Below are 50,940 nucleotides of genomic sequence, written 5' to 3' on the forward strand. Positions count from 1 at the left end.
ACTGGCCGCGGACAAGGACGTCGAGGACCTGGACTATCGGCTTGCATGGAACCAGCCGCACGCCGGGAACTACGACGTGCCCGAAGCCATGGCCTGGATCGCCAGGGCCGTCCAGAATGCCGGCGACCCGCTCGCATAGAGGGCAGACGGCCATCGGCCGCCCCGTCCCAGGACAGAGTGGCCGGGCGATCGAGCACGCCGACCGCACGCCACATGCCGTAGACGATGAGGGGTGTGCGGCAGAGGCGGTCGGCGCGGCGGGGGATCGGACCGATGGCGGTGATGCTTCTCGCCGTGCGGCTGCTACCGGGCGCGTTGCTGGGTTTCGGCGAGCCGGGCGGGGGCGGCGGCCATGCCGGGCAGGGTTGGACCCGCAGACGCCCCCTATCCATGGTCCGGCTTGGCCCCGGCACCCGCGCGAAGCTGTCCACTGGTTCCGGGTGCGCATCTCCACAGACGCGGGACCTCGTGCGAGCGTTACTCCTCGCCCTCGTTGCGGCCCGGACGACGGTTGCAAGGGCTCCACGGTCGGATCACTATGGAATTACCGGCCTCGGAGCCCTCGCGACTCGACGAACCGATGGCCCTCATCGGCCGCCTCCGGCCCGGCGAGCCGACTGAAGACCCCTGACGTCACCCTCGCCGAGAGGAAGAAGCTCATGCCTGACGTCATCTTCAAGTCCATCAAGTGCCACGAGACGACGAGCGGACTCGGAGCCGATCACGTCCGCGTCTGGTTCAAGGGCGAACTACTCTTCGACATGGAGATGAAGGGCGGCCGCCACCGCAACATAGGAAGTGGCTTCGAGAAGAGGCGCTTCGACGGCCCCGAGACCATCTGGGTCAAGGAAGTCGACGCAGGCTCAGACGACATCATCGGCACGGCCACCGTGCAGCCCGGCGGCCCCCAGGGCGAACTGACGGAGAACATGTACGGCGACGGTTCGCACTACGTCCTCTTCTACGCCGTCGGCGGGGCCTGAGCGCCGCATCGAGCATGCTGGAGGCGACGGTGGTGCGGGTACTGAGCAGGTGAGGCCGCCGAGGGGGCGTTCGTGCAGGCGTACGGGCATTGTGTGCAGTGGCCGGTAACCCGCGCGGTCATTGCGGTCGGGTGGGCCTTACTCGGAGTGGGTGCCATACAGGCATCATCGTGCGGGGCGGGTCGGGGTGTGATGGGGGATCAGTGCGGGGTGAACCCCGACGCCCACGGGACCTACCCGCTGACAGGGTGAGGGGCATGACCTCAACGCGCCTGTCACGCAGATCTTTTGTGGGCCTCACCCTGTCGGGGACGGCCGCGCTGGCCGCCACCACGGTGCTGCCCGCCCACCGCGCCCTCGCCTCAACCACGCCGATCCCGCCGCTGGACCCCACCGCTCTGCAGGCGGCGATCGACGACCTGGAGCACCCGCCGTCGACCGCGGCTCAGCTGTGCGTCGGCGGCACGGCCGGCCACTGGCGCGGCACCTCGGGCGTGGCCGACATCCGGACGCACCGTCCACCGACGGCACATGACAAGGTGCGCATCGGCAGCATCACCAAGGTCTTCGTCGCCACGGTGGTGCTGCAGCTGGTAGCAGAAGGCCGGGTGGACCTGGACGCGCCCGTGCGGCGCGTCCTGCCAGGGCTGTTGCCGACCCGGTTCGCGGCTGTCACCGTGGCGAACCTGCTGAACCACACCAGCGGTCTGCCCGACCACGTCGGCATACCGGACCCCAGAACCCCGGAGGAGGTGGTCCGCCACCGCTTCGACCACTGGACGCCGCAGCAGTGGGTGGCGACGGCGACACACGGACCGCTGAAGTTCACCCCGGGTACCCGGCAGGAGTACCGCGGCATCAACTACGTACTGGCCGCACTGATCATCGAAAAGGTAATCAGCCGCCCGTACGGGGAGGCCGTCACGGACCGCGTACTGCGACCGCTGAACCTGGCGCGCACCCTCGTACCCGGCGACGACCCGCGCATCCATGGCCGGCACGTGCACGGCTATCTGGCGATGTCCGACGGCAGCCTGCGGGACATCACTGTCCACGATCAGTCCTCCAGCCGCGGCGAGGGCGACATGATCTCCACGACCGGCGACCTCGACCGGATGCTCGCCGCGCTGTTCTCCGGCGAGTTGCTCCCACCCGAGCTGCTCCAGCTGATGTTCACCCTGCCCCCGAGCAATGTGCGCATGCTGGACGGCTCCCCGGCTCGCTACAGCACCGGCCTGCAGCAGGCCACCGTCAACGGCATCACCCTCTGGGGCAAGACCGGCGAGACGTACGGCTACAAGAACGCCGCGTTCTCCACTCGCGACCAGCAGCGCCGCTTCGTGCTCGCGTACCACCCGACGACCACCCGCGACGGTGCAGAGAGCCAGATGATCGCGCGGGTCGCGGACCTGCTCACCCGCAACCGAAGCGCCGAGGGCCCAACGGCCTGGGTACGCCACGTCCTCCGCTGATCACAACTTGCTGACATCGCACACGATCACACGCGAGAAACGACTCCCGAAGCCGGCTCGAAACGACTCCCGCAGACACTGACGCAGCCACGGAGCCGTACCGTGCCGGGGTCAGAACACGCCGTGGGTGTCCTTGGGGTGCCCGCATCTCACCCACTGGTCTCCGCCCACACCGCCGTGGTCGGGGAACTCCGTCCGGCAGGGATCGTCGCCGCCCGAGCCCCGGTAACGTTTGCATCGGCACCAATGCGGGGTCGGCGGAGGCGGCAGCTCTCCGGAACACGCGAACTCGAGCGAGTTCCGCTCCGCGGAGCTCAGCTCCAACCCCGACTCGCGGATCATCGCCGCGGCCTTGTCCTGCGCCTCGACGAGCAGCGCAGCAGCCTCAGCCAGCATCCGCGACTGCTCGCTGGTCCTGTCCTGCCGCTTCGATTCGGACATCCACGTACTCCTGACCGGTCAGATGTGGGCGTGCTCGGATTCCGTGTGCTCGCAAGTCCTGATAGGCGATCCCGTGCCGAAGTCCGGGCCGGTGAAGTCGATCCAGGTGTTCGGGCAGGGGTCATCGCCGCCCGAGCCGCCGTAGTCGCCGCAGCCGCAGAAGCGCGGGGTCGGCGGGGGGTCGAGTTGGGCCAGGCAGGGGCGGCCCACCCAGTCGCGTTCTTCGGACGTGAGGTCCGCGCCCGAGGCGCGCACGAGGTCCGCGGCCTTGCGGCGGGCTTCAGCGAGCAGGGCGCCCGCCTCAGCCAGGGTCCGGTTCTGGGCTGCCGTCCTGTTGTTCCAGTTCACGGCTCCCGTCCTACCAGAGACCACAGACCCGTCTCCCGCAGCGCGCAGGCGTGTCCGTCGGACGGGGCAACCAGGGGCGGGGCACGCGAGGCGCGGGGAGAGGGAAGTAGCCCGGGTGCCCCAGCCGTGTTCTTGCGAGGGTCCCGTACAACGCGCTGCAGGCTGTCAGGCGTTCGCCTTCACGGGGAGCTTCACTCGGTGGATCACCCTCCCATGTATGGCGGTGGTGGCAAAGGGATGCCTGATCTTGCCTGCCGTGCTGGAGGGGTGCGCTGAAGTTCAGGCGGTGACGCGGCGGCGTCGGGCCAAGCGGGACGACATACAGCGGGCCCGGCCTTCCGCCGCATCCCACGGTCGGTCCCGCCTCCTACTCGGCAGCGGCGGTCAGACCGGGATGGGCTGCACAGCCGCGAGCGAGGTGCGCCGGCCTTTCTCCACCGTGCGCAGTAGCTCGAAGTCGACCTCGGGATACGCGGCGGGGATCGCGTCGACCGACACCTGGGCGTAGAGAGCTACGGCCTCGGCTCGTGCCGAAGCCGGCATGGTGGTGACGCCGTCGACGCCGTCGACGCCGGTGCTGCCGGAACGTCAGGCCGGGAACGGGGCTCCGATCAGCCGCTCGGACGCCTCCCAGATCTTCCGGGCCTCGTCCATGTCGCGCAGTGGGGGCCACAGCATCTGCTCGGCCGGGGCGCCGCCGACGTCGGCCCGGTCGGGGCCGTAGAACTGCCTGCCTCGCGCGTCCGGGCTGGTGGCGGCCAGGAGTGCGGGGAGGGCGGCGGTGGCGGGGGTGCCGAGGATGCGGAGGCGGGAGAGCACGCGGATCAACCGGACGGCGCCGGTGTCCTTCTGCCGCCCCATGCCGGGCTGGGCGGAGAGGAGGTTGGTGGGGGAGACGCCGGGGTGGGCAAGGTTGCTGGTGATGCCCCAGCCGGCCGCGGCGCTGCGGACGTCGAGTTCGCGGGCAAACAGGCCGACGGCGATCTTGGACTGTCGGTAGGCCTTCGCGACGTCGTAGTCCCGGTCCCAGTTGAGGTCGTCCCAGTTGATCGCGCCGCTGCGGGCGGCGATGCTGGTCTGGTGGGTGACTCGGGCCTTGCCCTCGATGAGCAGCGGCAGGAGGCCCTGGGTGAGGGCGAAATGCCCGAGGTGGTTGGTACCGAACTGCAGCTCGAACCCGTCCTGGGTGGTCAGGCGGCTCGGGGGTTGCATCACGCCGGCGTTGTTGATGAGCAGGTTGATCGGGCGGCCCTCGCCCGCGAGCTGCTTGGTGAGGGCGGTCACGGAGTCGAGCGAGGCCAGGTCCAGGGCCCGGGTGGTGACTCTCGCGCCCGGGGCGAGGTCACGGATGCGGTCGGCGGCCTGCTCGCCCTTGGTGGGGTTGCGGACCGGCATGATCACCTCCGCTCCCGCTTGGGCGAGACGGGAGGCCATGACGAACCCGATCCCGTCGCTCGCCCCGGTGACGAGGGCGAGCTTCCCGGACAGATCGGGGATGGTGATGTCGATGTTCCGAGCCATCAGTGGCCTCTTTCGTTAGGTGACACGTCAACCGCGTTCGGCGTGTATGTCCATGCTGGGCGGTCGTCGGCCGCGCAACCAGGACTCACCGGTCCAGGGCTCGCCGATCCGCCCCTCCGCGCGGTCGAGGAGGGGCGGAACGACGAGCCGGCTCGGCGGGCGCATGGGCGGTAGGAACGCGGCAGTACCGAGGGGGGAGTGGCAAGGAACCCATGCTGATCGATCCGATTCGCTCCCCGACGATCGGCGTGGACCGGTGGCCCACAGGCGCGGCGGCGACGCCGACTCCGCCCCGCTCGGGAAGGCCCGTCGGCCGTGCCCCGACGTGGCGAGGCCGTCCCAAGGGGGGATCGGCAAGCCGTGGATACGCGCATGCACGCGCGATAGAAGTGAAACAGCATGGGGAACGAGGCAGACCTCTCGGAAGGGGAGCGCCGTGATCGATCGCGCAGGGCTGGCGGGTTTTCTCCGCAACCGTCGTGAGGCGCTGCAGCCGGAGGACGTCGGCATGCCTCGGGGACGGCGCCGCAGAACCACCGGGCTACGGCGGGAGGAGGTGGCGACGCTGTGCAACATGTCGGCCGACTACTACTCCCGTCTGGAGCGCGAGCGCGGTCCGCAGCCGTCACCGCAGATGCTCGCCTCCATCGCCCAGGGACTCCATCTGTCCATAGACGAGCGTGACCATCTGTTCCGGCTGGCCGGGCACAACCCGCCGCCGCGTGACACCTCCAGTGAGCACATCAACCCGGGGTTGCTGCGTATCCTGGACCGGCTGCACGACACGCCTGCGGAGATCGTCACCGAGCTCGGCGAGACCTTGCGGCAGACACCGATGGGCGTCGCCCTCACCGGCGACACGACGCAGTACACGGGTCCTGCTCGCAGCAGTGGCTACCGGTGGTTCACCGACCCCAGGGCCCGGGAACTGTACGCCCCGGAGCAGCACGCGTTCATGACCCGGATGTACGCCGCAGGCCTGCGCATCATCGTCACCCTCCGGGGTCCCGACTCCCGAGCCGCGTACCTGGCGGATCTGCTCCTGGACTCCAGCGAAGAGTTCCGGCGGGTCTGGGACGACCATGAGATCGGGATCCGCCCGCGCGAGGTCAAGCACTTCGTTCACCCCGAGGTCGGTGCCCTGGAGCTGAACTGCCAGCGCCTGATCGATCCGGACCAGGCCCATTCCCTGATGGTCTACACCGCCGTCCCGGGCACGGAGAGCTACGAGAAGCTGCAGGTCCTGTCCGTGATCGGCACACAGACACTGAACTGAACCGGCGCATCGAAGACCTACTCCGCCGGGATGCCGTCCTGACGACGCTCGAGGTCGGCATCGACTTTCGTAGCAGTCGGTCGTCATGCGCTGTCCTCCGTGGTTACTGGCCGGGCCGGGCAGGCCGGACCTCTTCCACCGTCCCGACGCGTGGTGCGTCACATACGGCCGATCCGATCCCGCATCATCCCGCGGGCCCGGATCGATGCCCGCTCCGGCTCCTTCAGCTCGGCCTCAGCCTGGGATCGGGAGAGCCTGGATGATCCCGCTCCCGGCGGCCAGCCTGGGAGCAGCGCTCGACCCGGAGACCACACGGACGGTCGCGGCGCCGGCCTTCCCCGACCCTAACTCTGCATCAGCCAGGAGGCATTGATGAACAATCAGAACGACGTGGGAGGCGCCGGTCCGGGTGTGTCCCGGCGCAGCTTCGTAGGGGGGAGCCTGGCCGCTGTCACCGTGGCGCCGATGCTGACCGGACAGGCCGGGACGGCAGAAGCCGCCCCGGCAGCCACCGTCGACGGCGTGACGCCGGTGACGGTACGGATCGCCGTCAACGGCGATCCGGTCACCTTGCGGGTGGACCCGCGGGCCACGCTGCTGGACACACTCCGCGAGCGGCTCGACCTCAAGGGCACCAAGAAGGGCTGCGACCGGGGACAGTGCGGCGCCTGCACCGTGCACATCGACGGCCGGCGCGTGCTGTCGTGCCTCACGCTGGCCGCCACGACGAGCGGCCACCAGGTCACCACGATCGAGGGGCTGGCCGACGGCGACCGGCTGCACCCCATGCAGCAGGCCTTCGTCGACCACGACGGCCTGCAGTGCGGCTTCTGCACCCCGGGGCAGATCATGTCCGCGGTCGCCCTGGTCGAAAACGAAGGCCCCGCCCGCTCCGACGACGAGATACGTGAGCGCATGTCGGGCAACATCTGCCGCTGCAGCGCCTACCCCCGCATCGTCGACGCCATCCGGGACGCGCAGCGGGTGATGCGCTGATGCGGCCCTACACCTACACCCAGGCGCGAACGGTCCGTGAGGCTGTGCGGGACGCCGGGCCCGGCACCGCGTTCCTGGCCGGTGGCACCACCCTGGTGGACCTCATGAAGCTCGAGGTGGTGTCACCCGGCCGCGTCGTGGACATCAACCGGCTGCCACTGGGCGGCATCACCTCGGACCACGAGGGTCTGCACATCGGTGCGCTCGAACGGATGAGTGACGTGGCTGCCGCGCCTGCCGTGCGCCGGCACTACCCGATGGTCGCGCAGGCGCTGGAGCTGAGTGCCTCGGCCCAGCTGCGCAACATGGCGAGCATCGGCGGCAACCTGCTGCAACGCACACGGTGCAGCTACTTCCGCGACGTCACGACCCCGTGCAACAAGCGTGAGCCCGGCAGCGGCTGCTCAGCCCTGGAAGGGATCAACCGCAGCCACGCCGTGCTGGGCACCAGCGACGCCTGCATCGCCACCCATCCCAGCGACCTCGCCGTCCCGCTGGTGGCGTTGAGCACGACCGTCCACCTGGCCTCGGCGCGCGGCACGCGCACCGTACCCCTGGAGACGTTCTACACCCTGCCCGGTGACACCCCCGAGGTAGATAACGTGCTGCGGCCGAACGAGCTGATCACTGGGATCACCGTGCCGCGTTCGCCCTGGGCGGCGCACTCGCTGTACCTGAAGATCCGCGACCGGCAGTCGTACGAGTTCGCGCTCACCTCGGCCGCCGTCGCGCTGCAACTGCGCGGGCGCACCATCGTGAACGCCCGGATCGCCGCGGGCGGAGTGGGGACCAGGCCGTGGAGGCTGACGGCCGTCGAACGCGCCCTGACGGGTCGGCCCGCAACCTCCACGACGTTCGAGGCGGCTGTCACCGGTGCCGCGGACGGTGCCCGGCCACGGGAGCACAACCGGTTCAAGCCCGCGCTGCTGCGTCGCACCCTGGTACGGGCGCTGACCGAACTGCAGGAGAGCCGGTGAGCGGCCGGCGCGGCGGCCCCGCCCGGCCTGACTCCGCCGAGGCGGTCGGTCCCGGATCTGGCGGCGCCTGTGCTTGAGATCGCGCCTGACCTGGTCGAACGTGTCCGTCGCGGGGTCCCGTTCGTGGCTGCCACCGTCACGAGCGTTGCCGGCAGCGCTCCGCGGCAGCCCGGCTCGTCCCTGGTCGTGGACGCGGCCGGCACTGTGCTGGGCAACGTGTCGGGCGGCTGCGTCGACGCCGCGGTCCACGACGCGTGCCGGGAGATGCTGGCCGGGGACCACCACCCCAGGTCCCTGCGGTTCGGGTACGGCGACGCCGACGCGTTCGACGCGGGTCTGACCTGCGGCGGCACCATCGAGCTCTTCCTGCGCCACCACGACCCGACCACCGAGCCATGGCTCGAATCGGCGCTGGCCGATGCCGCGGGCGGCCGGGCGGTGGCCGTGGCCACGATCGTCCGCGGCCCGGAGACCCACCTCGGTCGTGCGGTCGTCGTGCGGCCCGGGGGATCCGTCGCCGGCACGCTCGGCGACGGACTGCTCGACCAGGTCGCCGGGGCACGGATCACCGGTGCCCTGCACGCCGGGCGGACCGGCACGCTCGGGCTCGGGGTGGCCGACCGCTACTGCCGAGAGCCGATGACCTTGCTCGTGGAGAGCAGCTCCCCGCCGCCTCGGATGCTGGTCTTCGGCGCCATCGACCACGCAGCCGCGCTGGCCCGGCTCGGCTCCTTCCTCGGCTACCGGGTGACCGTCTGCGACGCCAGGGCCACGTTCGCCACCGCGGAACGCTTCCCGGACGCGGAGGTGGTCGTCGAGTGGCCGCACCGCTATCTCGGGTCCCAGGCCGAAGCCGGCCTGCTGGACCAGCGCACCGTCGTGTGCGTGCTCACCCACGACCCCAAGTTCGACCTGCCTCTCCTGACCGCCGCGCTGCGCATGCCGGTTGCGTACGTGGGGGCCATGGGGTCCCGCCGCACCCACGAGGAACGCCTGACCCGGCTCCGTGACGCCGGTCTCACCAGTGGCGAGCTCGATCGCCTGCGCTCGCCCATCGGCCTCGACCTTCGGAGCACGCACCCCGCAGGAGACAGCGCTGTCGATCGCGGCAGAGGTCGTCGCCCACCGGCACGGCGGCTCCGGGGCACCCCTGAGCACCGGGGTGCCCATCCACCACCGTGCTCCGTCGACCGGCGCCCTCGCATCCAGCAGCTGAAGGATTCACGATGACCCGTTCCCCAGTCGGACGCGAGACCGAGCGCGTCGACGGCAGACCGAAAGCCACCGGCGCGGCCGAGTACTCCGGTGACTATCGCGCCCCCGGCCTCGCACACGCCCATCTCGTCACCAGCACCATCGCGCGAGGCACCCTCACCGGCGTCGACACGGCGGCCGCGCTGGCTTCACCCGGTGTCCTGCGCGTGTACGCCGCGCCGGACCCCCGCTTGGACCTGCACCCCATCACCGGCCCGCTCGCCGGCTTCGTCGAGAACTACGTGCCGCTACGCGACGCGGAGGTCCACTTCCACGGCCAGGCCATCGCGATGGTCGTCGCCGAGACCCCCGAGCAGGCACGCGACGCCGCCGCGAGGGTCACCGCGACCTACGACACCCGGCCACCGCGCACCTCGCTCGCGGACGAGCCCCACGCTCCGGCCGGCCCCACCCTCAGCGGGTCACCGAGCAGCCTCACCATCCTGGCACCCGGCGTCGCCTCCATCGACGCCGCGCTGGCCGCAAGCGACGTCGTCGTGGAGGCCGAGTTCCACCAGCAGATGCAACACCATGCGGCGATGGAGCCCCACGCCGTCCTCGCCGTCTGGAAGGGTGACCAGGTCACCATCCATGCCGGCGCGCAGGTTCCCTCGGCGTACGCCCTCGGGACGGCCCAGCGGATCGGTGTCCCGCCCCGGAACGTCCGGCTGATCACGAAGTACGTGGGCGGTGCCTTCGGCGCCCGCGTCATCCTGTGGAGCGACACCCCGCTCGCCGCCGCGGCGGCCCGGGAGATCGGCCGCCCGGTCCGCCTCGTCCTCACCCGCGAGCAGATGTTCACCCTCACCGGCCACCGGCCCCAGCTCACACAGACCGTCCGGCTGGGCGCCTCCCGCGACGGCGTGCTCAACGCCATCAGTCACCGGAGCGTCTCCGAGCGCCCGACCACCGTCACCTTCCCCATGACCCCGGCGCACGCCACCACGGACGCGCTCTACCGCACGCCGAACCTGCACGTCGATGCGCAGCTGGCCACCCTCGACCTTCCCGGGAGCCGGGCGATGCGCGGCCCCAACGAGGCACCCGGGTCCTTCGCCCTGGAGACGGCGATGGACGAGCTGGCCGTGGCCACCGGCGTCGACCCGGTGGAGTTGCGGCTGCGCAACTACGCCACCAAGAGCCCTTCCACGGGCTTGCCGTGGTCGAGCAAGCACCTCGAGGAGTGCTACCGCGTCGGCGCGCGGCGATTCGGCTGGTCGGCCCGCAGCGCCGAGCCACGCTCGCGCGTCGACGGGCAGTGGCTGTACGGCACCGGCATGGCCACCGCCATCTACCCGGCGCACCGCCGGGCCGCGAGCGTGCGGATCCGGTTGCTCGACGACGACACCGCCGTGGTCTCGACCGGCATCTCGGACTTCGGCACCGGCGGAGCCACCATGGTGGGGATCTGCGGCGCGGACGCCCTCGAGATCCCGCTGACGCGAGTGACGCCCGAGATCGGCGACACCCTGCTGCCACAGGGCGCGCCCGCCGTCGGATCCAGCGCCACGCACGCCACCGTGCCGTTGATCGTGAACGCCGCCCGCGACGCGATCAAGGAGCTCAAGCGGCTCGCCGTCACCGACGACAGGTCGCCGTGGCACGGAGCGAACACCGAGGACCTGCGCTACGAGCGCGGCGTCCTGCACGGTCAAGGGCGGTCGATGACCTTCGGCCGCCTGCTGGCCGTCGTCGACTCACCTGGCGTCACCGCCCTCGCCGAGTCGGCCGGCGAGGCCGACCCGCGGTATGTGCACCACAGCTTCGGCGCCCACTTCTGCGAGGTGCGGGTCAACCGCTTCACCGGCGAGACTCACGTCACCCGATTCACCACGGTCGCGGACGTCGGCCGCGTCATCAACTCCCGGGCCGCCCGGAGCCAGCTCGTCGGCGGCGTCATCTTCGGTATCGGGCACGCCCTGCTGGAGGAGAACCCGCTGGAGCTCGACACCGGGCGGCTGGCGTCCAGCACGCTCGCCGACTACCTCGTGCCCGTGAACGCCGACGTCCCCGACATCGACGTGCACCTGCTCGGCCGTCCCGACCCCATCCTCACCGGGCCGCTCGGCGACGGCAGTGAGGAGGCCGGGACCAGGAGCCTCGGCGCCCGAGGTCTCGGGGAGATCGGCACGGTGGGCTCGGCGGCCGCGATCGGCAACGCCGTCCACAACGCCACCGGGATCCGGGTGCGCGACGTGCCCATCACCCTGGACAAGCTGATCGAGCACCTGTGATCCGGTTGTACCGGTGAGTCCTGGCACCGGTCCTCGCCGCCGTCGTCGCGCAGCCGCCGCTCGGGCGACCGACGCCGGCCTCGACCTGCGCGACCGGGGCGGACAGCGGCGCGCGGCCGGCTCCCGCGGCAGGCCCACGGACCGTGGTGGAGCTGTGCGTCGCTCCTGCGACCGGCCCGTTCGCGCGGGGCAGCGCAAGCAGCTCTGAGCTCCGGGCCCTGACCCCCGCCGATGAGTTTCGGACGGCCTCGCGGTCCACCCCTCGACACGGAAGGGAGCGCACCATGCGCAAGATCATCGTTTGCACGTTCCTGTCACTGGACGGCGTCATGCAGGCACCGGGCGGTCCGGACGAGGATTCCGAGAGCGGCTTCGAGCACGGCGGATGGCAGAAGCCGGTCTCCGACGACGAGGTCGGCGCGGCCATCGCCGCCTGGTACGAGCCCGCCGACGCGATGCTGCTCGGCCGCAAGACGTACGACATCTTCGCGGCCTACTGGCCGACCGCCGACCCGGACAACCCGTTCACCGAGCGCATGAACAGCATGCGCAAGTACGTGGCGTCCAGGACCCTGACCTCCCTGGAGTGGGAGAACTCCACCCTGCTGCAGGACGACGTCGCCGCCGCAGTGCGCGAGCTGAAGGCATCCGACGGCGGCGACATCAACGTCGTCGGCAGTGGTGATCTCGCCCAGACGCTCATGCGGCACGACCTGGTCGACGAGTACCGGCTGACCATCCATCCGGTGATCATCGGTACCGGCAAGCGACTCTTCGCCGACGGAGCTGTCCCCACCGCCCTGGAACCGGTCAGCGTCTCGACGACGAAGAGCGGCACGATCGTCGGTGTCTACCGCCCGGCCGGCAAGCCCCGCTACGACAGCTACTAGTCCGAGTGCGGGCGCTGCCCCGACTGATCCCTGCGCGCCGACGGTCTGGGCGCGCGGTCAGCCCCGGCCGTTCGTGGGTGATGCTCCGCCGAGCTGATCTGCCGCAGGGGCATGGGTTCTCTCGTTACTCCGCAGCGCGGCCGATGACTTTGTGACTGCCGGCCGGTCCGAGCTTGTGACACCCCAGGAAAGGACACCGCCATGTCGGAGCTTCTCGTCGACTTCATCACATCCCTCGACGGCTGTGCATCGGGGGAGGGCTGGCCCGGATTCTGGGGCCTCGAGGGCCCGGAGTACCTCGCATGGCTCAGCGAGCAGCCCGAGGCCACCTACCTGATGGGAGCGAACACCTACCGTCTTATGTCCGGCTTCGCCGCGGGCGAGGTCCCGAACGGCCAAGACGAGTTCAGGCCCGAAGAAGAGGCCTCCGTCGACGAGCTCACGCAAGCGTCCAAGGTGGTGTTCTCCTCCTCACTCAAGGAGCCACTGACGTGGGCCAACTCCACGCTCGTCCGCGACGACGCCGTCGAAACGGTCCGCACCATGAAGTCGAGTGGCTCAGGGCTCCTCAGCACGATCGGCAGCCTCAGCCTGTGCCGGTCCCTGCTGCGCGCGGGACTCGTCGACCGCTTCCGGGTGGTGATGTTCCCGGTGATCACCGGGGCCACGGGCGAAGAACGCATCTACGACGGCTATCCGGACGTCGCCCTGGAGATGATCGACCACCGCACCTTCGACGGCCGCATCCAGCTGGTGGAGTACAAGCCCCGCGTGCTCGACCATCCGCCGCTCAGCGTCCCTGCGTGAGTCGCCCCGTCCGCCGGTCTGTCCGGCGTCGGCACCGTGTACGAGTTCGCCCCCGAAGCGGAGGCGGTGCTGCGCCCGCTGGCCGACGGCCGCACCGTGGACCTGGCCACGCTCGCCCACACGGCCGGCCTCGCCCTGGGCGCTGCGTGCGGCGCAGTCGGGGACGGTGGAGGCCACCGGCCCCGACGTCGTGAACGCCGCCGGGCAGGTACGGGTGCCGCACCTGCCCGGCCGGGCCGCTCCGGGCCGCGGGGTCCTCGAGTGTCCTCCGCTCAGCCGACGTCGAACGCCTCGGCGACGGTCAGTGTGTCCTCGTACAGGTGCATGCGAACGATCCGGCCGTCCTCGACCGCCAGGTGTATGGCCACCGGTGTGGTGAACTCCTTGCCGCTGGACACGGCGGTGTGTGTGAAGACCGCCAGCAGCACCACGTCACCACCGTCGACGATGAAGCGCTCGAGCACGACCTTGCTCCGGCCGTGCGCGAAGTGCGGCCACATGGTCGTGAAGTACGGCGCGACCTCCTCCCGGCGGGTACGGCGCCCGGTCCAGGGCAGTGCGTCACTGCCGGGGACGTGCCATTCGATCTCCTCGGCGAACAGCTCCTGAATGCCGTCGGCATCCTGCCTGCCGAGGCGCTCCAGGAACTGCTCGGCCACGGTCCGAGAGGTCTGAGTGTCTGTCGTCATCGTCCTTGCCCTTACTACTTGCCGGTCACTGTAACTGTTCTTGTTACATCAGTGGGTGTGGAACGCGGCTCCCCTCGATCAGGGAAAGCCGGTCCGAGGTCAGGCGGCTCTCAAGACATCCCGTAGCACGTCTTCCAGGGTGGTCTTGGCCAGCTCCCTGCTCAGGGCGGCCTCCACGTCGTCGTACACGGCGGTCATGGCCGGTCCGATGCCGTGGCCCACGACGCACTCGGGGTCCGGCGTCGCGCGATGCAGGGCGAAGACCGGTCCCGGTTCGATCGCCCGATAGACGTCGAGCAGGGTGATCGCCGCCAGGTCCCGCGCGAGCATCCACCCCGCACCCGCACCTCGCCGCGACTCGGCCAGGCCGGCCTTGCGCAGCTCGCCCAGCAGGCGGCGGATCACCACGGGGTTGGTGTTGACGCTCGTCGCGATCTGCTCGGAGGTGGCGACCTCGTGACCACGCCGCTGATACAGCCCGATCCAGACCAGGGTGTGCGCCGCGATGGTCAGTCTGCTGTTGGCACTCATGTCGGACTCCACCTCCCACGCCCCTCGATCCTGGTCGTAACCATTATTATTACATCTGTCGGCGGTGCGTCCCGCGGGCCCGGTGCACCAGCTCGCGCAGGAGCGCGGCGACCTCGTCGGGCGTGAAGTCCATCGCGTTCTCTCCCACACACACCTCGAAGGAACACTGGCCGTCGTGCGGAGCGGTTCGCAGGCGCAGGTACAGCTGGACGCCGTGTTCCCGCAGGATCTCCCGCGCGGCCGCCTCGGTCGCCTCCGGGCCGGCGGGCACATGGACGTGGAACAGCGGTGTCTGCGGCGGGTCGGGCACCACATGGACGGCGCCGTCCTCGCGCAGTGCGGCGGCGATGGCCACGGCGTGGTCCCGGAAGGCGGACATGCGGGGGGCCACGGTGTCGAGTCCGACCAGCGCCGCCGCGGCCAGGGGCCAGGCGTCGTCGAGCGCACCCCCCAGCCGCTGCCGCCACACCGCGGCCTCGCCGACCGTGCGTGCGTCGGACGCCAGGATCGCGCCGCGAATCCCCTCCAGGCCCTTGTAGAGCGAGACGTAGACGGTGTCGAAGAGCGCCGCGATCTCGGCGTGCGGACGCCCGTAGAAGGGCTGTGCCTCCCACAGCCTGGCCCCGTCCAGGTGGACCGCCGCACCGTGCCCCCGTGCCCAGGCGACCTGAGCCAGCAAGTCGTCCCAGGCGGGCAGCCGGCCGCCGACGTCGCGCTGGGGAAGTTCCAGCAGCAGCGCCGCGAGGGGCTCCGCCACACCCGCGAGGTCGGCCGTCTCGAGGAGGCGGTGCCGGTCACCGACCGGCCGGAACCGCAGTCCGTGCACCACCGCGTACCCCTGCTCCTCCCAGACCTCCAGGTGGGTCTGCGGATGGGCGGCGAAGGCGCGGCGTCCGCGCCGGTCGGCGTGGATCCGCAGCGCCACCTGCTGCGCCATCGTCCCGGTCGGGAACAGCAGGGCGGCTTCGGTGCCGAGCAGTGCGCACATCCTGCGTTCCAGCTCGGCCACCGGGTCCTCGGGCAGGCCGTCCTCCGGCAAGGCGTCGAGCATCGCGCGCAGGAGGCGGTGCGGAGTCCTGCGCAGCGGGGCGTGCAGGGACAGCGAACGCCTGATGCCCGCGGTGTCCCCGGCCCCTCCCGGCACGGTTCCGGGCAGCTGCTTCACGTGGTTCCTCCTCGGCGGGGGCGCAGTGACAGCAGGCGGGACGTGCCGGGCGGCGGTCCTTCCAGCGGCACCGGGTACAGCCGGCCCGCGGCATGGGCAGGCGTCTGGTCCTCGTAGTGGCGCGAGCGCGGGTGCCCCGAACTGCCGTGCCGCAGCACGTCCCAGAGCCGGGGCCCGTCCGGCCGCAGTTCGGCGACGAAGCGCCAGGGCGCCCCTTCCACGACCGTCCCCTGCCGGTCCGGTGTCATCAGGCAGACCGAGTGCCCGCTTCCACCGGCCGGCGTGGTGCTCCCCCCGAACAGCGCACGCAGGCCGGGCACCGCCCGCGCCAGCGCGTGCCGGTCACGGATGCGGTGCGTGCGGTCGTAGCGCCAGAGCGCCGGATCGTCGCCCTGTTCATCGGCGATCCAGGCGGCGGCCTCGGCGAGCGCGCCGCCGACGACCGCGGCGAGCGGGGCGTCCTCACCCAGCCGCCGTCTGGCCTCGGGGCTGGTGAGGAGGTGGTCGACCTGGAGCGTGACGTCGGGCATCGCCGCCGCCAGGTCCGCTCCGAGCCGGTCGCGCACCCAACGGTCCGTCACCTTCTGCAGCAGCCGGAAGAAGACCAGCGGTGCGGCCAGGTGGCCGTGGTCGTGCCCGTCCCAGTCCGCCAGCAGCCGGTGGCAGGCCGCCGCAAGCGGCGCGCGAGGGGGATCCTCGGCCAGCGCGGCGAGCAGCGCGGGCAGCACGCGCCGGGCGCGGCCGTTCGACACGTCCGCCTGCCAGGCGCCGCACGCCTCGGCGGTGATCGCGTCCGTCGTGGTGATCAGCTCCTCGATCCGCTCGGCGCGATAGGGGGCCACCCAGTCGGCCCCGACGTCCGGCAGCGCGCCGTCGGGCAGCATCCGGTGATTGGCCGAGACGACGTACCCCCGCTCCGGATCGGTGTCCTCGGGGAGATCGTCGAAGTCCAGGAAGCCCTGCCAGGACGCCGCCACCCGGGCGTGCTCGTCGGGCGCGCGTCCGCTCCCCGGGAGCCGTGCGGGCACGCGCCCGGCGGTCTTGACGGAGACGGTGCCGTCCTGGCAGGCCCAGACGACGTTGAGGACCGGCACGCCGAACCCCCGCAGGACGTCACGGAACTCCCCGGGCCCGTCCGCCCGCCACATCGACTGACAGCAGGCGATCTCGACGGACGGCTCGAACCCGCTCCAGAACAGGCCGTACCTTTCCCGCGACCCGGTGACGGGCGGGTCCAGTTCGACATAGCCGGGCCCGCCGGACGCCCGTACGGTGACGGGGTCCCGGCCGCGGACCGCGACCGTGCCGTCCTCCCACCAGGACGTGGCCGGACCGGGGCCGGGCGGCAGGACGCACAGGTCCTGCGTGTCGATGGTGGAGTTGGTGATGCCCCAGGCAAGGCGCTGGTTGGCACCGGCGATCAGGCCGGGCACCCCCGGCACGGTGACGCCGTAGCCGCGGTCCTGCTGCCCGTCCCGGCCGGTGAGGGCCAGGCCCATCTGGTACCACAGGCTCGGCTGGGTGAAGGGCACGTGCGGGTCGTTCGCCAGAATCGGGTGGCCCGAGGCGGTGAGAGCGCCGGACACGGCCCAGGCGTTCGACCCGATCGGATGCTCGCCGTCCAGCAGCCCGTCGAGCCAGCGCCGGGACTCCGGCGGCAGCGCGCCGACGGCCGGGCAGGCGGCGGATGCGCTCCGGCCGTGCCCGGCGCCCGCCCGGGGCCGTACCGTCACCGGCCCGTCCGCCGGGTACCTGGGTTCGGCGAACGCCGGGAGGTACTCCGGCCGTTCACCGGCCAGCCGGGCCCGGAAGAGCTCGTTCTTGATGTTCACCGCGAGGTCGAAGCCCAGGTACTTCACGATGAGGACGGAATCCAGTGGGGTCCACGGCTCGGGACGGTAGCGCAGCAGCAGGAACTCCACCGGGAGGCCGCCCCGCCGCCGCATCCGGCGGACGGCGGCGTCGACACCGGCGCTGAAGGCGATGAGCGCCGCCCGGTGCCGCGGCTCCAGCAGGCGTTCGGACAGCCGCGCGACACGGGTCAGCGCCAGCTTGCGGGCCCGGACGTCGTCCTGCTCGGTCACGGCGCCGAACACCTCCGACAACCTGCCCCGGGCCCGGCGCCGCAGCACGTCCATCTGCCACAGCCGGTCCTGGGCCTGGGCGAAGCCCGCGGCGAAGTACAGGTCGCGCTCGTTGTCGGACTCGGCCCACGGCACCCCGCGTTCGTCACGCCGGATCGTGGCCCCCCGGGCCAGCCCGGCGAGCCGTAGGGACCCGCTGTCCGGCTGAGCCAGGCGGCTGGGCAGGGCCACCAGGGAGAGCGCGTGGTGCATCACGCGGTCACGCCGGCTCACGTGTGTCCTCCTGCTCCGCGCGAGACCCCGCCGACATGCCGGGGACACGCCGTCCGACGAGCACGTAGATGCACACACTGACCAGGGCCAGCGAGCCCACGCCCAGGAACATCTCCGTACCACCGAACCCGGCCAGCAGCAGGCCTCCGGCGAACGGCCCGACGAACCCGCCGAACTGGGCGAACGTCTGGGCGCCGAAGTAACTCCCGCGGTTGGTCGCGGGCGCGATCCGGTCGATGATGGCGAACTCGGCCGGCACGATGAAGGTCTCGCCGACCGAGAAGACGACCATCGCCACCACGAACTGCCAGGCCTCCTGTGCCACCGCGAAGCCCACCATGCCGGCGAACAGCAGCAGGCCGCCGATGATGATCGACGTCACGGGGTCGCGCCTGCCCGAGAAGCGTGAGGCGATCATCTGGAACCCCACCACCGTCACGGCGTTGGTGGTCAGCAGGTAGCCGAGGATCGCCGTCCCGTCCGCGAAACCGATGGCCAGGTGCTGGGCGAGCAGCGCCGAGATCTTGCCGTGCACGGCCTCCAGGAGCAGACCCGCCACGATGAAGCACAGCAGGCGACGGTCCGTGGCCACCACCCGCGCGCTGTCGAGCAGTCCGCGCACCACCGTGCCGAAGCGCTCGCCGCCCTCGCGGACGGACCCGGGGGTTGCGGCCGCCCGTGCGCCCTTGCCGAGGAGCAGGCTCGTGCCCAGCAGGGCGAAGTAGCAGACGTATACGGCCGCCGAGACGAGGAACGCGGTCCGCCCGCCGGACAGGCCGGCGAACCCACCGGCGAGCGGCCCGACGGCGAAGCCGATGTTGAGCGCCAGGTACTGGTAGGAGAACCATTTCACCCGCTTCTCGTCGGGCAGGACGTCGCTGAGCATCGCCTTGCCGACCGGGCCGAAGGACGCCGCGCTCATCGACAGGGCGGCGTTGCACAGGAACACGGCCAGGAGGTGATGGCTGAAATAGAACCCGACGAAGGACCCGATGACCCCCAGCAGGGAGAGCAGCAGCAGCCGGGCGCGGCCCAGGATGTCGGACAGCGAACCGCCGAGGAAGCCCGCGAGGACGGAGAAGAACACCGACGAACCGACGATGAAACCGACCGTCGAGGGCGCCAGCCCCAACTCCCGGCGCAGGAACACCGCCAGAAACGGAACCGTGAAGGAGTTCGCCAGGCTCATGATGCCCGAACCGACGATCAGCAGCCTCGCGATGAACGGGGGCGAGGCGGTGGTGCGAGTCATCGTGGCTGAGGTCCCTTCACGGTGGTGTCGGCATCGTCGTACGGGGAGAAGAAGCGGCGCATGATCTCGGCCAGCGTCCCGGTGTGCGGACGGCGCAGCATTCCCTCGTGGTCCGCTGCGATCTCCTCGCAGCGCAGCGGGCCGGCCAGGAGCCCCTCCCAGCCGGTGCGCGGTGACGTCCGCCGGTCGTCGTGCTCGATGGCTTCCACCAGCAGCGTGGGGACAGCGCCGGGGCGGCTGGGCGGCCAGTCCAGGGCGGCCAGGCGCAGGTGATCGGCGAACGCCTCCCGCAGGGATCCGCCGAGCAGTTCGGCGGCGGAGCCCAGCCGCTGCTCCGCACGGCGCAGCACCTCGGACTCGTCGACACTGCCCAGCTCCCGGAACACGGCAGCGGCGTGCTGCCGGCCGGCATCGGGGAAGGCCGCCGCGAGACTGCCGAGGAAGGAGGCGAGCAGCCGCTCGCGGGGCCGGGACAGTTCGCTGCGGAGCGCTTCGGGGGCGAGGGAGTCCAGGAGCACGAGCGACAGCACCCGCCCGCCCCGTTCCGCCAGGCTCCGGGCGACGTGGTGTCCGAGAGCCCCGCCGAACGAGTGGCCCACCAGGTGGACGGGCCGCCCCGCCGCCTCGGCCGCGATGACGCGCGCGCACTCCTCGACCAGCACCGGCACCGTCAGGCCGTCACCGTGCGCGCGGACCACCTCCCTGGTGGACAGCGCGTAGAAGGACCGCTCGGGGAAGCAGGCGGACAGCTGGGCGAAGGAGGCGGCGAGTCCCAGGACACCCGGGAACGCGAACACGGGGGGTGCCCCGTGCGCGTGCGTGCGCAGGGGTAACAGGACGCCGGAGGTCTGCCGTTCTGCGACCGATGTCCCCGCGGAGCCAGTGGCGGACCCCTTGGCGGACCCGGGCCCACCCGTGGCGAGCAGCGTGGCGAGCGGGGTGTGCGGATCGTCGCTGATCCTCGCCAGCACCTCCGTGAACTCCCGGCCCATCGCCTCCACGGTCTCCGCCCGGAACAGGTCGGTGTTGTACCTCCAGCGCAGCTGGAAATCCTCACCGTCCTCGACGACGTCCAGCACCAGATCCGTCTTCGCCTCCTGCCGGGGCAGCCGCACGGCCGTCACGCGCACGCCGTCCAGGCGCAGCGGCACGCTCTCGTTGTTCTGCACCACCAGCATCAGCTGGAACAGCGGGGAGTGCCGCGCGGTGCGCTCCGGCTTCAGCCGCCTGACCAGCTCCTCGAAGGGCACGTGCTGGTGTTCCAGGTCGCGCAGGGTCTGGTCGCGTACCTGCGCCAGCAGGTCGCGGACCGTTCCCGTCGCCCCGACCCGCGTACGCAGCACCACGGTATTGACGAACATCCCGATGACGTCGTCGAAGTCGACCGACGGCCGGTTGGCCACCGGGGTCCCGACGACCACGTCCGGATTCTTGCCGCGGCGCGCGACGAACAGCGCGAAGGCCGCCTGGAGCAGCATGAACGGGGTGACGTCGGCCGACCGGCAGGCCGCGCGCACCGCCTTCGCCGGCACACCCGTCACCGCGTGGGTCACGGTGTCCCCGTGGTAGGTCATGCGTTCCGGCCGGGGCCGGTCCAGGGGCAGGGAGTGTTCCGCCGGCAGGTCCGCGAGGCGTCCCTCCCAGTAGTCGATGTCGCCCCGGGCCGCCGGGCCGGCCAGCCATTCCCGCATGCTGTGCGCGTAGTCGCCGTAGGTCGCCGCCAGCGGCGGCAGAGGGCTTGCCGTGTCATGCGGATGCTGCGCGAAGTGCGCGTAGAGCAGGCCCAGTTCCCGGCCGAGGACGGCGTTGGACCAGCCGTCGGCCGCCACGTGGTGGAGCGTCACGAGCAGTGCGTGCAGCCGGGGTCCGAACGGCACCAGCCGCACCCGCAGGGGAAGGTCCTGTTCGAGGTCGAACGGCCGGGCCGCCTCCTCCTCGGACAGCCGCTCGACCGCCTGGCGCACCTCCTGCGGCGTGCGGCCGCCCACGTCCCCGGGGGGCTCCTCGATCAGAGGCCGGAACCGCTCGGCGGGCAGGACGACGGCGATGACCTCGCCGTCCTGAAGCCGGAGCACGGTGCGCAGCGGGGCGTGCCGGTCGACCAGGGCGGTGAAGGCGCGGCACAGCGCCGTCACCTCCACCTCGCCCTCCAGCAGCACCGACAGGTGCAGGTTGTAGGCCGAGCTGCCCGGCTCCATGCGGGAGAGGAAGTACAGCCGTTGCTGGCCGGACGTGACCGGCGGCCGGTTCGGATCCGGCGCCTTCACCAGGGGCGGCACCGGCCCGCCGTCCGGGTCCCTGACGGGCTTCCGGTCGCGTACGGCGGCGGCCAGGTCCCGGGCGGTGGGGGCGCGCAGGAAGTCGCGCAGGGCGACGGTCACTCCGAAGTCGGTGCGGATCCTGGCCAGGAGCCGGGTCGCCAGCAGGGAGTGACCGCCCGACTCGAAGAAGCCGTCGGTGGGGGTGACCGGCTCCCCGTGCAGCAGGTCGGACATGGCCGCGGCGATCCGGGCCTCCACCGGGTCGTGGGCCGCGACGGGGTCCGCGCCGGACCCGTGCGTCCCGTGCGCGGAGCGCTCCTCGCCGGTCCCGTGCGTCCCGTCGGGCCGCTGTGCGCCGGTCGGTACGGTGGCGCGGTCGGCTGCGGGCGGATCGGGCAGCGCCCGGCGGTCGAGTTTGCCGTTGTGTGTGAGCGGCAGCCGGTCGAGCGGGACGAACACCGCCGGCAGCATGTACTCGGGCAGCACCCGGCCCAGCCGGCGGCGCAGCGTGGCCGGCGGGACCCCGGGCCCGTCCGGGACCACGTAGGCCACGAGCGTCCGGCCGAGCCCGTCCAGATCCCGGGCGACGACAGCCGCCTCGGCCACGCCGTCCAGGGCCCGCAGGGCCCCTTCCACCTCACCCAGTTCGACACGGAAGCCGCGGATCTTGACCTGGTCGTCCTTGCGGCCGTGGTACTCGAACTCCCCGTCGGGGACGCGCCTGGCCAGGTCGCCGGAACGGTAACCGCGACCGCGGCCGCCGGGCAGCTCCACGAACCGTTCCCGGGTCAGCTCGGGACGCCCCAGATAGCCGAGCGCCACCCCGGGCCCGGTCACCACGATCTCACCGATCTCGCCGTCCGGGACCGGAGTCAGCTCCTCGTCCAGCAGCAGGAACTGCAGGTCCGGCAGGGGCCTCCCGATCAGCGACGCCCCCTGGTCCAGGTCCGGCAGACGAATCCGCCGGAAGGAGGCGTGGACCGTGGTCTCGGTGATGCCGTACATGTTCACCAGGGCAGGGGCACCGTCCCCGTACTTGGCGGTCCAGCGCTTGAGGTCGGAGAAGTGCAGGGCCTCCCCGCCGAACACCACCCAGCGCAGGGGCAGCCGGTCGTGATGCCGGACATCCTCGCCGGCGAGCTGGTTGAAAGCGGTGGGCGTCTGGCTGAGCACCGTCACCCGCTCGTCGCGCAGCAACGCGCGGAAGGCCACCGGGTCCTGGGCGGTCTCCTTGGGCACCACGACGAGCGCACCGCCGTACAGCAGCGCCCCCCACATCTCCCACACCGACACGTCGAAGGCGAAGGAGTGGAACAGTGACCAGACGTCGTCCGGCCCGAATCCGTAGTGGCCCTCACTGCTGCTGAACAGCCGCAGGACGTTCCCATGGGTGACCTGGACGCCCTTCGGCCGGCCCGTGGTGCCCGAGGTGAAGATGACGTACGCGCGGCTGGCGCGGTCCACCGCCGGGGGCGGAAAGTCCCCCGGGGGCGACGGCAGTGGTTCGTCCACCAGCAGGGTGCGCCGGCCGCCGGGCAGGAGGGCCGCCCCCGCGCGGGACGTGACCACCACGGCGGGGTCGGCGTCCTCCAGGATCAGGTCGAGGCGGGCCCGTGGGGTCGAGGGATCCAGCGGCACGTAGCAGCAGCCGGCCCGCAGCACGGCGAGCGCGGCGGCCACCATGTCCGCCGAGCGCTCCAGCAGGATGCCCACCGGCCGCGCCGGCCCCCCGCTGAGGGGCGCGAGCGCGGCCGCGAGCGCGGCGGCCCGCTCATCCAGTTCCCGGTAGGTCAGCGTCTGCCGCCCCCACCGTACGGCCACCCGGTCGCCGTGGGCCCGCACCGCGGCGGCGAAGGCCTCGGTCAAAGACCCGGCGTCGGCGACTCCGGACGGGGCCGGCGCCGAGGTGGTCTGCGTGCCGGGCCGCCCGGCACGCAGGGCGACCCGGCGGCGCAGCTGTTCCACGCGGTCCTTGTTCATCGATGAGTTCCTTCCGCCCGGATCGCGGGCGCCGGGTCCGTCACAGTGCGAGCAGGAGGGCCGACAGAAGGCCGTTCTCGTCCAGCCGGCCGAGGAACGTCTCCCAGTGCGGGGACTCGGCCACGCGCGCCGCCTCGGCCGAGTCGGCGAAGTCGAGCCGCTCGCCGCTGACGTCCTGCCAGATCCGGTGCAGCGACTCCTGGTCGACGGCGTCGATCAGCGTGACGCGGTGCGGCTCGGCGTCCGGCCGGGACAGCAGGCCGTCCAGCATCGCCCGGACCGCCCGCAGCAGTCGGGCGGCCGTGTCGCGGGTGAAGAGAGTGGCGTCGTACTGGAGCGTCAGCCGCAGCGCGTCGCCCTCCGCGAACCGGAACGACAGGTCGAACTGGCTGGTGGCGGGCGGCAGCTGATCCAGGGCGCCGACCAGACCGGGTATCCCGTCGAGGTCCAGTGGGAAGTTGTCCACCGTCACGAGCACCTGAACCAGCGGTGCGGTGTCCGGCCGCCGTTCGGCTCCGGTGACCCGGACGATCTCCTGGAACGGCAGGTGCTGGTGCTCCAGCGCCCGCAGTGCGCTCGCGGTCACGGATTTCGACAATTCGGCTGCCGTGCCGCCCGGTTCGACGCGGTAGCGGAACGGCAGGGTGTTGGCGAAGAAGCCGATCAGGTTCTCGGTCTCCGGCAGCGTGCGTCCGGCGACCGCCGCGCCGAGGACCACGTCGGACTGCTGGGCGAACCGGGACATGACGGCCGCCACCGCCGTGTGGAACAGCATGAACGGGGTGCTGCCGTGGGCGTGGGCGAACGCCCGGACGCGGTCCGTGTCCCGGCGGTCCCAGTCCGTGGCGAGGTGCCCGGCCTCGCGGGAGCGGTCGGCGGTGCGTTCCTCGTCGGTGGTGAGCGGGAGTTCGCCCGGGTAGCCGTCCAGGTACGTCCGCCAGAACGTCTGCTCCTCACCGGCCCGGGTGGAGAGGAAGTCCCGTTGCCACAGGGCGTAGTCGCCGTACTGGACCGGCAGTGCGGGCAGGTCGGCCGGCCGGCCCTCGGTGGCGGCGAGGTACGCCTCGGTGATCTCCCTGACCGCCACGTCGGTGGACCAGCCGTCGGAGACGGTGTGGTGGCTGCTCCAGCGCAGGATGTGCTCGGTGGGGGAGAAGCGGTACAGCCGTGCGACGACCAGCGGCCCGCTCGTCAGGTCGAACCGGTGGGCGAGAGCCTCCCCGCGGACATGCGCGATCCGGGCCTGCGGGTCCGCGAGCCCGAGTGCGCCGACGTCCTCGACCTCCAGCCGCACCCGTGCCGCGGGCGCCGGCTCCTGGAAGGGGACACCGTCGCGTGCGCCGAACCGGACGGACAGGATCTCGTGGCGGTCGGCCAGCAGGTCGACGGCACCGCGCAGCGCCTCGACGTCGAGGGGCCCCGACAGACGCAGCAGCGAGGTGTTGTCGTAGGCCCGGTCGTCGGGGTCGACCTGGTGCAGGAACCACAGGCTCGCCTGTCCGGCGGTGAGCGGGAAGGTCTGCGTGTCCGCCGGCCGGGGCGGGATCCGCAGGACGTCCGCGGTGGTGGACGGCCGCCGTGTCCCCAGCTCGTCCAGCCGGGCGGCCAGTGCGCGCGGCGTGGGGTGCTCGAACAGCATGCGCAGCGGCAGGTCCTGTCCCAGGCGGTCCCTGAGACGCGCCATGACCTGCGTCGCGTGCAGGGAGTGGCCACCCGCCTCGAAGAAGTGGGTGGTGGGGGAGAGCCGGCGGTCCGGTCCGAGCACGGCGGCCCAGACGTCGATGACCGCGCGTTCGGTGGCGGTGGCGGGCTCGGTGTCCTCCTCGGTCCCGGTGGCCGCGGCCGTCAGGTCCCAGGCGGCGAGTGCCCTGGTGTCCACCTTGCCGTGCGGGGTGCGGGGCAGGTCGTCCAGGCGGATCAGGTAGTCGGGCACGGCGTATCGGGGCAGCACCTCGGCGAGCCTGTCGCGAAGCTCCGGGACCCGCACGTCGACACGGCGGACCTGCGGGCCGTGGGCGCCCGCCCCTTCGCCCGCGGCGTCACCGGCCACCTTGGGCACGAAGAAGGCGACGAGTTGCTTGGCGCCGTCCGTCTCCCGCACGACCACGGCGCTCTCCTGCAGGACGTCGACGCCGTCGAGCGCGCGCCGCACCTCGCCCAGTTCGACGCGATGGCCCCGGATCTTCAGCTGGCTGTCGATCCGGCCGATGAACTCGAAGGTGCCGTCGGGCAGCCGGCGTCCCCAGTCACCGGTCCGGTAGGCGCGCACGCCCGGGTCACCGGCGAACGGGTCGGGGACGAACGCCGCCGCGGTGCGCTCTTCGTCGTTGACGTAGCCGGCGCCGACGCACAGTCCGCCGACGTACAGCTCGCCCGGGGTGCCGACCGGGACCGGCTGGCGGTCGGCGTCGAGCACGTACACCGCGGCGTTGCGGATCGGCCGGCCCACCGGCACCGACGCCGCCCGCTCGTCCGCCTCACCGATCAGTTCGTGGTGGGTGCAGTCGTCGGACACCTCGGTGGCGCCCCACATGTTGAGCAGGCGCACCCGCGGCAGTTGCCGCCGGAAGGCGTTGGCGCACCGGGGTGTCAGCGTCTCGCCGCTGGAGACCACCCAGCGCAGCGCGAACGGCGGGAACGCCTCGGTGCCGTGGTAGGCCAGTTCCGAGCTGAAGACGCTGAGGACGGACGGCGACACCTCCAGGACGGTGATGCCGTCCTCGGCCACCGCCCTGAGCAGACGCGGCGGGTCCTGGCTGATGTCGTCGGGGTAGATCACGGTGGTGGCGCCGGCCGCCAGGGGGGCCAGGAGCTGCCACACCGAGATGTCGAACGTGGCCGCCGCGTCCTGCGAGACGAGATCTCCCGGGCCGATCCCGAGATCGTGCAGCTTCGCCTCGATGTGGTTGAGCATGCCGTCGTGACGCAGCAGCGCGCCCTTGGGCTCACCGGTCGAACCCGAGGTGAAGATGACGTAGGCGGCGTCCCGCCCCGCGGGCACCGGACCGGTATGCGGCGCGAGGCCCGCGGACTCCCGCAGGGTCCGCGCCAGGTCCAGCACCCGCACCGTCCCGTCCGCGGCCTCGGTGACGGCGGCCCGGAAGCCGGCGTCGCACAGCACCGTGCCGGCCGCGCTGGTGCGCAGCATCGCGGCCACCCGCCGGACCGGGCCGCCGGGCAGGGGCAGGTAGACGGCGCCGCAGCGCAGCACGGCCAGGACGGCGGTCAGATGGTCCAGTCCGCGGGCGGCACCCAGCGCCACCACCTCACCGGGGCGGACGCCCAGGTCGTGCAGACGGGTCGCGAGCGCCCCGGCCCGGGCCGCCAGTTCCCGGTAGGTCAGCGCGTCGTCGCCGCACCGGGCCGCCACCTCGCCGGCGTAACGGACCGCCGCTTCCTCGAAACGGCTGAGGAACCCCGGAGCGGACAGGGGCACCGGCGGCTGCCCGGCCCCCTCCAGCAGCCGCAGCCACTGGTCCTCGCCGAGCAGGTCGCGTTGCGTGGGCACCGCGTGCGGATGCGCCGCCACGTGGGCGAGCGCGTTGCGGTACATCAGGCCGACGGTGCGCAGCTGGTCCTCGGTGACCCGCTGGACGTTGGCCTCCAGGTCCAGCGAGAGCAGCTTGGAGAAGGGGTCCTTGTTGAACTCCGTGCGCAGCGTGAAGTGGGTCTGGATGTAGGCCTTGGCGTCCAGCACCTCGAACCGGGTGGCCCCGGCCAGCCGCTCGTAGCTGTGGAAGTGCGTGTAGTTGAAGCTGATGTCGGTCAGTTCCCGGGCCCCGCTGAGCCGCTGGAGCTCGGCATAGGGGTACCGGCGCACCGGCAGCAGCTCGTTCTCCTTGTCGAAGGCCGCCCGGATCAGGTCCGACCATGCCGGGCCCCGGCCGGTCAGCAGATAGGGCACCACGTTGAGGTGGACCCCCAGCACGTCGGCGCCGCCCTCGCCCTCGAACCGGCCGTTGGACTCGACGCCCAGCAGCACCCGGTCGCGGGCGGTGAGGGCGGACAGGACCCGGGCGTGCACGGCCAGCAGGACGTGCTTGAGGGAGACGTTGTGATCGCGGGCCAGGTCGTCCAGCGCGTCCGAGAGATCCGGGTCGATGTCCACCGCGAGGAAGCCCATGGTCCCCTGGTGCGCGTCCGGCGATCCGGCGGCCAGGCGCGGCAGGAGCGTGGGTTCGACGTCGGTGAGCTCCTTCGACCAGAAGTCGCGCACCGTGCTGTCGGTCAGTGCCTGCTGCTCCAGGGCGATGTAGTCGGCGTAGCGGCGCTCGGTGCGCGGCACGGGGGCGAGGGCGCGGTTCTCGCGCAGCGCCCAGTAGTCGGTGAGGACCTCGGTGATCAGCGAGGACTCGCTCCAGCCGTCGAGCAGCGCGTCGTGGAAGCTCATGGCGAACTGGAACTCGTCGTCGGCGAGCAGGTGGACGGCGAACCGGATGAGCGGGGGCTTCGCCCAGTCGTACGGCGTGCGCCGCTCGGCCTCCTGCCAGCGTGCCAGCCGTGCCTCCTGCTCCCGCGGGTCCAGTGCGCGCACGTCCTCCACGGTGATCGGGGCGGCGGCCGAGCGGTGCACCACCTGCAGCGGCTGCGTGTAGCCGGAGAAGTGGAAGGAGGTGCGCAGGATGTCGTGGCGCTCCACAGCACGTGCCACGGCCCGGCGCATCGCCTCGGCGTCGTAGGCGCCCCCACGGAGCCGGAACATGAAGATGTCGCAGTACATGTTCACGTCGTTCTCGTAGGCGCTGTGGAACAGCAGCCCCGCCTGGAGCGTGCCCACCGGATAGGCGTCCTCGACGTCCTCTCCCCGCAGCGCCTCGCGGTCCGCCGGGTCGAGCAGGGCGAAGGGCGCGGCCGGCGGCTGCTGTTCGCTCTCCGTGGCCCGCTCGGCGACGGCGGCCAGCGCGCGGGGCGTCTGGAGGGCGTAGATGTCGCCGAGTTCCAGGAGGATCCCGCGCTTGAGAGCCTCGGCCCGCAGCTTCAGCGCGAGGATCGAGTCACCGCCCACGCTGAAGAAGGAGTCGTCTTCCCCGACCCCCGCGACACCGAGGACGTCACCGAAGACGGCGCTGATGGCCCCCGCGAGGGCGTCCGCCCCCGGGCCGGGGGCATCGGACGGCACGAGGCCGGGGGCCGACTCCCGCAGGCAGGTGGCGGCGGTGGGCTCCGGCAGCCGGCCCTGGTCGACCTTGCCGTTGTGGTTGAGCGGGATCGCGTCGACGGGCACCACGAACGCCGGGATCATGTACGGCGGCAGGCGCCGGCGCAGCCGGTCGAACAGGTCGTCGGCGTCGAGGTCGGCGCCGGGCACGACATAGGCCACGATCCGGGGCACGTCGTCGCGCGTCCCGCGGCGGACCCGGGAGCCACCGCGCACCAGGTCGCGTACGTCGGTGATCCGCAGCGACGGCTCGGTCGCCTTGACGACGGGCCCGGCGGGGTCCTGCGGCCGGGTGACCAGCACGGTGGCCTGGAGCACGCCGGGGACGTCGTTGAGAACCGCCTGGATCTCACCCAGCTCGATACGAAAGCCGCGAATCTTGACCTGGTCGTCCTTGCGGCCCTCGTAGGCGAACTCCCCGTCCTCGGTGAGCCGGGCCAGGTCGCCGGAGCGGTAGGCCCGGCCGGCGCCGGGCAGGTCGACGAACCGCTCGTCGGTGAGCTCGGGCCGGTTCAGGTAGCCGAGGGCCACGCCCGGACCGGTCACCAGGATCTCGCCGGTCTCACCCCGGGGCACCGGCGCGAGGGAGTCGTCCACCAGGGTGAAGTCCAGGTCGGGCAGGGGGCGGCCGATCAGCGAGCGCCCGTCCTTCAGGTCGGCGGCGCGCACACGGCGGTGGGAGGCGTGCACGGTGGTCTCGGTGATGCCGTACATGTTGACCAGCACCGGGGCGTCGTCCCCGTACTTGGCCACCCAGCGGCCGAGGTCGGAGAAGTGCAGCGCCTCCCCGCCGAAGACCACCCAGCGCAGCGGCAGCCGGTCCGTGTGCCGGGCGTCCTCGGCGATGAGCTGGCGGAACGCCGTCGGCGTCTGGTTCAGGACGGTCACCCGCTCCTGGTGGAGCAGGCGCCGGAAGCCTTCAGGGTCCTGGGCGACCTCGCGGGGCACCACCACGACACACCCGCCGTACAGCAGCGCCCCCCACATCTCCCACACGGAGAAGTCGAAGGCGAACGAGTGGAACAGCGTCCACACGTCGTCGGCGCCGAAACCGTAGAGGGGCTCGGTCGCGGTGAACAGGCGCAGCACGTTGCCGTGCGAGACCTCGACGCCCTTGGGGCGCCCCGTCGTCCCGGACGTGAAGATGACGTACGCGCGCGTGTCCCGGGCCACCGGCGCCGGTGGCCCGGCCAGGGGGGCCGGCAGCGCGTCGTCCACGTGCACCACCGGCACCGCCCCGGGCAGTCGCCCCGCCAGGTCCCGGGAGGTGAGAACCACCGAGGGCGCCGCGTCCTCGAGGATCAGCTCCAGGCGGGCCGCCGGTGTCGACGGATCCAGCGGTACGTACGAGGACCCCGTCCACAGCGCGGCCAGGGCAGCGGCCACCATGTCCGTGGAGCGGTCCAGCAGGATGCCGACCGGACGCTCCGGCGCCACCGAGCGGGAAGTGATCGCAGCGGCCAGGGCACGGACCCGCTCGTCGAGTTCACGGTAGGTCAGCGCCCGGGCGCCGCAGCGCACGGCGGTGCGGTCCCCGTGGGCCCGCACGGTGACGGTGAAGCCTTCGGCGAGGCTGTCCACGCCTGTCAGAGGCGAGGTCGGCACGGTCTTCTCCTTCATGTCAGCCTCCAGCGGTGCCGGTACGGCTCAAGGGGGCGGCCTGGGCGACGAGCGCGCCCAGGGCTGTCCGGAACGCGTCGCTCAGGAGCCCGGCGGAGCGGGCAGGGAGGAGGTGCTCCTGGTGCTCCAGCCGGAACACCAGGCGGTCGCCGTCCCGGGCGCCGTACAGGCCCACGGCGAAGGCCGTGTCGCGCGGCGGGATGTCGAAGGCCCGCACCTCGACGCCGCCGAGGACCTGGCGGCTGCCGCTCCAGGGGATCGAGAACCCGTCGTCCAGCAGGCCGTCCGCGGACTGCTGGAACGTCAACGTCGCCTGGAACAGGGGGTTCTGGCCGTGCCGAGGGGGCTCCAGGGCCTTGACGAGCCGGAAGAAGGGCACGTCCGCGTTCTCCAGGGAGCCGCGCACCTCCCGCCAGGTGCGTGAGCGCAGGCCCGCCGGATCGGTGCCGTCGCGGAAGTCGCCCAGCAGCGGCACCATGTTGACCAGATAGCCCACGGTGCCGGCGAACCGCCAGTCGTCGCGGTTGTGGTACGGCGTGCCGACGACGATCCGCTCCTGACCGGTGACCTCGTGCAGTGCGCGCAGATAGGCGGCGGCGAGCAGGACGAACGGGGTGTGGCCGTGCGCCTTGGCGTCCGCGTACACCCGGTGGGTGAGATCCGCGTCGAGCGCGAAGTCCACCACCCCGGCCGGGGTGCGCCTGCGGGGTGCGGGCCCGTCGGAGGGGAACAGGAGATGCTCACGCAGGGGACGCCACTTCTCGGCCGCCCGGGCGGTCCTCTCCCGGACGGACGGTGTCTCCAGCGTGCGCGCCTGGTGGCGGCACCAGTCCACGGCACCGGGAGCCGGGCCGGGAGCGGGCAGCCGGACATCCAGCAGCGCCGACAGCAGCTCGGCCAGCACGATCCGCAACGACCAGTAGTCCACGATCGCGTGATGCGCCGTCAGCAGGAGCACGGTGCTGCCGGGTGAGAGCACCGCCGCCGTGCGTACCAGGGGCCCGCCGGTGAGGTCGAACCGCCGGTGCGCCACGCTCCGCAGCAGCCCGAGCGCCTCGCTCTCGTCGTCGGTGGCCGTCTCCCAGTGGGTGAAGTCCAGGGGCAGGGTGCCCGGTTCGTGCAGCACCTGGGTGCCGGTACCGGGCTCGCCGAGGGTGCTCCGCAGCGCGGCGTGCCGGGCGATGACGGCGGCGACCGCGTCGCGGATGCGGTCCGGTTCCAGCCGGCGTCCGACGCGCAGGGCGACCGGCAGGTTGTGCGCGGTGTCCTCAGGCAGCAGTTCGTGCCGGAACTGGAACTGCACCTGCCCCTCCGTCGCCGGGTAGCTGCCGGGGTCCGGCAGGGCACCGGGATCCTCTGCCGTTTGTCCCGAGCCCGGCTCCGGGGCGGCCGGAGCGCCGGCGAGGGCTTCGACGACGTCGTCGAGGGAGCGGTCGCCGAAGAACAGGCTCGTGTCCAGGCGCCGTCCGGACTGCCGCTCGATGCCGCCGCGCAGGGCCACCAGCTTCAGCGAGTCCAGTCCCAGCGCCGCCAGCGGCAGGGCGAAGTCCTCCGCGGCGAGCTCGGTCCCCGCGTGGGCCGCCACGAGCCGGGCCAGGGCGCCGCGCACCGCGTCGGGGCGCAGGCTCCGGTCCGCCGGGTCGGGCGGCACGACTTCCGGGCCTGTCAGTTGCGGTCCCGGGTGAGGCGCCCGGGTCTCGCCGATCAGGCGCAGCCGGCCGTCGAGGAACCGCTGCCGTGTCTCGGCCCGGCGGATCTTGCCGCTGGAGGTCTTGGGGAGGGAACCGGGGAAGACGAAGACGACGTCGGCCACGTCGAGACCGCATTCGGCCCCCACCCGGCGGCGTACCGCGGCGCCGAGCTCCCGCACCGCCGTGGCGTCGGCCCGCAACCGGGCGGCGGCGGACCGCGCCGCCTCCACCACGAGCACCACCCGGGGCCCGGCGGCGTCCGGCTGGAACGCCGCCGCGCAGCCGCGGCGCAGGTCGCCGGAGACGGAGGAGGCGAGGTTCTCGATGTCGTGCGGGTAGAAGTTGCGTCCGGCGACGATGATCAGGTCCTTGCTCCGGCCGACCGGATACAGCTGGCCGTCGCGGAGCGCACCGAGGTCGCCGGTGCGCAGGAAGGTGCCCTCCCGTCCGGTGACCCGGGCGCGGAAGGTCTCCTCGGAGGCTTCGGGCTGTTCCCAGTAGCCACCCGCGACCCCGGGGCCGCGCACGCAGATCTCGCCCACCTCCCCGTCCGGCAGGGCGTGTCCGTCCCCCGAGCGGATCACGATCTCGGTGCGTGCGGCCGCCCGGCCGCACGCCACGACGGGGAGCCGGTCCCCGTCCTCCGCGGGCCCCGCTTCCTCGAGACGGCCGCCCTCGATCGCGCGGCGGCTCACCGCCAGGCTGCGGTACCCGCCCATGCGCTCGGCACCCGAGACGAACAGGGTGGCCTCCGCCAGCCCGTAGCACGGGTAGAGGGCACCGCGGTCGAAGCCGTGGCGCCCGTACAGGGCCGCGAAGCTCTCCAGTGTCGCCGGGATGACGGGTTCCGCTCCGTTGAACGCGACCTGCCAGGAACCGAGGTCGATCCCGGCGAGGCGCTGCGCGTCGTACCGGTCGGCGAGCAACTGGTAGGCGAAGTTGGGACCGCCGGAGCAGGTCGCCGCGTAGCGGGACACGGCCTCCGGCCAGATCAACGGGTCGTGGATGAACGCGAACGTGTCGAGCAGCACGGCCTTGACCCCGGCGTACAGGGGCAGCAGGGCGGTGCCGATCAGCCCCATGTCGTGGTACAGCGGCAGCCAGCTGAGGATGACGTCGTCGGAGCGGACCCCGAACCCCTCCGTGATGGCCCGCTCGTTCTCGACCAGGTTGCCGTGACCGACCATCACGCCCTTGGGCTGCCCCGTGGAGCCCGATGTGTACTGCAGGAAGGCGAGGTCGCCGCCGTCGAGCGCGACCGGCTCGTACACCCCCGGTCCGGCCTGCCCGATCCCCTCGACGGCGTACAGCCGGAGTCCTTGTGCACCGGCGGTGCGCGGCAGGTCCTGGAGGTGTTCCAGCAGCGCGCCGGATGTGAGCGCGTGGGCGGGGCGGCAGTCGCGGACGACCGCCTCGATCCGGTCGAGCTTCGCACCCGGGCGCGGCGGATACAGCGGTACCGCCACCATCCCGGCGTACAGGCAGCCCAGGAAGGCGGTCAGGTAGTCGAGGCCGGGCGGCAGCAGGAGCAGGACGCGGTCACCCGGCCGCGCGGTCTTCTGCAGGAAGGCCGCGACGCCGAGCGCGGACTGCTCCAGTGCGCGGTACCCCACGGTGTGGTCGGGGCCCTCCTGTGACGAGGCGAAGACGTAGGCGACGTCGTCCGGGCGCACCGCGGCCCAGTGGGACAGCGCGGCGGGGAGAGTGGGGAACGAGGGGATCGGCTGCTCAGGCACGGTCACCGGCTCCCGCCTCGGCCCCGGCGGGCCCGGCCGGATCGGCCAGCACGCGTTCGACGACGGCGATCGCCTCCTCCACGTCCTGCGCGCTCACCCCGCGGTGGGTGACGGCCCGCAGCCGCCCGTGGCCCAGTTCCGCCACGGCCAGACCGTGCCGGGCCGCGGATTGGGCGAAGGTCTGCCAGGTGAATCGCTCGTCGGTGACCCGGAACATCACGATGTTGGTGCGGGTTTCGGCCGGGAGGACGTCGATGCCCGGGATCTTCGCCAGGCCGGACGCCAGGCGTTCCGCGTTGCGGTGGTCCTCGGCCAGCCGGCCGGCGTTCTCGATGGCGAGGATGCCCGCCGCGGCGACCACACCGGTCTGCCGCATGCCGCCGCCGAGCATCTTCCGGATCCGGCGCACCTGGGTGATGAACGCCTGCGTGCCCACGACCATGGAGCCGATCGGGGCGGACAGCCCCTTGGACAGGCAGAACTGGACGGAGTCCGCGTACCGCGCGATGTCGGCGACGGGGACGCCCGCGGCCACGGCCGCGTTGAAGACCCGGGCGCCGTCGAGGTGGATCGGCACGTCCCGTTCGTCGGCGAACCGGCGCACCTCGCGCAGGTACTCCGTCGGCAGCACGGAACCGCCGGACCGGTTGTGGGTGTTCTCCAGGCAGATCAGGGCGGGCAGCGCGAACTGCGGGTCGTCGGGGTCGTCCGGGAACCCCTTGGCGAGGTCGGTGAGCAGCAGCCGCCCGTCCGGCTGGGTGGGAACGGGTTCGTAGACGATCCCGCCGCACACCGAGGCGCCGCCGGCCTCGTAGATGTAGATGTCGCTCTCGTCACCGACCAGCACCTTCGTGCCGCGCGGTGCGTGGGCCATGATCGAGGCCAGGTTCGCCATGGTGCCGCTCGGCATGAAGCATCCCGCCTCCTTGCCCAGGGTGGTGGCGGCCAGCTGCTCCAGCCGGTTCGTCGTGGGGTCCTCGCCGTAGACGTCGTCCCCGAGGGGCGCCTCGCCCATGGCCCGGAGCATCTCCCCGGTCGGCAGGGTGAATGTGTCGCTGCGCAGCTCTATCACTGGGCGTGCCCCTCCCATGCGTCGTCGCCCTCCAGGACGACGGCTGTCCGGCCGACGGCCTCGGCCAGGATCTTGATGACCTGTTCGTGGGTGTCGCCGTGGGCGATGACGTAGCCCAGGCGGTCGTAGGCGTTGCGGGGCGGGCCGACCTCGGCTCCCGGCCGGGCCGTGACGACCACCCGGTCGACTCCGGCGACGGTCCGTGCCTGGTCCGCCCCGGACAGCGCGGCCAGCTTCCCGGGACGGTCCGCCAGCAGGAAGTGGATGCCGGCGTGCCGCACCGGTTCCCGCGTCGGCTCGGGCGGCAGCCCCGCCGCGACCCGTACCTGCTGGTCGAGCAGCTGCGTACCGGTGGCCAGGTGGACCAGCTCCGGGATCATCCCCCCGGCGAGCCGCGGGTTGATCTCGATGATCACCGGCCCGTCCGCGGTGAGGCGCACCTCGGTGTGGGTGGCACCGAGGGTGATGCCGGCGGCCGACACGGCCCGGCGCACGGCGTCCTCGAGGGACGCTGCCTGGTCCGCAGGCAGCGGCGCGGGGAAGACGTGCCGGTACTCGACGAAGCCGGGCAGCCCGGTCACGGTCTTCTCGGTGATCCCGACGCAGTGCGTGCGGTCGTTCCAGCCGAACATCTCGACGCTGAACTCGGGGGCGTCGACGTACTCCTCGATCAGGACGGTGCCGGCGGTGGGCATGCCGCGGACGTTGTGGCGGATGCCGAGGATCCTGCGGGTCTGGGCGGTGACCTCGTCCTCGGTGTGGCACAGCAGCACGTTGTTGGAGCCGGAGTCGTCCGCGGGCTTGACCACGCAGGGCAGCCCCACCGCGGCCAGGGCGGCGGGCACCTCGGCGGCGTCGGTGACGGTGGCGAAGCCGGGCTGCGCGACGCCGTGTTCCCGCAGTCGCTCCCGCAGCAGGGCCTTGTTGCGGCACACGGCCACCGCGTCGGCCGGGTTGCCGGGCATGCCGAGCCAGGTGGTCAGCTCGGCGACCGCGGGGACGTAGAAGTCGCTGGTGGTCGTCACCCCGGCCAGGTCCTCGCGGCGGAACTCGTCCTGGATCGTACGGCGCAGCTTCGCCTGGGAGTTGGTGTCGCAGACGAGCACTCGGCAGCCGGCCTCGTCCAGTCCCGCGTACCGCTCGGGCGCGCTGGTCAGCAGCACCGGCTCGAAGCCCAGCCGGCGCGCGACGGACAGCGCCTGCATGCCGGTGCCGGTGGTGTTGGACTCGACGAACAGCAGGTGTCGGGTGGGTGCGGGCAGCTTGCGCAGCGAGGCCACCGACCAGCCCCGCACGACCTGGTCGAGGGAGACGGGCACCGGGGCCGGCCGCGACTCCAGCCGGGAGAGCCCCTTCTCCTCCCAGAACCCGTCGTCGTAGATGGTGTCGACGTACCGGTCGCCGCGGTCCGGGAGGATGCCGACGATCCGGGTCCCGGGTTCGGCGTGCGCCGCCAGGTACGTCAGCACCCGGTACACCGACCCGGACGTGTTGCCCGCGAACACCTGCTGTTCCCGGGCGAGGGCACGGGTGGCTTCGAACGCCTCCCGGTCATTGAGCCAGTGCACCTCGTCGATGAGCCGCCGGTCCAGGTTCTTCGGCAGGAGACTGTTGCCCAGCCCGCTCTGCAGCCGGCCCGGGACGTCCGGCTGCCCGAACAGCACGCTGCCGACCGAGTCGACGCCCACCACCCGCAGCGCGGGCAGCCCGCGCCGCAGCGCCCGGGCCGTGCCGCACAGCGAGCCGCCGCTGCCGACCGAGCCGACCAGGACGTCCACCCGGCCGAGGTCCTCCTCGATCTCCCTGGCCAGCAGCCGGTAGGCGCCGGGGTTGTCGGGGTTGCTGTACTGCTGGGGCCAGAACGCGCCGGGCAGGTCCGCCATCAGCCGCTCGAGCTCCTCCAGCCGGGCGCTCTGCCAGCCGTGGCTGGTCATGGCTTCGACGACGTGGACCTGACAGCCCAGTGCACGCAGTTTGGCCAGGGTGATGGGGTCGATCCGCGGATCGGTGACGATGTGCACGGGGTGACCGAGCGCCGTTCCCACCAGGGCCACACCGAGCGCCATGGTGCCGGAGGAGCTCTCCACGATGGGCGCCCCGTCGCGCAGCGCCCCGGTGCGTTCGGCCTCCAGGAGCATGTTCCGGGCGACCCGGTCCTTCATCGCGAAGAGGTTCTGCAACTCCAGCTTGGCGTATACCTCCACGTCCGGCGATGCGGTCCGCAGGCGCACCAGTGGAGTGCGGCCGACGGCGTCGACCATGCTGTCGAATTTCACAGGGATCCCCCGGGAGACGTCGCGTTCTGCCTAGGCACCGCGGGTGCCATAACTGTCCGGTCCCATCGAGCGGTAGAGGGAGACGGAACCGGGAAGTGCCTCGCAGGACTTCCTGGCGTGGGCCAGGCGGTCCGCGTGGTCGCTGAGGTCGTCGCGCAGCAGAATTCCGAGATTCGTGCCGCTGTGCGCCAGCACGAGGCCGAGCCCTTCGACCTCGTGACAGATGCGCAGGATGTCGTCGAAGTACTCCCGCGCGGTGATCTTCGCGTTCTTGCGCGCGCTGCGGGTGGCCACCTCGCCGACCGTGTCGAGGTCCCCGTGCAGGAGGGCCTCGCGCAACTGGTCGAGCAGCCTGCTGTATTCCTTCCGGTCGGCCGCGTCGAAGGGCTTGGGCGACCGGTTGAACAGGACCGTGTCCACCATGCCGCCGATGTCGTGTCCGACGATCGTCAGCGGCGGCAGGAAACCCAGCCGCTCCTTCAGGCGGACCTGCCGGTGGTAGAAGGCCACGACGCCCTGGTACATGACGCCGTCGGACGGCTCCACGCCCCTCAGGAGCGCCTCGACCTCGCTCTCCGTGAACCGCAGGCCGAGCGCGCCGCCCACCGCGTGGGCCGTGGCCACCAGGTCGGCGGACGAACTGGCCAGCCCTTTGCCCTCGGGGATGGAACTGATCAGGGTCAGCACCCCGCCGCCGGCGACCCGCCGGTCACGCAGGATGCGTTCCGCCAGGGCCCGGGCCTTCTGTTTGTGAGCGGGCCGGACCGTGATCTCCCCGGCGCCTTCGACCAGTTGGAAGCCGGCCGTCGAGGACAGGGATATGGGGAAGGTGACGAGGAAATCCAGGCCGTTCTCGTCGAGCACTCCCTGCAGCAGTTCCCCGAACGTGCCGTGGGCCGTGCCCGTGCCGGTGGTCGCCCCGAGGACGGGAGTGGTGGAACCTAAGGCGCCCTTGTCCGCGTTCACCGGTCTGAGCCTTCCGGCGAGGCCGATCCGGCTCCTGTGTCCGGGATTTCCAGCAGCCTGTCCGTCTCGGCGAGCGCGGCGCCGGTCCTCTGCGCGTTCGCGGCCCATTCCTTCTCGGCCGCGTCGAAACGGGCGGCCTGTTCGGCCAGCAACGCGCGGACGGAATCAGGGTGCGTGGAGCCCGGTGAGTTCTTGCGGAGCAGGCCCCGCCGGACGTCGAAGGACTCGGTGAGCAGGTGTTCGGGCCGGGCCAGGTCGAAGCCGTTCTCCGAGGCGACCGCCTTGAGCAGTTCGGGATCGGCCTCGGCGGGGGACAGGCCGCGCTCCACCGCGGCCGTGATGAACCGCCCGGCGACGACCTGTGCCCTGCGCCAGGGCACCCCCTCCTCCAGTGTGAGCAGGTTGGCCAGGGAGAACCCGCCCAGGTACTCCCGCTCGCACAGGGCGAGCGCGCGTTCCTCACGGAAGTGGAGGTGGTCCAGAACCGTGGTGAAGAGGCTCAGGGTGGAGTGCAGGGTGTCGAAGACGGTCAGCAGGTGCGCGCCGGCTTCCTTCGAGACCTCGACGGTGTTGGAGAAGGGGGTGTTGCGCTGCGCGAGGACGGCGTCCAGGTGCAGCGAGACGAGGTGGGCCGACCGGCCGCGGATGCGCTCCAGGACCGGGTAGTTCTTCTTCTGCGGCATGGCCGAGGAGATGCCGGACAGTTCGTCGGGCAGCTCGATCAGGCCGTACGCGGAGCTGCCCCAGGTCATCAGGTCGGTGCAGAAACGGGCCAGCGAGGTGGCGAGGAGCGAGAGTTCGGCGGTGACCTCCAGGACCCAGTCGCGTGACGCGACCGCGGCGAGGGCATGCGGATCGGCCCTCCGGAAGCCGAGGAGACGCGCCATTCTGCCGCGGTCCCAGGGCAGTTCCTGACCGGCCATCGCGCCGGCGCCCAGGGGACACAGGTCGATTCCGCGATAGGTGTGGAGGAGTCGTTCCGTCGTGTGCAGGGCCCGGCCCGCCACGGCCGCGAGGTAGAAGCCCGGCGTGATGATCTGGGCGGACTGCAGATGGGTGTAGCCGGGCATCGGCGTGTGCAGGTGCCGTGCGGCAAGCCGGTGCGCCGACCGGCCGAACGCGGCGAGCGACGCGGCGGCCCGGATCACCTGGTCCTTGCCGAACAAGAGCTGGGCACACGCCTGGAGGTCGTTGCGGCTGCGGTCGACGTGCCACCGGGGAACGGCCGGAGTGAGCCGGTGCTCCACATGGCGTTCGATGGCGAAGGCGATGTCCGAGTAGTTCGCGTCCGGATCGGCCCGGATCTCCTCCGCGGTGATCCCGTCCAGCAGGGATCCGATGCGCCGGGTCTCCTCCCGGTCGATCAGCTCCATACGGCAGTATTCGAGGACCAGGACTTTCTCGATGGCAACGTACCAGGGAAGAAGATTCTCGGATTCGTACCGGAACTGAGGTTCCAGGACTTCCCTGTGCAGTAACTCGCTCGGGGCTGCCGATATCCGGCCGCTCAGACGGTTCTCGGGCGCGCGGTGATCAGGCATGGGACCCCCCGTGAATGCATACCGGTACGACGCTCAAGCCCCGGACGGAAGGAGGAAGGAACCAACCGGTGGGGGCGGTGTGGCGGTACAGCGTTGATTGACGCATGATCCGGGGTCAAGGGTGACGAGGGATCCGCGCCGGGGGGTTTACCTGCGGCAACCTGCCGTTTCCGCAGGTCAGGCGTGAGCTTGCGGGCGGGCCGTGGGGCCGGTGCGCGCGGGTAGTTGACGCGAATCGTTCGCAACAGCGGGCTTGAGACAACAGCATGTGTCACGCGCATGTTTCATCGGTGTGCACCTCTCCGAAGGTGCCGGCCGCCGTACGTTCGCGCGCGTGCGGTCGCCGCCGCCGGCGGCCGGACGGTGCAGCTCCCCTGCGCGGGGCCGGCGGAGCCGACCGCGCATGTCACTGAATTCCCCCGAATCGTTCCCGTATCCGTCCCTCATTCATCCCCTGGCGGGAAGGCTGACCTTGCGCAATGGACTCCCCGGGTTCTACTTGAAGATTGCCGGCCGCCGGAATTCCGGCATTCATTGCCATTCGGCGGAGCAGCACCGCGTCGGCGCGACGCGGCCGCCGTCACCCGGCTGATGTCCACCTGGTCGTCCCCGCCCTGCTGGCCGGCCTCACCGGCCATCCGCGACCGGTTGCGGACGCCGGAGGCCGTTCTGGGTGCAGGGCGTAGCGAATGTGCCGGCCGTTGCACCGACGCGTGAGGAACCCGGCCCGTTCCAGATCGATGACGATCCGGTGAGCGCTGCGCTCGCTGATGCGGCAGGCCCTCTCCGTCAGCCGCAGTGCCTTTCCAGGTAGGGCCGCCTTGCAGGCATCGGTGTTTCGGATGTCGCGTGGCCGTGGCCGGTGAGGAGATCCAGCATGGCGGGCACGGGCAGGTGGGCTTCGGCCGGGTGACGGTGTTCGCGGTCCGGATGCAAGAGGTAGTGGTTGCGCCGTCCGATGCGCCGGCGGGAGAGGAAACGGGCACGCTCCAGGTCGGTGACGATCCTGTGGACGCTGCGTTCGGTGATGCGGCAGGTGAGGGCGATGTCCCGCATGCGTGCGTCGGGGTTGCGGGCGATCTCGGCCAGGACTCTGGCATGCGCAGTGAAGAACGACCAGCTCTGCCCGCCGTCGTCACCCACCGTGCCCTCCCTGCTCGCCCAGTGCAGGCCCACGCGCCCACTACCCCCACTACGCCTGCACCGCACCCACCGGATGCGGTCCTGGCGAGACTGGCGCGGCCTGTTCACGGTCACGTGCGCCCTTGCACTCAGCGCGTACAGCCCCAGGCGTTACAGAGGCCCGGTCGTACGTAGCCGACGGGATGCGCCTGCCGGTGGGTCCGCGCTGCCAGGAGCTGCTCGATCTGGCTCTGGCGGGACTCGGCGTAGTCGATGACGACCAGCACGCGCCGGATGAGGTGCCGGAGCATCGCGTACGGCGAGGGCTGCTGCGCAGGCAGGTCCAGGTGGAGGAACCCGGCAGACCACGGTGCTTCCGGGTCGTCGGCTGAGCGTTCGGCTTCAGGAGGGCGGTCGGACACCCGCCGCGCGAGCTCGACCACCAGGCGGGTCGTGCGGACCCCCGCCCGGACCGTGCGCGACCGCCACGTCCACGGCCTTGTCGGTGCGGCACCGGTCGACCAGGTCTGTCATCTCGGTGGCCGGCCCGATGAAGGAGACCACCTCCGAGCGGGGGAGAGAGCAGATCAGAGGACGCCGCCGCCGACACGGGCGAGGTGACGAACGGCGCGTCCAGATCGGCCGGCTCCAGCCTGGGCCAGGTCACCGCAGCCTGGCCCCGGACATGCCCTGCCACGGGGAGTCCGCGCGGCGGATGTCCTGCGGCACGGACTCGGCCTGCATCCTGTGGCTGCGCGACGCGTTGTCGACGAAGTTGGTCCGCCCCGTGGCCACATGTTCGCCCCGATCCCAGCGGTCCGCGGCCCCGGCGCCGTAGATGCGCCGCAGCGCGGGGGTGTTTCGATGTATCCGCGCTTGGGTCACATCTGATTGTGTCCTCCCGGCAACGCGGGGATAGCCGGCAGCCGCAGAGGCGAAGACGGGCCCAGCTGAACCCTGAGACGCCTCGGGCCTGTACGCCCTGGTCAAGGCCGTGGATCCAGCCCGACTGGAGCACTTTGGCGCCAATGGTCGGGAGTTGGCCCGCCGCCTGGAGCCTCCTGGACTACACAAGTCGATGAAGGTGCCTGACGGGGAGGGCTGGTCCGGTGTTGGTGACGATCAATGTGGCGGTTCTGCTGGCGGTCATCATCATCCTGCGGCTGCGTCGGCGTACGCACGCGCGCAGCCGGAACGACGAGAAGCTGACCGTTGTCATGGTGCTGGTCTTCGGGGTGCTGATCGCTCCGACAGCGTTTGGGCAGTGGATTCTGGACGTGGTCGTGCAGATCGTGCAGGGCGTTTCCCAGACAGGGCGCTGAGGCGGCACACGGCATCCGGCCCGGCGGAGAGATCACCGGAGTCGCCGCCTGGGAAGAGCCGGACCGCCGCAACAGCTTGTCGTCGAACCTGCGCGAACTCCCGGGCCAGGTCCGCACCGTCGGCCTCGGCCGTACTCTCTCTGTGATCGTGCAGCTCAAGGCCTGCGCACTCTGCCGTGCGCAGGCACACGCCACCAGACGTGGGCCTGACATACCAAGAGAACCCTCACCGGCCAGGACGGAAGCAGGAGCGCCTGCACGGGCGGCGGCGCCACCTGCACCTACGATCCCCTGTACCTTCTGCTGACCATGCGCCGCGCCAGGGCCGGCTTCCCCGGCCAGTCGATCACCCACCGCCACGTCCAACGCATCTGTCAGGGACTTCAAGAGTGAGACGTCCCATGCATGTGGCGTCGCCTGAGGTCTACACGCAGGTCCTTCCTGATGTAGATCTCGATGTACTCGTACAGCCATGGCGAGTTCGCGAGCTGCGAGAAACACCGACTGAGCGCTTCTCTCGTTGTCCGAGCGTCGGTCAGGTTGGCCACCCGCCACAGTGACAGCGGTCGGGAGTCGGTACCGGCCACCGCGTGCTCGACTTGGAAGAGAGGCTGGAACGCGTCAGCCTTCACGAGTTCACCGGAATCGTCGACGAGTTGCGTCGCGCCGATGAACGTGACGCGCTGGGCGGCCGGGTCCAGACGCACCTGCTCAAGGACCAAGCCGTAGTCGGAGCCGCCGATCCACGGATGCTGCATCGATGCACGTACGAAAATCTCCGTTTCGTCGTCACCGGTCGGCTGTTCGCCCCAGATGCGCACGCTCCCGGGCTGCATCACCGAAGGCAGATACGGCGCGGGATTGCGGGCTTTGCGAACCTCCATGTCCCACAGCATGTCGCGGGTCATCGTGAAGGGGGTGGGCGCCTCGTAGCTGTTCGCGATCGCCTCGTTCACATCGAGCGGAGGCAGTGCCGAGTGCGTGTAGGCCGGATCGTTCCACACGCGCTCGAATTCCGCTACGTGATCGAGTAAGCCGCTCTGCTTCATCGTCTCCTCCTGCGCGTGTCAGGCACGGGCCGCGGGGACCAGTGACAGTGGCACGCCCTTTCCGAACCAGACCCTTGCTCTCCTCGATGCCGGTCCCGTCCCGTTACTTCGCGGCATCTCGATTCTTATGATGGAACGGTCGAGCGCCTGGGTGGGCGTAGTCAAGAACAACTTTGTCAAGTTTCGACGCGCATCCCGATTTCCTTCTGAGCACGGTCATTGAGCCGTTTCGACCTCATGCTGATGCGTGTTGAAGGAGGCTGGAGGGCAGGTCCCGGAAGAGGTGACGCCGCCACACTTTGCGTCTGCTCGCTGCTCCAGCCGGACGTCGCCGCCTGCGTCCGCGAAGCCTTTCCCCTCCTGGGCAGCCCGGCCGGCCTCGCCGCCGAAGCGACTGTGTGCGCAGCTGCTCCAGACGGTCGCCCGCCCGACAGGGCTGCGCAGAAGTGTGCCGCCTTCTCACGGGACCGTCGCCCGGCGTCATCGCCGGGCGACGGGATCTCAAGTCATTGGGTCCCGTGCGGTGCGCCGTTACTTCTTCACCAGTCCCTTCGCTACGAGGCTTCGTGCGGCAGCGATCACCGCATCGTGTGCGGGGCGCGGCTGCCAACCCAGGATGTGACGGGCCTTCGCATGGGACGGTCGCCTGACATAACCGAGTTCCGGCACAATGTGCCGCATCTCCGGGTTGAAGAGAGCTCCGGCCCGCACCACGGCGCTCGGAATGGCGCGCTTGGGGACGTGCGGAGCTGCTGCGCCGAGGTCAGCCCTGATCCACGCTCCCAGATCCTTCATGGCGATCGCGGGGCCGTTCGCGATCAGGAAGCGCTCGCCCGCGGCTCGCTTCTCTGTCATGGCCAGAATGTGCGCGGCGGCGACGTCGCGTACGTCGACCACCGGGAAGTAGAGGTCGGGGAAGCCGGGAATGTCGCCGTCGAGGATCCTCTTCACCAGCATGTTGGAACCGGAGACATCGTGGCCGAGGACAGGGCCCATGACGGCCACGGGCAGCATGGTGACGAGCTCCGTCGGCCCTCCCTCGGACCGCACGAAATCCCAGGCAGCACGCTCGGCGAGGGTCTTGCTGGCCCCGTAAGCATCGACTTCGGGGGAGCCGACGACCGTCCAGTCGGCCTCGGTGAAGACGCGGTCGTCGTGTGGATGGCCCCAGCCGACGGCATGGAACGCCGAAGTGAGTACCACGCGTGCGACTCCGGCGTCGCGTGCTGCGCGCAGTACGCGCAGGGTGCCTTCGCGGGCCGGGACGATGAGGTCGTCCGCGTTGTCCACGAATCCGGGGCGTACCGGCGAAGCGACGTGGAGTACGAAGTCCATGTCGGCAACGGCTGCCGGCCACCCGGCGTCGTCCATCAGGTCGGCCTCGACGAATGTCAGGGCGTCGCCGTTCTGCATCCCGGCGTCGGCCAGGACGGATCGGACGGTGGCCTCGCGGCTCAGGGACCGGATCGTGGTACGGACGAGGTAGCCCTGCTGGAGGAGTTGAAGGATGCAGTGACCGGCGATGAATCCGGAGCCGCCAGTGACAAGTACGCGCTTTTGAGTCATGTATCGAAGTTTCGCTGAGCTGGGGACAGCAGCCAGTTCCCCGGCTTCCCTGGTAGCAGCAGGGACAGGCAGAGACGCAAGCGGATGGCTACCCTGGAGAAATGGACGATCAACCGAATGCGCTGGGCAACTTCCTGCGTGCCCGACGCGACCTCATCACTCCGGAAAAGGTCGGAATTGCCATGTCTGGCACGCGGCGAGTTCCTGGGCTGCGTCGCGAGGAGGTCGCGATGCTTGCGGGTGTCAGCGCCGAGTATTATCTGCGCTTGGAACAGGGACGTGACCGCAGGCCGTCCACTCAGGTCCTCGAATCCATCGCGAATGCTCTTCTGCTGGACGACGAGGCGCGTGATTACCTTGCCGCTCTGGCTACCGACCGGCCTCGCCGCCGTCGGAGCCAGTCAGCAGTCAAGGAAACTGTTCCATCCGGAATCTCCAAGCTCCTCAGCACCCTTGGTCAGCCGGCATTCGTGGAGGGGCGCTACATGGACGTGCTTGCGGCCAACTCGCTTGCCGTCGCGCTTTCTCCGCGGCTCACAGTCGGCGCCAACCGCATGCGTGATCTTTTTCTCGATCCTGCCGAGCGGGCTTTCTTCTCGGACTGGGAGGGTGCGACCCAGCAATTCATCGCAGGTTTCCGGAAATCTGTCGGCGCTGATATAAACGACCCCCGGTTCATCGAACTCGTCGGAGAACTTTCTCTGGCCAGCCCGCGCTTCCGTGCCTTGTGGGCGCGTCAGGACGTGAAGAAGCTCCAGGGCGGACGTGTGCGCTTCGATCACCCGCAAGTGGGTTCGCTGAACCTGAACCATGAAAAGCTGGCAATTGCCGGGGCAGGGAACATGATGCTCGTCATCCTGCACCCGGACCCCCAGAGCCAGGACGCCGAGAAGCTCTCGCTCCTGGCCTCGGCGTCGCTCGAATCACCTCACCCCGGGTACATCGGCGCCCGATCACACGAAGCGTGAGAGCCGTTCTTGGGAACAGCCTCCGTCGTGGACGATCTCAGTGACGGCCCGGTCCACCGCGGTGTCGGAAGTGATGTTGTTCATGACGGTCCGGTCCAGCGCCCGGCGGGAACGCCGGAGAGGTTGCTGGGCGATGGCGTCGACGGCGCCCTCGGCCACGACGGTGCGCAGCGCGCCATCCGTGGCGGAGGCGGTCGGACAGGTCGACTGCGTGCAGCTCGCGGGGAATGTGTCGAGGGGGACATGCCAGGCCGATCGCCCGATGGCACTGTCTGGCCAGTTCGCCTACTGCCCGACCGTTGCCGCCCGAGGCTCCTGTGATGAGCACGCGTCGGGATTTCATCGGAAGCAGCTGCCTTCCTCCTGTCCGCGGGGCGTGTCCGTACGGGGCACTGGAGGACGCGGGGTGCCGGGCCCCGGTGGGGGCGTCGGCACCCGTGGTGGTGCGGGTTTCGAGCGGGGGAGGAGGGATTGCCGGTCGTCCAAGGTGACGGTTCCCGTGACCTGGATCTCGGCCGTTGGCTGGTGACGGCCGCAGACGAGGCACAGTACGGCTTTCGCCGCGCCGGTGAGGTGGCCTGTCGGCTCGGCCGGCTCGCATGGGTACAGACGCAGCTCGGCACTCAGGTTTAGCAGCATGTCGGCAGCGGGCTCGGTGAAGGTCAGAGAGAGCTGCGCGGGGGCGAGTCGGGTGAGGGTTTCGGCGTCCCGGAAGCGGGTGGAGATCAGGTCCAGCCGCTGCCACAGCAGACGCGTTTCCGGTGCGGGAATGATGGCCGGCGGGTTGAGGGCGGCCTCGATGTCCCAGGCATTCATAGACTGCTCGGGAAGTCGGTAGCCGGCGTAGACGGGCAGCTCGATCAAGCAGGCAGGTGGGAGAGGACGGCGGGCGGCGGTCGGGCCCTGCAGGGCCATGCCGAGCTGAAACCCCTCGGCCACGCGGCGGCCGATGCGCTGGCGGAGGGTGACGGCGAAGTAGCGGGGGAGCAGCACACGATCACCAGCGGCTACGCCTGTTCTGCGTCCAAGGCCACCGCCGACAGAAGTCGACAAGCCGCCGCAACCGGCCCTCAGCAGGCGAACCGCCCACCTCGGCACTATTCGAAGACCCTGAGTTCAGACCAGCAATGCAAAAGCCGCATCGCGCAATTTTCCGTGTCGCGGATCGGGCGATAGCCAGGGCATGGGATACCTAGGCTAAACGTGTCCTTCATATCCTGGTTCTTTCCGGTGATGCTGGGTGCACGCCACGAAGAAGGGAGGCCGACGTGGATGACAAAGGGCTCGGGGAGTTTCTCCGGCACCGGAGGGAACGCTTGCGGCCCGAGGATGTGGGTCTTGCCGGTGGCGGTCGGCGCCGCACTCCCGGCCTGCGCCGGGAGGAGGTCGCGACTCTGGCGGCGCTGTCGCCGGATTACTACGGCCGGCTGGAGCAGGGACGGGTACGCACCCCGTCCGCGGCGGCGCTGGCCAGCCTGGCCCGCGCGATCCGGCTCACCGGCGACGAACGGGACTACCTGTTCCGCCTCGCCGGGCAGCAGCCGCCGGAGCCGCGCTCACCACTGGCCCACGTCGACCCGGCGATGCTCTATCTGCTGGACGCGCTCGAGCACACGCCGGCCCAGGTGGCAGACGATCTGCTGACGGTTGTCGCGCAGAACCGTGCCGCGGAGAACCTGCTGGGGGTCTGGACCGGTTTGCCCGGTTATGAGTCCAACGTCACGTGGCGGTGGTTCGCCGACCCGGCTTCGCGGGACAGCAATGATCCGGCCGAGCACGAGCGCATCGGCCGGGCCTACGCGGCCGACCTGCGCGCCGGTGTCGCCCAGCGCTCGATGGGCGATCGGTTCGCTCGGGGGCTGGTGACCGACCTGCTCCAGCGCAGCGCCGAATTCGCCGACCTGTGGGCGCAGCAAGACGTGGGGGCGCTGACGTCGGCGCCCAAACTCATCCGGCACCCGCTGGTCGGCGAACTCGACCTGCAGTGCGACGTCGTGCTGAGCCCGGCGACCGGTCACCGCCTCGTTATTTTCCGGCCGCGCCCCGGGTCGAATGCCCACGAGCAGATGGCGCTCCTGGGCGTACTCGGGAATCAGAAGTTCGCCTGATTCTCACTGCCTTTCACCAGCATCGCGGAAACGTGGGCACCTCCGGGTGCCCGAAATCAATGGAAAGAATTTCGTGAACATCACCGGTAACACCGTCTTCATCCCTGGCGCGACCTCCGGCATAGGTCTCGGCCTGGCCCTTCGCCTGCGGGACAAGGGCAACACCGTCATCGTCGGCGGCCGGCGCACCGAGCTGCTCCAGCAGCTGTCCGCCGAGCACCCGGGTCTGGGCACGATCAGCATCGACACCACCGACCCGGAGTCGATCACCGACGCCCGCAGCGAGCTCACCACCCGCTACCCGGCCCTGGACACCCTCATCACCATGGCCGGCATCATGGAGCCCGAGGACCTTCGCGACCCGGCATCGCTGGACGTCGCCGAACGCACCGTCGAGGTCAACCTGCTCGGCCCGATCCGGCTGATCAACGCGTTCCTGCCCGGCCTGCTCGCCCAGCCCGCCGCGACCGTCATGACGGTCAGCTCCGGCCTGGCGTACGTCCCGCTGCCGGCCACGCCGACCTATAACGCCACAAAGGCCGCAATCCACTCCTTCACCGAAAGCCTGCGCGTGCAGCTGGCCAAGAGCAACGTCCAGGTGATCGAGCTGGTACCGCCGGCCACCCGGACCACGCTGATGAACCAGCAGAATTCCGACGTGGCCATGCCCCTGGAGGACTTCCTCGACGAGGTGATGAGTCTCCTGGAAACCGACCCCGAGGCCGAGCAGATCCTGGTCGAGCGCGTCAAGTGGCAGCGCAACGCCGAAGCCGAGGGCCGCTACGCCGACGTCCTGAACGTGCTCAGCGGCCGTTACCGCTCCTGACCTCCGGCGGCGGCCGAGGTCATGCCCGGCCGCCGCCTCCCCCTTTCCGGCGAACAGATCGAATGGGAACCACCCTCGGCATCGCCGTCGCGGCCTGCTCACCGCCCGGCGCCGACTCGGTGCCGCACGACCCGGTGTACCAGTCGATTGCCCAGGAGCTGGGCTGGACCCCAGGGCAGATCGCCCTGCGCCGGCACCTGCAGCGCGGCGGCATCGCCTCGCCCAAGACCACCTCCCCGCACCGCATCCACCAGGACGCCGCGGTGTTCGACTTCATGCTCGGCCCCCGCCAGGTGGCCCGGATCGACCACCTCGATCGGGGTGCGGGCCGTACCGGCCCGCACCCCGAGCACCTCTGAAACGAAGGGCCTCATGCGATATCTCTTCCATCGATCGCTGCTCGCCACCACCCTTGCCGCGACACTGAGCCTGAGCGCCTGCTCTTCGGAATCTCCAGAGGACAAGCCGGCCACCCAGGCTGTTCCCGGCGCCACAGCGACCGCCGACCGATCCAGCGACCCGATCGCCACCCTCGGCGAACCCACCGAGATCACCACCGGCCTGACCGTGCCGTGGGGCCTGACCTTCCTTCCCGACGGGTCCGCCCTGGTCTCCGAGCGCGACTCGGCCCTCATCAAACGCATACCCGCCCACGGCGGCCCGCCGCGGACCGTCGGCGCCGTCCCTGGTGTCGTGCCGAAGGCCGAGGGCGGTCTCCTGGGCATCGCCGCTTCTCCGGACTTCGCCACCGACCGCACGGTCTACGCCTCGGTCACCGGCGCGGACGAGAACGCGATCGTCGCGTTGCGCATCGCCGAGGACTTCCGGTCGCTGCGCCGGGACCGGGTGTTGCTCGACGGCATCCAGACCGCCGAACGCCACCACGGCGGCCGGCTCGCCATCGGCCCGGACGGCCATCTGTGGATCGGCACCGGTGACGCGTTCGAACCGGAGAACGCCGCCGACGACTCCAGCCTCAACGGCAAGGTGCTGCGCATCCGTACAGACGGCACGGTTCCCGGCGACAGTCCGGTTTTCTCCACCGGGCATCGCAACGTACAGGGCATCGCGTTCAGCCCGGACGGTACCGCCTACGCCTCGGAACTGGGCCACCGCGCCTGGGACGAAGTCAACGTCCTGCGGGCCGGCGACGACTACGGCTGGCCCGAGACCGAAGGCATCGAAGGCAGCACCGGAACGGCACCGATCTGGACCGTGCACCCCGACGACGCCTCCCCCTCGGGCATGGCCTACGCCGCCGGCTCGCTGTGGATCGGCGCTCTCGGCGGACGACGCCTGTGGCAACCGCCCGTCCACTCCGGCCGAGTGACCGGCGAGGCGGTCGAGCACTACCGCGGTGAGTACGGACGCATCCGCACCGTCGAGGTCGCACCCGACGGCGCCCTCTGGCTGGTGACCTCCAACACCGACCGCTCCACCTGGGGCGGCGTCGACCCGAAACCCGGTGACGACCGCATCCTGCGGGTCCCGGTCAACCAGTAGGAATCTGATCGAGCAGTTCGGCACCAGCCGCTACGTCACCGGCATCCTCACACTCACTGGCCTGAACGGCCATGCTCGTGATGCGGTGGGATCGCGACGCCGCGGCCGGTCAGACTGAGTGTCCCTGCGAGCGCAGCCAGCGGTGCACGGCGTCCTTGTCCGCCGGTGTGATCCGGACGTCGCTTTCGACGTGCGGGCCCTCGTCCTCGTTGAACGCCGTGTCCGTGACGCGCGCGGTGACCCACGTGGCCAGGTCGTGTGCAGCCGGCTCAGGAAGGGAACCTTGTTCCCAGCCGGCTCGGGCCTTGCCGGCGGCGTCATGGTCGTGATGTTCGGTCTCGGCCAGCCATGCCTTCACCAGCCGCTCCACTGTCCCGCGCTGCGGGTCGCCGATTGACTGCCTGTCGTTGTCGTCCATGCTGTCCCGAGTGCCCGACCCCGCTGCTGCCTCCCCTCTGCGCTTCGAATTCCCCGGCGCGACGTACCGCCCTGCCATTGGTTGCAGTACACCGGCCACAGCCCCGGAAACTCCTCCATGAGGCGGACCACGACGGAATCCACCGCCGCGAAGTCCGGGAAGCGGGATGAAGGAGAAGGTCGGCCCGAAGGGGGTGTCCCGCAGAGCCGGCGGCCGGCGGAGCGAGGAGATGCCAGGCAGCGGCTGACTCGCAGCACCCCTCTGGCACGGGCGACCTTGTCGTCATGCGGGCCGGCGGCATGGCAAGGGGGCGCCCCGGGTTACGAAGGCGCCCCCTCCGACTGCGTGTGACAGGCCCAATCCCCGGAATCGGGAAGGGCAGCCCTGAGCCCGCACCGTAGCGTTTCCCTCAGGCCGCGGAAGCCGCTTCGGGTCGCTCACCTTCGCTCCGGTCTTCGGCTGCCGTGATGGCGCGGTTGCGGCGCACGGAGGACCAGAAGGAGGCGCCGATCAGGACGACGCCGATCAGGCCGGTGATGATCTCGTTGATCTCGTACTGGATGG

General features: G+C 71.0%; 39 protein-coding genes and 1 pseudogene (1 of these 40 only partly in view). 16 read left to right on the forward strand and 24 right to left on the reverse strand.

All coding sequences use genetic code 11. The annotated features are described in order from the left end of the window. The 3 genes from ACF07N_RS31250 to ACF07N_RS31260 form a co-directional block, all read left to right on the forward strand. Positions 1-139: the 3' portion of a subtype B tannase gene (locus ACF07N_RS31250; protein ID WP_392119397.1), read on the forward strand. The gene continues 1,559 nt to the left of window position 1, outside the view; 139 of the gene's 1,698 nt are visible here — the last part of the coding sequence; its start codon lies beyond the left edge, outside the window; its stop codon occupies positions 137-139. Positions 140-659: 520 nt separating this feature from the next. Then, positions 660-983, forward strand: coding sequence for a hypothetical protein (locus ACF07N_RS31255; RefSeq protein ID WP_383326897.1), 324 nt, complete (start codon positions 660-662; stop codon positions 981-983). Positions 984-1,240: 257 nt separating this feature from the next. Beyond that, positions 1,241-2,455, forward strand: coding sequence for a serine hydrolase (locus ACF07N_RS31260; RefSeq protein ID WP_392119400.1), 1,215 nt, complete (start codon positions 1,241-1,243; stop codon positions 2,453-2,455). 111 nt (positions 2,456-2,566) lie between these two features. On the opposite strand, the gene ACF07N_RS31265 is transcribed toward ACF07N_RS31260, so the two are convergent. The 4 genes from ACF07N_RS31265 to ACF07N_RS31280 form a co-directional block, all read right to left on the reverse strand. Next, entirely contained in the window at positions 2,567-2,896 is a 330-nt protein-coding gene (locus tag ACF07N_RS31265) for a hypothetical protein (RefSeq protein ID WP_383335698.1), read from the reverse strand. A gap of 18 nt (positions 2,897-2,914) precedes the next feature. Next, a complete protein-coding gene (locus tag ACF07N_RS31270; protein ID WP_392119403.1) occupies positions 2,915-3,244 on the reverse strand; it encodes a DUF6422 family protein in 330 nt (109 codons plus the stop codon). Between the two features lie 384 nt (positions 3,245-3,628). Beyond that, positions 3,629-3,787, reverse strand: a complete 159-nt coding sequence (locus tag ACF07N_RS31275) for a hypothetical protein (protein WP_392119406.1) — start codon at positions 3,785-3,787, stop codon at positions 3,629-3,631. A 45-nt stretch (positions 3,788-3,832) separates the two neighbouring features. Continuing rightward, complete coding sequence (locus ACF07N_RS31280) at positions 3,833-4,765, reverse strand: SDR family oxidoreductase (RefSeq protein ID WP_392119409.1); 933 nt, start codon at positions 4,763-4,765, stop codon at positions 3,833-3,835. Positions 4,766-5,201: 436 nt separating this feature from the next. Here ACF07N_RS31280 and ACF07N_RS31285 point away from each other — a divergent pair, with 436 nt between their 5' ends. The 7 genes and pseudogenes from ACF07N_RS31285 to ACF07N_RS31315 all read left to right on the forward strand — a co-directional run bounded on the left by ACF07N_RS31285 (position 5,202) and on the right by ACF07N_RS31315 (position 13,199). Beyond that, positions 5,202-6,041 carry a helix-turn-helix transcriptional regulator gene (locus ACF07N_RS31285; RefSeq protein WP_392119412.1) on the forward strand — a complete coding sequence of 280 codons (840 nt, stop codon included), beginning with the start codon at positions 5,202-5,204 and terminating at the stop codon, positions 6,039-6,041. Between the two features lie 372 nt (positions 6,042-6,413). Continuing rightward, a complete protein-coding gene (locus ACF07N_RS31290) occupies positions 6,414-7,037 on the forward strand; it encodes a (2Fe-2S)-binding protein (RefSeq protein ID WP_392119415.1) in 624 nt (207 codons plus the stop codon). Further along, entirely contained in the window at positions 7,037-8,014 is a 978-nt protein-coding gene (locus ACF07N_RS31295; RefSeq protein ID WP_392119418.1) for an FAD binding domain-containing protein, read from the forward strand. Before ACF07N_RS31290 ends, ACF07N_RS31295 begins: the two co-directional genes overlap by 1 nt. A 69-nt stretch (positions 8,015-8,083) precedes the next feature. Then, positions 8,084-9,230: pseudogene (locus ACF07N_RS31300) on the forward strand (XdhC family protein). Between the two features lie 10 nt (positions 9,231-9,240). Beyond that, complete coding sequence (locus ACF07N_RS31305; RefSeq protein WP_392119421.1) at positions 9,241-11,502, forward strand: xanthine dehydrogenase family protein molybdopterin-binding subunit; 2,262 nt, start codon at positions 9,241-9,243, stop codon at positions 11,500-11,502. 284 nt (positions 11,503-11,786) lie between these two features. Beyond that, positions 11,787-12,392: a dihydrofolate reductase family protein gene (locus tag ACF07N_RS31310; protein WP_392119423.1), complete on the forward strand. Its 606-nt coding sequence runs from the start codon at positions 11,787-11,789 to the stop codon at positions 12,390-12,392. A 201-nt stretch (positions 12,393-12,593) separates the two neighbouring features. After that, a complete protein-coding gene (locus tag ACF07N_RS31315) occupies positions 12,594-13,199 on the forward strand; it encodes a dihydrofolate reductase family protein (RefSeq protein WP_392119426.1) in 606 nt (201 codons plus the stop codon). 272 nt (positions 13,200-13,471) lie between these two features. Here the strand turns inward: ACF07N_RS31315 and ACF07N_RS31320 are convergent, their stop codons facing one another. From ACF07N_RS31320 to ACF07N_RS31390, 15 genes are all read right to left on the reverse strand, one after another. Further along, a complete protein-coding gene (locus ACF07N_RS31320) occupies positions 13,472-13,888 on the reverse strand; it encodes a nuclear transport factor 2 family protein (RefSeq protein ID WP_392119429.1) in 417 nt (138 codons plus the stop codon). A 99-nt stretch (positions 13,889-13,987) separates the two neighbouring features. Continuing rightward, positions 13,988-14,419, reverse strand: a complete 432-nt coding sequence (locus ACF07N_RS31325) for an Rrf2 family transcriptional regulator (RefSeq protein ID WP_392119432.1) — start codon at positions 14,417-14,419, stop codon at positions 13,988-13,990. Between the two features lie 49 nt (positions 14,420-14,468). Beyond that, positions 14,469-15,584, reverse strand: coding sequence for a threonine aldolase family protein (locus ACF07N_RS31330; RefSeq protein WP_392119435.1), 1,116 nt, complete (start codon positions 15,582-15,584; stop codon positions 14,469-14,471). Then, on the reverse strand, positions 15,581-17,941 hold the full coding sequence (locus tag ACF07N_RS31335; RefSeq protein ID WP_392119438.1) for a penicillin acylase family protein: 2,361 nt from the start codon (positions 17,939-17,941) through the stop codon (positions 15,581-15,583). The genes ACF07N_RS31330 and ACF07N_RS31335 overlap by 4 nt, the downstream gene beginning before the upstream one ends. After that, entirely contained in the window at positions 17,928-19,193 is a 1,266-nt protein-coding gene (locus tag ACF07N_RS31340) for an MFS transporter (RefSeq protein ID WP_392119441.1), read from the reverse strand. The genes ACF07N_RS31335 and ACF07N_RS31340 overlap by 14 nt, the downstream gene beginning before the upstream one ends. After that, positions 19,190-23,434, reverse strand: a complete 4,245-nt coding sequence (locus ACF07N_RS31345; RefSeq protein ID WP_392119443.1) for an amino acid adenylation domain-containing protein — start codon at positions 23,432-23,434, stop codon at positions 19,190-19,192. The genes ACF07N_RS31340 and ACF07N_RS31345 overlap by 4 nt, the downstream gene beginning before the upstream one ends. Before the next feature lie 40 nt (positions 23,435-23,474). Then, on the reverse strand, positions 23,475-30,212 hold the full coding sequence (locus ACF07N_RS31350; RefSeq protein WP_392119446.1) for an amino acid adenylation domain-containing protein: 6,738 nt from the start codon (positions 30,210-30,212) through the stop codon (positions 23,475-23,477). 1 nt (position 30,213) lies between these two features. After that, positions 30,214-33,639 carry an AMP-binding protein gene (locus tag ACF07N_RS31355; RefSeq protein ID WP_392119449.1) on the reverse strand — a complete coding sequence of 1,142 codons (3,426 nt, stop codon included), beginning with the start codon at positions 33,637-33,639 and terminating at the stop codon, positions 30,214-30,216. Further along, complete coding sequence (gene ltaE / locus ACF07N_RS31360; protein WP_392119452.1) at positions 33,632-34,711, reverse strand: low-specificity L-threonine aldolase; 1,080 nt, start codon at positions 34,709-34,711, stop codon at positions 33,632-33,634. Before ltaE ends, ACF07N_RS31355 begins: the two co-directional genes overlap by 8 nt. Further along, positions 34,708-36,972: a pyridoxal-phosphate dependent enzyme gene (locus tag ACF07N_RS31365; RefSeq protein ID WP_392119455.1), complete on the reverse strand. Its 2,265-nt coding sequence runs from the start codon at positions 36,970-36,972 to the stop codon at positions 34,708-34,710. The genes ltaE and ACF07N_RS31365 overlap by 4 nt, the downstream gene beginning before the upstream one ends. A gap of 45 nt (positions 36,973-37,017) precedes the next feature. Then, positions 37,018-37,953 carry a kinase gene (locus ACF07N_RS31370; protein WP_392119458.1) on the reverse strand — a complete coding sequence of 312 codons (936 nt, stop codon included), beginning with the start codon at positions 37,951-37,953 and terminating at the stop codon, positions 37,018-37,020. Next, on the reverse strand, positions 37,950-39,326 hold the full coding sequence (locus ACF07N_RS31375; RefSeq protein ID WP_392119461.1) for an argininosuccinate lyase: 1,377 nt from the start codon (positions 39,324-39,326) through the stop codon (positions 37,950-37,952). Before ACF07N_RS31375 ends, ACF07N_RS31370 begins: the two co-directional genes overlap by 4 nt. Positions 39,327-40,283: 957 nt before the next feature. Next, a complete protein-coding gene (locus ACF07N_RS31380; RefSeq protein ID WP_392119464.1) occupies positions 40,284-40,637 on the reverse strand; it encodes a helix-turn-helix transcriptional regulator in 354 nt (117 codons plus the stop codon). 128 nt (positions 40,638-40,765) lie between these two features. After that, positions 40,766-41,059 (reverse strand): hypothetical protein, encoded by a 294-nt coding sequence (locus tag ACF07N_RS31385; RefSeq protein WP_392119467.1) that lies wholly within the window; start codon positions 41,057-41,059, stop codon positions 40,766-40,768. 220 nt (positions 41,060-41,279) lie between these two features. Beyond that, a complete protein-coding gene (locus tag ACF07N_RS31390) occupies positions 41,280-41,501 on the reverse strand; it encodes a hypothetical protein (RefSeq protein ID WP_392119469.1) in 222 nt (73 codons plus the stop codon). A 224-nt stretch (positions 41,502-41,725) separates the two neighbouring features. On the opposite strand from ACF07N_RS31390, the gene ACF07N_RS31395 reads away from it, so the two are divergent. Continuing rightward, positions 41,726-41,938 carry a hypothetical protein gene (locus tag ACF07N_RS31395; RefSeq protein WP_392119472.1) on the forward strand — a complete coding sequence of 71 codons (213 nt, stop codon included), beginning with the start codon at positions 41,726-41,728 and terminating at the stop codon, positions 41,936-41,938. A gap of 383 nt (positions 41,939-42,321) precedes the next feature. Here the strand turns inward: ACF07N_RS31395 and ACF07N_RS31400 are convergent, their stop codons facing one another. Then, entirely contained in the window at positions 42,322-42,987 is a 666-nt protein-coding gene (locus ACF07N_RS31400; RefSeq protein WP_392119475.1) for a hypothetical protein, read from the reverse strand. A gap of 531 nt (positions 42,988-43,518) precedes the next feature. Next, positions 43,519-44,553 (reverse strand): SDR family oxidoreductase, encoded by a 1,035-nt coding sequence (locus tag ACF07N_RS31405; protein ID WP_392119477.1) that lies wholly within the window; start codon positions 44,551-44,553, stop codon positions 43,519-43,521. A 101-nt stretch (positions 44,554-44,654) separates the two neighbouring features. Between ACF07N_RS31405 and ACF07N_RS31410 the strand changes: the two genes are divergently transcribed. Further along, positions 44,655-45,521: a helix-turn-helix transcriptional regulator gene (locus ACF07N_RS31410; protein ID WP_392119480.1), complete on the forward strand. Its 867-nt coding sequence runs from the start codon at positions 44,655-44,657 to the stop codon at positions 45,519-45,521. Between the two features lie 339 nt (positions 45,522-45,860). Here ACF07N_RS31410 and ACF07N_RS31415 read toward each other — a convergent pair whose 3' ends face one another. Further along, positions 45,861-46,514, reverse strand: coding sequence for a hypothetical protein (locus ACF07N_RS31415; protein WP_392119483.1), 654 nt, complete (start codon positions 46,512-46,514; stop codon positions 45,861-45,863). Positions 46,515-46,789: 275 nt separating this feature from the next. On the opposite strand from ACF07N_RS31415, the gene ACF07N_RS31420 reads away from it, so the two are divergent. From ACF07N_RS31420 to ACF07N_RS31435, 4 genes are all read left to right on the forward strand, one after another. Next, positions 46,790-47,629: a helix-turn-helix transcriptional regulator gene (locus ACF07N_RS31420; RefSeq protein WP_392119486.1), complete on the forward strand. Its 840-nt coding sequence runs from the start codon at positions 46,790-46,792 to the stop codon at positions 47,627-47,629. A gap of 73 nt (positions 47,630-47,702) precedes the next feature. Continuing rightward, positions 47,703-48,455 (forward strand): SDR family oxidoreductase, encoded by a 753-nt coding sequence (locus ACF07N_RS31425; RefSeq protein ID WP_392119489.1) that lies wholly within the window; start codon positions 47,703-47,705, stop codon positions 48,453-48,455. 62 nt (positions 48,456-48,517) lie between these two features. After that, positions 48,518-48,814 carry a hypothetical protein gene (locus ACF07N_RS31430; RefSeq protein WP_392119492.1) on the forward strand — a complete coding sequence of 99 codons (297 nt, stop codon included), beginning with the start codon at positions 48,518-48,520 and terminating at the stop codon, positions 48,812-48,814. Between the two features lie 13 nt (positions 48,815-48,827). Next, positions 48,828-49,958: a PQQ-dependent sugar dehydrogenase gene (locus ACF07N_RS31435; RefSeq protein ID WP_392119495.1), complete on the forward strand. Its 1,131-nt coding sequence runs from the start codon at positions 48,828-48,830 to the stop codon at positions 49,956-49,958. A gap of 109 nt (positions 49,959-50,067) precedes the next feature. On the opposite strand, the gene ACF07N_RS31440 is transcribed toward ACF07N_RS31435, so the two are convergent. Both ACF07N_RS31440 and ACF07N_RS31445 read right to left on the reverse strand, forming a co-directional pair. Then, on the reverse strand, positions 50,068-50,376 hold the full coding sequence (locus tag ACF07N_RS31440; protein WP_392119497.1) for a hypothetical protein: 309 nt from the start codon (positions 50,374-50,376) through the stop codon (positions 50,068-50,070). 409 nt (positions 50,377-50,785) lie between these two features. Further along, positions 50,786-50,940 (reverse strand): DUF475 domain-containing protein (locus ACF07N_RS31445; RefSeq protein WP_392119536.1); only part of this gene is annotated, 155 nt, incomplete at its 5' end.

Source organism: Streptomyces sp. NPDC015242 (genome assembly GCF_043079125.1).
Classification (GTDB): Bacteria; Actinomycetota; Actinomycetes; order Streptomycetales; family Streptomycetaceae; genus Streptomyces.

Bases quoted from the DNA above. Each gene is read 5' to 3' on its own strand.
- ACF07N_RS31255 (WP_383326897.1), top strand. From the start codon at position 660: ATGCCTGACGTCATCTTCAAGTCCATCAAGTGCCACGAGACGACGAGC.
- ACF07N_RS31260 (WP_392119400.1), top strand. From the start codon at position 1,241: ATGACCTCAACGCGCCTGTCACGCAGATCTTTTGTGGGCCTCACCCTG.
- ACF07N_RS31265 (WP_383335698.1), bottom strand. From the start codon at position 2,896: ATGTCCGAATCGAAGCGGCAGGACAGGACCAGCGAGCAGTCGCGGATG.
- ACF07N_RS31275 (WP_392119406.1), bottom strand. From the start codon at position 3,787: ATGCCGGCTTCGGCACGAGCCGAGGCCGTAGCTCTCTACGCCCAGGTG.
- ACF07N_RS31280 (WP_392119409.1), bottom strand. From the start codon at position 4,765: ATGGCTCGGAACATCGACATCACCATCCCCGATCTGTCCGGGAAGCTC.
- ACF07N_RS31290 (WP_392119415.1), top strand. From the start codon at position 6,414: ATGAACAATCAGAACGACGTGGGAGGCGCCGGTCCGGGTGTGTCCCGG.
- ACF07N_RS31295 (WP_392119418.1), top strand. From the start codon at position 7,037: ATGCGGCCCTACACCTACACCCAGGCGCGAACGGTCCGTGAGGCTGTG.
- ACF07N_RS31305 (WP_392119421.1), top strand. From the start codon at position 9,241: ATGACCCGTTCCCCAGTCGGACGCGAGACCGAGCGCGTCGACGGCAGA.
- ACF07N_RS31310 (WP_392119423.1), top strand. From the start codon at position 11,787: ATGCGCAAGATCATCGTTTGCACGTTCCTGTCACTGGACGGCGTCATG.
- ACF07N_RS31315 (WP_392119426.1), top strand. From the start codon at position 12,594: ATGTCGGAGCTTCTCGTCGACTTCATCACATCCCTCGACGGCTGTGCA.
- ACF07N_RS31320 (WP_392119429.1), bottom strand. From the start codon at position 13,888: ATGACGACAGACACTCAGACCTCTCGGACCGTGGCCGAGCAGTTCCTG.
- ACF07N_RS31325 (WP_392119432.1), bottom strand. From the start codon at position 14,419: ATGAGTGCCAACAGCAGACTGACCATCGCGGCGCACACCCTGGTCTGG.
- ACF07N_RS31340 (WP_392119441.1), bottom strand. From the start codon at position 19,193: ATGACTCGCACCACCGCCTCGCCCCCGTTCATCGCGAGGCTGCTGATC.
- ACF07N_RS31345 (WP_392119443.1), bottom strand. From the start codon at position 23,434: ATGAACAAGGACCGCGTGGAACAGCTGCGCCGCCGGGTCGCCCTGCGT.
- ACF07N_RS31350 (WP_392119446.1), bottom strand. From the start codon at position 30,212: ATGAAGGAGAAGACCGTGCCGACCTCGCCTCTGACAGGCGTGGACAGC.
- ACF07N_RS31365 (WP_392119455.1), bottom strand. From the start codon at position 36,972: ATGGTCGACGCCGTCGGCCGCACTCCACTGGTGCGCCTGCGGACCGCA.
- ACF07N_RS31375 (WP_392119461.1), bottom strand. From the start codon at position 39,326: ATGGAGCTGATCGACCGGGAGGAGACCCGGCGCATCGGATCCCTGCTG.
- ACF07N_RS31400 (WP_392119475.1), bottom strand. From the start codon at position 42,987: ATGAAGCAGAGCGGCTTACTCGATCACGTAGCGGAATTCGAGCGCGTG.
- ACF07N_RS31405 (WP_392119477.1), bottom strand. From the start codon at position 44,553: ATGACTCAAAAGCGCGTACTTGTCACTGGCGGCTCCGGATTCATCGCC.
- ACF07N_RS31410 (WP_392119480.1), top strand. From the start codon at position 44,655: ATGGACGATCAACCGAATGCGCTGGGCAACTTCCTGCGTGCCCGACGC.
- ACF07N_RS31430 (WP_392119492.1), top strand. From the start codon at position 48,518: ATGGGAACCACCCTCGGCATCGCCGTCGCGGCCTGCTCACCGCCCGGC.
- ACF07N_RS31435 (WP_392119495.1), top strand. From the start codon at position 48,828: ATGCGATATCTCTTCCATCGATCGCTGCTCGCCACCACCCTTGCCGCG.
- ACF07N_RS31440 (WP_392119497.1), bottom strand. From the start codon at position 50,376: ATGGACGACAACGACAGGCAGTCAATCGGCGACCCGCAGCGCGGGACA.